At 68.7% G+C, this 54,646-nt stretch carries 63 protein-coding genes and 1 riboswitch (3 of these 64 cut by a window edge); of the genes, 34 read left to right on the top strand and 29 right to left on the bottom strand.

The features are described from left to right. A protein-coding gene (locus DFR72_RS28875) for a nitroreductase family protein (RefSeq protein ID WP_090068266.1) crosses the window boundary here: on the top strand, positions 1-3 show its 3' portion. The gene continues 588 nt to the left of window position 1, outside the view; the window shows 3 of its 591 coding nt (coding positions 589-591); its start codon lies beyond the left edge, outside the window; its stop codon occupies positions 1-3. Next, positions 1-2,909, top strand: the 3' portion of a protein-coding gene (locus DFR72_RS28870) for an AfsR/SARP family transcriptional regulator (RefSeq protein WP_170176433.1). It extends 7 nt beyond the left edge of the window; only the last 2,909 of its 2,916 coding nucleotides appear in the window; its start codon lies beyond the left edge, outside the window; it ends in the stop codon at positions 2,907-2,909. The genes DFR72_RS28875 and DFR72_RS28870 overlap by 10 nt, the downstream gene beginning before the upstream one ends. Here the strand turns inward: DFR72_RS28870 and DFR72_RS45750 are convergent. After that, positions 2,878-3,027 carry a hypothetical protein gene (locus tag DFR72_RS45750; RefSeq protein WP_170176432.1) on the bottom strand — a complete coding sequence of 50 codons (150 nt, stop codon included), beginning with the start codon at positions 3,025-3,027 and terminating at the stop codon, positions 2,878-2,880. The two genes, DFR72_RS28870 and DFR72_RS45750, sit on opposite strands and share 32 nt — an antisense overlap. Before the next feature lie 392 nt (positions 3,028-3,419). Here DFR72_RS45750 and DFR72_RS28865 point away from each other — a divergent pair, with 392 nt between their 5' ends. The 13 genes from DFR72_RS28865 to surE all read left to right on the top strand — a co-directional run bounded on the left by DFR72_RS28865 (position 3,420) and on the right by surE (position 17,134). Further along, the gene (locus DFR72_RS28865) at positions 3,420-3,968 is read left to right on the top strand and encodes a Uma2 family endonuclease (RefSeq protein ID WP_090068611.1); all 549 of its coding nucleotides are present in this window, start codon (positions 3,420-3,422) and stop codon (positions 3,966-3,968) included. 143 nt (positions 3,969-4,111) lie between these two features. After that, positions 4,112-6,256 carry a terpene synthase family protein gene (locus tag DFR72_RS28860; protein WP_090068270.1) on the top strand — a complete coding sequence of 715 codons (2,145 nt, stop codon included), beginning with the start codon at positions 4,112-4,114 and terminating at the stop codon, positions 6,254-6,256. 90 nt (positions 6,257-6,346) lie between these two features. Further along, positions 6,347-7,435 carry an FAD-dependent monooxygenase gene (locus DFR72_RS28855; RefSeq protein ID WP_090068273.1) on the top strand — a complete coding sequence of 363 codons (1,089 nt, stop codon included), beginning with the start codon at positions 6,347-6,349 and terminating at the stop codon, positions 7,433-7,435. 94 nt (positions 7,436-7,529) lie between these two features. Then, positions 7,530-7,601, top strand: a riboswitch (adenosylcobalamin-variant (AdoCbl-variant) riboswitch). Positions 7,602-7,635: 34 nt separating this feature from the next. After that, complete coding sequence (locus tag DFR72_RS28850) at positions 7,636-8,847, top strand: prenyltransferase/squalene oxidase repeat-containing protein (RefSeq protein ID WP_143086826.1); 1,212 nt, start codon at positions 7,636-7,638, stop codon at positions 8,845-8,847. Beyond that, positions 8,847-9,260 (top strand): hypothetical protein, encoded by a 414-nt coding sequence (locus tag DFR72_RS28845; RefSeq protein ID WP_090068277.1) that lies wholly within the window; start codon positions 8,847-8,849, stop codon positions 9,258-9,260. Before DFR72_RS28850 ends, DFR72_RS28845 begins: the two co-directional genes overlap by 1 nt. Further along, positions 9,257-10,027: a hypothetical protein gene (locus DFR72_RS46445; RefSeq protein WP_177224601.1), complete on the top strand. Its 771-nt coding sequence runs from the start codon at positions 9,257-9,259 to the stop codon at positions 10,025-10,027. Before DFR72_RS28845 ends, DFR72_RS46445 begins: the two co-directional genes overlap by 4 nt. Positions 10,028-10,037: 10 nt before the next feature. Further along, the gene (locus DFR72_RS28835) at positions 10,038-11,069 is read left to right on the top strand and encodes a CbiQ family ECF transporter T component (protein WP_090068281.1); all 1,032 of its coding nucleotides are present in this window, start codon (positions 10,038-10,040) and stop codon (positions 11,067-11,069) included. Beyond that, a complete protein-coding gene (locus DFR72_RS28830; protein WP_090068283.1) occupies positions 11,066-12,622 on the top strand; it encodes an ABC transporter ATP-binding protein in 1,557 nt (518 codons plus the stop codon). The genes DFR72_RS28835 and DFR72_RS28830 overlap by 4 nt, the downstream gene beginning before the upstream one ends. Next, positions 12,586-13,401: an ECF transporter S component gene (locus DFR72_RS28825; RefSeq protein ID WP_090068284.1), complete on the top strand. Its 816-nt coding sequence runs from the start codon at positions 12,586-12,588 to the stop codon at positions 13,399-13,401. Before DFR72_RS28830 ends, DFR72_RS28825 begins: the two co-directional genes overlap by 37 nt. 99 nt (positions 13,402-13,500) lie before the next feature. Then, on the top strand, positions 13,501-15,201 hold the full coding sequence (locus tag DFR72_RS28820; protein WP_425459920.1) for a family 20 glycosylhydrolase: 1,701 nt from the start codon (positions 13,501-13,503) through the stop codon (positions 15,199-15,201). A gap of 23 nt (positions 15,202-15,224) precedes the next feature. Next, positions 15,225-15,410 (top strand): hypothetical protein, encoded by a 186-nt coding sequence (locus DFR72_RS28815; RefSeq protein WP_114773781.1) that lies wholly within the window; start codon positions 15,225-15,227, stop codon positions 15,408-15,410. A 58-nt stretch (positions 15,411-15,468) separates the two neighbouring features. Then, positions 15,469-16,374, top strand: coding sequence for a 1-phosphofructokinase family hexose kinase (locus DFR72_RS28810; protein WP_090068288.1), 906 nt, complete (start codon positions 15,469-15,471; stop codon positions 16,372-16,374). A gap of 4 nt (positions 16,375-16,378) precedes the next feature. Further along, on the top strand, positions 16,379-17,134 hold the full coding sequence (gene surE / locus DFR72_RS28805) for a 5'/3'-nucleotidase SurE (RefSeq protein ID WP_090068290.1): 756 nt from the start codon (positions 16,379-16,381) through the stop codon (positions 17,132-17,134). On the opposite strand, the gene DFR72_RS28800 is transcribed toward surE, so the two are convergent. The 6 genes from DFR72_RS28800 to DFR72_RS28775 all read right to left on the bottom strand — a co-directional run bounded on the left by DFR72_RS28800 (position 17,097) and on the right by DFR72_RS28775 (position 21,083). Beyond that, positions 17,097-17,426 (bottom strand): hypothetical protein, encoded by a 330-nt coding sequence (locus tag DFR72_RS28800; protein ID WP_090068292.1) that lies wholly within the window; start codon positions 17,424-17,426, stop codon positions 17,097-17,099. The two genes, surE and DFR72_RS28800, sit on opposite strands and share 38 nt — an antisense overlap. 6 nt (positions 17,427-17,432) lie before the next feature. Further along, a complete protein-coding gene (locus DFR72_RS28795) occupies positions 17,433-17,828 on the bottom strand; it encodes a DUF5313 family protein (protein WP_090068294.1) in 396 nt (131 codons plus the stop codon). Next, positions 17,825-18,274 carry a MarR family winged helix-turn-helix transcriptional regulator gene (locus DFR72_RS28790; protein WP_177224602.1) on the bottom strand — a complete coding sequence of 150 codons (450 nt, stop codon included), beginning with the start codon at positions 18,272-18,274 and terminating at the stop codon, positions 17,825-17,827. The genes DFR72_RS28795 and DFR72_RS28790 overlap by 4 nt, the downstream gene beginning before the upstream one ends. Positions 18,275-18,351: 77 nt before the next feature. Then, the gene (locus DFR72_RS28785) at positions 18,352-19,176 is read right to left on the bottom strand and encodes an alpha/beta fold hydrolase (protein WP_090068296.1); all 825 of its coding nucleotides are present in this window, start codon (positions 19,174-19,176) and stop codon (positions 18,352-18,354) included. A gap of 9 nt (positions 19,177-19,185) precedes the next feature. After that, on the bottom strand, positions 19,186-20,508 hold the full coding sequence (locus DFR72_RS28780) for an FAD-binding oxidoreductase (protein WP_090068297.1): 1,323 nt from the start codon (positions 20,506-20,508) through the stop codon (positions 19,186-19,188). Further along, positions 20,505-21,083: a TetR/AcrR family transcriptional regulator gene (locus DFR72_RS28775; protein ID WP_090068299.1), complete on the bottom strand. Its 579-nt coding sequence runs from the start codon at positions 21,081-21,083 to the stop codon at positions 20,505-20,507. Before DFR72_RS28775 ends, DFR72_RS28780 begins: the two co-directional genes overlap by 4 nt. A gap of 93 nt (positions 21,084-21,176) precedes the next feature. On the opposite strand from DFR72_RS28775, the gene DFR72_RS28770 reads away from it, so the two are divergent. Further along, complete coding sequence (locus DFR72_RS28770; protein WP_090068301.1) at positions 21,177-22,001, top strand: glycosyltransferase family 2 protein; 825 nt, start codon at positions 21,177-21,179, stop codon at positions 21,999-22,001. Here DFR72_RS28770 and DFR72_RS28765 read toward each other — a convergent pair. The 3 genes from DFR72_RS28765 to DFR72_RS28755 all read right to left on the bottom strand — a co-directional run bounded on the left by DFR72_RS28765 (position 21,967) and on the right by DFR72_RS28755 (position 24,742). After that, positions 21,967-23,043 carry an aminotransferase-like domain-containing protein gene (locus DFR72_RS28765; RefSeq protein ID WP_211335562.1) on the bottom strand — a complete coding sequence of 359 codons (1,077 nt, stop codon included), beginning with the start codon at positions 23,041-23,043 and terminating at the stop codon, positions 21,967-21,969. The genes DFR72_RS28770 and DFR72_RS28765 overlap by 35 nt on opposite strands. A 30-nt stretch (positions 23,044-23,073) precedes the next feature. After that, positions 23,074-24,270 (bottom strand): PI-PLC domain-containing protein, encoded by a 1,197-nt coding sequence (locus tag DFR72_RS28760; RefSeq protein WP_211335561.1) that lies wholly within the window; start codon positions 24,268-24,270, stop codon positions 23,074-23,076. Positions 24,271-24,538: 268 nt separating this feature from the next. Continuing rightward, the gene (locus DFR72_RS28755) at positions 24,539-24,742 is read right to left on the bottom strand and encodes a cold-shock protein (protein ID WP_030479286.1); all 204 of its coding nucleotides are present in this window, start codon (positions 24,740-24,742) and stop codon (positions 24,539-24,541) included. Between the two features lie 140 nt (positions 24,743-24,882). Between DFR72_RS28755 and DFR72_RS28750 the strand changes: the two genes are divergently transcribed. The 6 genes from DFR72_RS28750 (at position 24,883) to DFR72_RS28725 (ending at position 29,579) form a co-directional block, all read left to right on the top strand. Continuing rightward, positions 24,883-25,983 (top strand): acyl-CoA dehydrogenase family protein, encoded by a 1,101-nt coding sequence (locus DFR72_RS28750; RefSeq protein ID WP_090068306.1) that lies wholly within the window; start codon positions 24,883-24,885, stop codon positions 25,981-25,983. Further along, entirely contained in the window at positions 25,983-26,984 is a 1,002-nt protein-coding gene (locus DFR72_RS28745; RefSeq protein ID WP_170176429.1) for a s-methyl-5-thioribose-1-phosphate isomerase, read from the top strand. The genes DFR72_RS28750 and DFR72_RS28745 overlap by 1 nt, the downstream gene beginning before the upstream one ends. Continuing rightward, positions 26,981-27,637, top strand: coding sequence for an acireductone synthase (mtnC, locus tag DFR72_RS28740; RefSeq protein WP_090068308.1), 657 nt, complete (start codon positions 26,981-26,983; stop codon positions 27,635-27,637). Before DFR72_RS28745 ends, mtnC begins: the two co-directional genes overlap by 4 nt. After that, positions 27,634-28,230, top strand: coding sequence for a methylthioribulose 1-phosphate dehydratase (gene mtnB, locus DFR72_RS28735; protein WP_256239447.1), 597 nt, complete (start codon positions 27,634-27,636; stop codon positions 28,228-28,230). Before mtnC ends, mtnB begins: the two co-directional genes overlap by 4 nt. Beyond that, positions 28,227-28,790 (top strand): 1,2-dihydroxy-3-keto-5-methylthiopentene dioxygenase, encoded by a 564-nt coding sequence (locus DFR72_RS28730; RefSeq protein WP_090068312.1) that lies wholly within the window; start codon positions 28,227-28,229, stop codon positions 28,788-28,790. The genes mtnB and DFR72_RS28730 overlap by 4 nt, the downstream gene beginning before the upstream one ends. Before the next feature lie 111 nt (positions 28,791-28,901). Then, complete coding sequence (locus DFR72_RS28725) at positions 28,902-29,579, top strand: polysaccharide lyase family 7 protein (RefSeq protein ID WP_143086827.1); 678 nt, start codon at positions 28,902-28,904, stop codon at positions 29,577-29,579. Here DFR72_RS28725 and DFR72_RS28720 read toward each other — a convergent pair. Beyond that, positions 29,564-30,046 (bottom strand): GNAT family N-acetyltransferase, encoded by a 483-nt coding sequence (locus tag DFR72_RS28720; RefSeq protein ID WP_090068316.1) that lies wholly within the window; start codon positions 30,044-30,046, stop codon positions 29,564-29,566. The two genes, DFR72_RS28725 and DFR72_RS28720, sit on opposite strands and share 16 nt — an antisense overlap. Positions 30,047-30,070: 24 nt before the next feature. Here DFR72_RS28720 and DFR72_RS28715 point away from each other — a divergent pair, with 24 nt between their 5' ends. Genes DFR72_RS28715 through DFR72_RS28705 form a run of 3 tightly spaced genes read left to right on the top strand, consistent with a single transcriptional unit; the run spans position 30,071 to position 32,061 of the window. Beyond that, positions 30,071-31,006 carry an asparaginase gene (locus DFR72_RS28715; RefSeq protein WP_090068318.1) on the top strand — a complete coding sequence of 312 codons (936 nt, stop codon included), beginning with the start codon at positions 30,071-30,073 and terminating at the stop codon, positions 31,004-31,006. 28 nt (positions 31,007-31,034) lie between these two features. Further along, complete coding sequence (locus DFR72_RS28710; protein WP_342768679.1) at positions 31,035-31,913, top strand: helix-turn-helix domain-containing protein; 879 nt, start codon at positions 31,035-31,037, stop codon at positions 31,911-31,913. Then, positions 31,888-32,061, top strand: coding sequence for a DUF397 domain-containing protein (locus DFR72_RS28705; RefSeq protein WP_090068322.1), 174 nt, complete (start codon positions 31,888-31,890; stop codon positions 32,059-32,061). The genes DFR72_RS28710 and DFR72_RS28705 overlap by 26 nt, the downstream gene beginning before the upstream one ends. Here DFR72_RS28705 and DFR72_RS28700 read toward each other — a convergent pair. The 9 genes from DFR72_RS28700 to DFR72_RS28660 form a co-directional block, all read right to left on the bottom strand. Then, complete coding sequence (locus DFR72_RS28700) at positions 32,048-32,593, bottom strand: radical SAM family protein (RefSeq protein WP_090068324.1); 546 nt, start codon at positions 32,591-32,593, stop codon at positions 32,048-32,050. The two genes, DFR72_RS28705 and DFR72_RS28700, sit on opposite strands and share 14 nt — an antisense overlap. A gap of 56 nt (positions 32,594-32,649) precedes the next feature. After that, a complete protein-coding gene (locus tag DFR72_RS28695) occupies positions 32,650-33,315 on the bottom strand; it encodes a response regulator transcription factor (RefSeq protein WP_090068326.1) in 666 nt (221 codons plus the stop codon). Then, positions 33,312-35,186 (bottom strand): sensor histidine kinase, encoded by a 1,875-nt coding sequence (locus DFR72_RS47160; RefSeq protein ID WP_090068328.1) that lies wholly within the window; start codon positions 35,184-35,186, stop codon positions 33,312-33,314. The genes DFR72_RS28695 and DFR72_RS47160 overlap by 4 nt, the downstream gene beginning before the upstream one ends. Then, a complete protein-coding gene (locus tag DFR72_RS28685) occupies positions 35,165-35,389 on the bottom strand; it encodes a hypothetical protein (RefSeq protein ID WP_090068330.1) in 225 nt (74 codons plus the stop codon). The genes DFR72_RS47160 and DFR72_RS28685 overlap by 22 nt, the downstream gene beginning before the upstream one ends. Before the next feature lie 119 nt (positions 35,390-35,508). Then, entirely contained in the window at positions 35,509-36,498 is a 990-nt protein-coding gene (locus DFR72_RS28680; RefSeq protein WP_090068332.1) for a zinc-dependent alcohol dehydrogenase family protein, read from the bottom strand. Further along, positions 36,495-37,295, bottom strand: a complete 801-nt coding sequence (locus tag DFR72_RS28675; protein WP_090068334.1) for a carbohydrate ABC transporter permease — start codon at positions 37,293-37,295, stop codon at positions 36,495-36,497. The genes DFR72_RS28680 and DFR72_RS28675 overlap by 4 nt, the downstream gene beginning before the upstream one ends. After that, on the bottom strand, positions 37,292-38,221 hold the full coding sequence (locus DFR72_RS28670) for a carbohydrate ABC transporter permease (protein ID WP_090068336.1): 930 nt from the start codon (positions 38,219-38,221) through the stop codon (positions 37,292-37,294). Before DFR72_RS28670 ends, DFR72_RS28675 begins: the two co-directional genes overlap by 4 nt. Before the next feature lies 1 nt (position 38,222). Then, a complete protein-coding gene (locus DFR72_RS28665; protein ID WP_090068338.1) occupies positions 38,223-39,557 on the bottom strand; it encodes an ABC transporter substrate-binding protein in 1,335 nt (444 codons plus the stop codon). 86 nt (positions 39,558-39,643) lie between these two features. Further along, entirely contained in the window at positions 39,644-40,405 is a 762-nt protein-coding gene (locus tag DFR72_RS28660; protein ID WP_090068339.1) for a DeoR/GlpR family DNA-binding transcription regulator, read from the bottom strand. A 276-nt stretch (positions 40,406-40,681) separates the two neighbouring features. Here DFR72_RS28660 and DFR72_RS28655 point away from each other — a divergent pair, with 276 nt between their 5' ends. The 4 genes from DFR72_RS28655 to DFR72_RS28640 are packed head-to-tail and all read left to right on the top strand — an operon-like array spanning position 40,682 to position 42,839. After that, positions 40,682-41,161, top strand: coding sequence for a DUF6346 domain-containing protein (locus tag DFR72_RS28655; RefSeq protein ID WP_090068341.1), 480 nt, complete (start codon positions 40,682-40,684; stop codon positions 41,159-41,161). Further along, entirely contained in the window at positions 41,162-41,623 is a 462-nt protein-coding gene (locus DFR72_RS28650; protein WP_090068343.1) for a YbaB/EbfC family nucleoid-associated protein, read from the top strand. A 5-nt stretch (positions 41,624-41,628) separates the two neighbouring features. Next, positions 41,629-41,967 (top strand): type VII secretion target, encoded by a 339-nt coding sequence (locus tag DFR72_RS28645; RefSeq protein ID WP_245983597.1) that lies wholly within the window; start codon positions 41,629-41,631, stop codon positions 41,965-41,967. Beyond that, positions 41,964-42,839 (top strand): WXG100 family type VII secretion target, encoded by an 876-nt coding sequence (locus tag DFR72_RS28640; protein WP_090068345.1) that lies wholly within the window; start codon positions 41,964-41,966, stop codon positions 42,837-42,839. The genes DFR72_RS28645 and DFR72_RS28640 overlap by 4 nt, the downstream gene beginning before the upstream one ends. Before the next feature lie 37 nt (positions 42,840-42,876). On the opposite strand, the gene DFR72_RS28635 is transcribed toward DFR72_RS28640, so the two are convergent. From DFR72_RS28635 to DFR72_RS28615, 5 genes are all read right to left on the bottom strand, one after another. Further along, on the bottom strand, positions 42,877-44,358 hold the full coding sequence (locus tag DFR72_RS28635; protein ID WP_090068347.1) for a glycoside hydrolase family 13 protein: 1,482 nt from the start codon (positions 44,356-44,358) through the stop codon (positions 42,877-42,879). Between the two features lie 11 nt (positions 44,359-44,369). Then, positions 44,370-45,203, bottom strand: a complete 834-nt coding sequence (locus DFR72_RS28630) for a carbohydrate ABC transporter permease (RefSeq protein WP_090068349.1) — start codon at positions 45,201-45,203, stop codon at positions 44,370-44,372. Then, a complete protein-coding gene (locus DFR72_RS28625) occupies positions 45,200-46,057 on the bottom strand; it encodes a carbohydrate ABC transporter permease (protein WP_114773780.1) in 858 nt (285 codons plus the stop codon). Before DFR72_RS28625 ends, DFR72_RS28630 begins: the two co-directional genes overlap by 4 nt. Beyond that, positions 46,058-47,395, bottom strand: coding sequence for an ABC transporter substrate-binding protein (locus tag DFR72_RS28620; protein ID WP_114773779.1), 1,338 nt, complete (start codon positions 47,393-47,395; stop codon positions 46,058-46,060). Between the two features lie 109 nt (positions 47,396-47,504). Next, entirely contained in the window at positions 47,505-48,488 is a 984-nt protein-coding gene (locus DFR72_RS28615; RefSeq protein ID WP_090068621.1) for a LacI family DNA-binding transcriptional regulator, read from the bottom strand. 194 nt (positions 48,489-48,682) lie between these two features. Between DFR72_RS28615 and DFR72_RS45735 the strand changes: the two genes are divergently transcribed. After that, on the top strand, positions 48,683-48,841 hold the full coding sequence (locus DFR72_RS45735; protein ID WP_170176428.1) for a hypothetical protein: 159 nt from the start codon (positions 48,683-48,685) through the stop codon (positions 48,839-48,841). Positions 48,842-48,845: 4 nt separating this feature from the next. Here DFR72_RS45735 and DFR72_RS28610 read toward each other — a convergent pair whose 3' ends face one another. Further along, the gene (locus tag DFR72_RS28610; RefSeq protein ID WP_245983596.1) at positions 48,846-49,991 is read right to left on the bottom strand and encodes a hypothetical protein; all 1,146 of its coding nucleotides are present in this window, start codon (positions 49,989-49,991) and stop codon (positions 48,846-48,848) included. A 90-nt stretch (positions 49,992-50,081) separates the two neighbouring features. Further along, on the bottom strand, positions 50,082-50,885 hold the full coding sequence (locus tag DFR72_RS28605) for a FadR/GntR family transcriptional regulator (RefSeq protein ID WP_090068352.1): 804 nt from the start codon (positions 50,883-50,885) through the stop codon (positions 50,082-50,084). Between the two features lie 158 nt (positions 50,886-51,043). Here DFR72_RS28605 and DFR72_RS45730 point away from each other — a divergent pair, with 158 nt between their 5' ends. From DFR72_RS45730 to DFR72_RS28595, 4 genes are all read left to right on the top strand, one after another. Continuing rightward, positions 51,044-51,196, top strand: coding sequence for a hypothetical protein (locus DFR72_RS45730; RefSeq protein ID WP_170176427.1), 153 nt, complete (start codon positions 51,044-51,046; stop codon positions 51,194-51,196). Between the two features lie 209 nt (positions 51,197-51,405). Beyond that, positions 51,406-52,695, top strand: coding sequence for an aKG-HExxH-type peptide beta-hydroxylase (locus tag DFR72_RS28600; protein ID WP_177224603.1), 1,290 nt, complete (start codon positions 51,406-51,408; stop codon positions 52,693-52,695). Further along, the gene (locus DFR72_RS45060) at positions 52,692-52,880 is read left to right on the top strand and encodes a hypothetical protein (RefSeq protein WP_090068356.1); all 189 of its coding nucleotides are present in this window, start codon (positions 52,692-52,694) and stop codon (positions 52,878-52,880) included. The genes DFR72_RS28600 and DFR72_RS45060 overlap by 4 nt, the downstream gene beginning before the upstream one ends. Before the next feature lie 187 nt (positions 52,881-53,067). Further along, positions 53,068-53,790 carry an LPXTG cell wall anchor domain-containing protein gene (locus DFR72_RS28595; RefSeq protein WP_143086829.1) on the top strand — a complete coding sequence of 241 codons (723 nt, stop codon included), beginning with the start codon at positions 53,068-53,070 and terminating at the stop codon, positions 53,788-53,790. Here DFR72_RS28595 and DFR72_RS28590 read toward each other — a convergent pair. Further along, entirely contained in the window at positions 53,787-54,566 is a 780-nt protein-coding gene (locus DFR72_RS28590; protein ID WP_090068360.1) for an aminoglycoside phosphotransferase family protein, read from the bottom strand. The genes DFR72_RS28595 and DFR72_RS28590 overlap by 4 nt on opposite strands. A 16-nt stretch (positions 54,567-54,582) precedes the next feature. Further along, positions 54,583-54,646, bottom strand: the end of a protein-coding gene (locus DFR72_RS28585) for a DUF305 domain-containing protein (protein ID WP_211335560.1). Its footprint extends 452 nt past the window's final position; the window shows 64 of its 516 coding nt (coding positions 453-516); the start codon falls outside the window, past its right edge; it ends in the stop codon at positions 54,583-54,585.

Here is a 54,646-nt window from a genome sequence, read left to right as displayed (position 1 = left end):
TGAGGTCGTTCGGCCTGCTCGGGCCGTTGGACGTGGTGCTCGACGGGCGCCACGTCTACATCCCGCCGGGGAAGCGGCGCGTGGTGCTGGCCGCCTTGCTGCTGCGTCCGGGGCAGGTGGTCGGTGTCGACGAGCTCGTCGAGCTGGCCGGCGGTTCGCGCAACGCTCTGCAGACCACGGTCGGCCGCCTCCGCGAGGCCCTGCCCGGCATCGTGCTGACCAGGCCCGGCGGTTACCTGCTGGACGTGCGGCCCGACGAGGTCGACGTCCACCGGTTCGGCCGGCTGGAACCGGCGGAGGCGCTGGCGCTCTGGCGCGGCCGCCCGTTCGCGGACATCGGCAGCGACGCGCTCGAACGCGACCACGCGCCCGCGTTGACCGAGCAGTACCTGACGACGCTGGAAGCCCGGATCGAGGCCGACCTGCGCGCGGGCGGGCACGAACGGCTGGTGCCCGAACTGCGTGCGCTCACCCGGCAGCACCCGGCCAGGGAACGGATGTGGGCACAGCTGATCGTGGCGCTGCACCGCTGCGACCGGCAGACCGAGGCGTTGCAGGCGTACGACGACATCCGCGGCAGACTGGCGGAGGAACTCGGCCTCGACCCCGGCAAGGACCTGCAGAAGGCGCACCAGCAGGTGCTCACGGCCGACAACCGGCCGCGCGTGCGCAACGACCTGCCCGGCGACATCGCCGACTTCGCAGGACGTGCCTCGGACCTGGACGAGATCCTCGCCGCCGTGCCGTCCGGGTGCGTCGCGATCACCGCCATCGACGGCATGGCGGGCATCGGCAAGACCACGATCGCGGTCCGCGCCGCCCACCGGCTCGCTTCCCGTTTCCCGGACGCACAACTGTTCGTGGACCTGCACTCCTACACCGCGGGCGTAGCACCGCGCACGCCGTCGGACGCGCTGCTGGAACTGCTGACGGCGCTCGGCGTGCCCGCGCAGGACATCCCGGACGGCCTGGACGCCCGCGCAGCCCGGTGGCGCGCGGAAATGGCGCACCGCAAGGCACTCGTGGTGCTCGACAACGCGGGCAGCACCGCCCAGGTCCGCCCGTTGCTGCCCGGCACGGGCCTGGTGCTGGTCACCAGCAGGCGCCGCCTCGTCGACCTGGACGCCGCCCGCACGATCTCGCTGGACGTGCTGTCCGAAGAGGACTCGCTGAACCTGCTGGCGAGCATCGCCGGCAGGAAGGACGAGGACTGCCGGGAGGTGGTGCGGCTGTGCGGATACCTCCCGCTGGCCGTGCGGATCGTCGGTGCCCGCTGGCGCACGCGCCCGGTGTGGTCCGCGCAGGACCTCGTCCGCCGCCTCACCGAGCAGCGGCTGACGGAACTGACCGCGGGCGAACGCAGCGTCGCGGGCGCGTTCGCGTTGTCCTACCAGCAACTCACGCCCGAGCAGCAGCGCCTGTTCCGGCGCCTGGGTATGCACACCGGAGAGGACTGGGACGCGCACCTCGCTGCCGCCGTCATCGGCACCACCCGTGCCGAGGCCGAACGGCTGCTCGACGAGCTCCTGGACGCGCACCTGGTGCAGCAGAAGGAGAACGGCCGCTACCGCTTCCACGACCTGCTGGCGGACCACGCCAAGGCGTCGGTCGACCCGGCGGAGCGGAAAGAGGCGATCGCGCGGATCCTCGACCACTACCTGCGTGGCGCGGAGGACTCCGCGCGGAGGATCGCCCCGGGCCGTCCGGAACTCGACTCGGCCGTCACCCACGAGCTGGTCGACCCGCCGCGGTTCCGCACCCCGTTCGAAGCTCTGGCGTGGCAGGAGGCCGAGCGGCTGAACCTCAGGGCCGCCGTCTACCTCGCGGCGTACGAAGGGTTCTTCCACCACGCGTGGCAGTTACCGCACCAGTTCGCCCACTACCTGCTGTTGCGCGGCTCCGGCAGGGAGCGGGTCGAGGTGCTGAACGTCGCCCTCGGCGCCGCACGTCACCTCGGTGACCTGAAGGCTCGCGCGGAAGCGTTGCGGGGCCTGGGTTCGGCGTACATGGAGGACGGCGACCCGAAGGCGGAGAAGGACCTGCGCGAGGCTCTCGCCCTCATGCGGCAGATCGGCGACCTGCGCGGTGAGGCGTCCGTGTTGGGCCTGCTCGGCATGATCGCGCGCGAACGGCACGACTACGAGGGGTCGCTGGACCACTTCGAACGCGGTGTCGTGCTGATGCGGCAGGCGGGTGCGCCGACGGGGATGGCGGCCGCGCTGCACAACATCGGCATCAACCACGCCCAGCAGGGCCGGACCGAGGAGGCCTTGGCGTACATGGGCGAGGCCGTCGCGTTGATGGAGGAACACGGTGATGTCCGGGCCGCCGCCCTGACGCTGCACAACATCGCTCATGTGCACTTCGACGCGTTCGCCGACGAGGAGTGCCTGGTCCACGCGGACCGGTCGCTGGTCGCCTACCGCGAGTCGGCCGACCGCCGCGGGGAAGCGCTCGCCCTGACCGACTACGCCTACTGGCGTTACGAAATGGGCCATCACGCCGTCGCACGCGAGCTGGCGCGTGAGGCGGCACGGCTGTGCCGGACGTACACGAACCTCCCCGACGACCACGCGGTGCTGGCGTCCATGGAGGACGTGCGAGACCACATCGGACAGGCCGCGTTGCTCGTCTCCCTGTCACTCGACGCCCAGCTGGGCGGAAGACCGGCCGAGGCGCTCGGCCACCTGCGCCGGTGCCTGGTGATCGTGCGGGAGCGCAGCTGGTGGAGCGTGGACCGCGTGCTCGGGCAGCTCTCCGCCGTGCACCTGGCGCTGGGTGACCGGGTCGCCGCCGTCCGGTGCGCGGAGGAGGCGGTGGCCGCGGCCAGGAGCACGCCCCAGCCGCGGGCCGCAGCCTTCGCGGAACAGACCCTCGCTAGAGCGAAAGCCCCAGCGCCACCAACGTGATCACGGCCGCCGCCAGCACGGCGAAGGCCACCCACTGCGCGATCCTGTCCGACGTCCTGCGCATTCCCCTGCTCCCCTCGGTGGTGTCGCCACCGAGGGTCGTGAAGTCCGTCCCCACGCCGTCCCCACCGCGATCACACCGATTCAGGGGAATGCGACCGGGGTATTGCTCCAACGGAGTGCTTGGCTCGCCCGTAAGATTCCGTTAGGGTCGCATTCGCGAGCAATTGGCAGGGTGGCGTGCGTTATCAAAAATCGCCCGAAAATTGATCAGAAATTAGCCACTTGTTCGATTGAAACCATCTCGCTGCTCCGTCCGGGTGGCGCCTTCCACGGCAGGACCAGCCGTTGCTCACCCTGCGGGACGGTGGTGACGGGGACGTGTGCGTGCAGTGGTGCGGGTCGGCCAAAAGGGGCTTGCGAGTCGTGAGAAACGGACCAGTCTTGTCTAATGGCATCGCCGGGATCCGTCCGGCGGACGGTGGTCACGACACGGGGGTGGAACGCACCATGGGTGGTGTCCCTACGTTTCCCCACGGCAGACCGCTGACGTGGGCGGACCTGGAGGCGATGCCTGATGACGGGCACCGTTTCGAACTCGTCGACGGGGTGCTCGTCATGAGCCCCTCACCCCGCCCCGTGCACCAGCGGGTCGTCGCCCGACTGCTGGTGGCGCTGACCGCTGTCTGCCCACCGGAGCTCGAGGTCCTCCCGGCTCCGGTCGACGTCGTGCTCGCCGACGACACGGTCTTCATCCCAGACCTGGTGGTGGGCCGGCGCGAGCAGTTCTCGAAACAGGCGCTCATCGGGCCGCCGGTGCTGGCGGTCGAGGTCCTGTCACCCCGCACGCGGCACGTGGACCTCGAACTCAAGCGGGCGAAGTTCCAGGAAGTCGGCTGCGAGAACTACTGGATGATCGACTACGACCGTCCGTGGCTGCGGTGCCTGCACCTCGAGAACGGCGTCTACGTCGAGCAGGCGCATTCCGAGGGCGAGGAGATCATCGAGCTGCAATTCCCGTTCTCGGTGAAACTCAGCGCCCAGTCCCTCGTGCGCTGAGTGTTCGCCGGGCGGACCGGGTTGGGCTGAACGGGCGACAGAGATCCACGCACGTGTGGATCACGGTTTCACCATCTGGCGCCCCCGTGCGCGGGGCTGGTTGCGTGCAGTGCGTCAGCCCAACGCGCGGAGGTCCAACGCACATGCAGCCGTTCCAGCTGCCGGAGTTCTACACGCCCTACCCGGCCCGGCTGAACCCGAACCTCGAACGCGCCCGCGTCCACACCCGTGCCTGGGCACGCGAGATGGACATGGTCGACGTGCCGCAGCACGGCACCGTCATCTGGACGGAAGAGGACCTGGAGTCGCACGACTACGCGTTGCTCTGCGCGTACACCCACCCAGACTGCGACGGTGAGGTGCTCGACCTCATCACCGACTGGTACGTGTGGGTCTTCTACTTCGACGACCACTTCGTCGAGCTCTACAAGCGCAACCCGGACATCGGGGGCGCGCAGGCCTACCTCGACCGGCTGCCGCTGTTCATGCCGGTCAACGGCGCCATCACGGCCACGCCGGAGAACCCGGTGGAGAAGGGCCTCGCCGACCTCTGGCGCCGCACGGTGCCCACCCACTCGCTCGACTGGCGCGAACGGTTCGCGGCCAACACCAAGCACCTGCTGGACGAGTCGATGTGGGAGCTGCACAACATCAGCGCCCGCAGGCTGTCCAACCCCATCGAGTACGTCGAGATGCGCCGCAAGGTCGGTGGCGCGCCGTGGTCCGCGAACCTCGTCGAGCACGCCGTCGGCCTCGAGGTGCCCGCACGGATCGCCCTGTCACGGCCCATCGGCGTCCTCAGGGACACGTTCAGCGACGCCGTGCACCTGCGCAACGACCTGTTCTCCTACGAACGCGAGGTGCTCGACGAGGGTGAGCTCTCCAACGGCGTGCTGGTGTTCGAGAAGTTCCTCGACCTGCCCACGCAGCAGGCCGCCGAGGCCGTCAACGACCTGCTGACCTCGCGGCTGCACCAGTTCGAGCACACGGCGCTCACCGAGGTGCCGATCCTGCTGGACGAGCACGCCATCGACCCCATCGGGCGCGCTGCCGTCCTGGGCTACGTGAAGGGCCTTCAGGACTGGCAGGCGGGCGGCCACGAGTGGCACCTGCGGTCGTCGCGGTACATGAACAAGGCCCCGAAGCCCCAGTTGGGGATCCTCGGCTCGTACGCCAAGACCATGCCGCAGCGGCTCCGGCAGTTCTCCAGCACGCCGAAGACCGTCGAGCCGTACACGCTGCCGGACTTCGACGTCCCGTTCACGCTGACCCTGTCGCCGCACCTCGACCAGGTGCGCGAGGAGATCGTCGTGTGGGGCCGGGAGATGGGCATCCACAGCGAGGGCATCTGGGACGAGGCCAAGCACCGCGGGTTCGACCTCGCGCTGTGCTCGTCGGGGCTCGACCCGGACGCGACCCCGGCCGAGCTGTTCCTCTCGGCGTGCTGGCTGACCTGGGGCACCTATGCCGACGACGTCTACCCGTGGGTCTTCGGGCGCCTGCGCGACCTGGCCGGCCTGAAGCTGCAGACCGCACGGCTCAAGCAGTGCATGCCGCTGGACATGGTGCCGACCCTGGTGCCGGTCAACGCGACGGAACGCAGCCTGGCCGACCTGTGGCAGAAGACCGCCGGCCCCATGTCTCCCGAGTTCCGCACGACGTTCCGGCAGACCGTGGACGACATGGTCGACGCGTGGGTGTGGGAAGTCGTCAACATCCAGCAGAACCGCATTCCCGACCCGATCGACTACCTGGAGATGAGGCGGTCGACGTTCGGTTCGGAACTGACGACCTCCCTGTCGCGTTTCTCGCATTCGACGACGGTGCCGCCGGAGATCTGGGGAACTCGCGTCATCCAGACCATGGAACGGTCGGCCATGGATTACGCCTGTCTGATGAACGACGTCTTCTCGTACCTGAAGGAGATCCAGTACGAGGGCGAAGTGCACAACATGGTGAGGGTGATCGAGAACTTCCTCGGTGTCTCCCAGTCCCGCGCGTTCGAGGTGACCTACGCGTTGATGGACGCCCGCCTCGGGCAGTTCATCGCCTCGGTCGAGACGCACCTGCCGCAGATGTTCGAGGACTTCTCGCTGGACTCGGCCACACGTGCGTCGCTGACCCGCTACGCCGACGAGCTGAAGGACTGGATCGTCGCGATCCTCAACTGGCACGAGGAGACCAGTCGCTACGGCGAGGACGAGATCCGGACCCCGGTGAGCGTGGGAGCGTTCCACCAGGGGCCGTCGGGCATCGGCACGTCGGCCGCGAAGCTCTTCTCCCGGTAGTCGCGGTCAGGCGCTGACCGCCGACGGTCAGCGGACGGTCAGCGCCTGGCGGCACCTTGTGGGCAACACCGGCTCACAGGGGGCAGCACCATGAAGAACGTCCTGATCTCCGGCGCCGGCATCGGCGGGCCCGCGCTCGCGTACTGGTTGCGCCACCACGGTTTCAGCGTCACCGTCGTGGAACGGGCCCGCGGTCTGCGGCCCGGCGGCCAGGCCATCGACGTGCGCGGCCCGGCGCTGGAGGTCGTCGAGCGCATGGGCCTCGGGGAGAGGCTGCGGTCGTTGAGCACCGGCATGCGCGGCATGAACGTGGTCGACGCCGACGGCAACGAGCTGTTCCGCTCCACCACGCACACCTTGAGCGGCGGCGACCTGGCGAGCGCCGACGTCGAACTGCTGCGCGACGACCTCGCCCAGATGCTGTTCGACGCGGCGGACGGCGTCGAGTACCTTTTCGACGACACCATCACCTCGATCGACGGCACCCGCGTCACGTTCGAGAAGGCCGCCCCGCGCGACTTCGACGTCGTCGTCGGGGCGGACGGCCTGCACTCCCACGTCCGCAAGCTCGTGTTCGGGCCTGAGTCGCGGTTCATCAGCCACCTCGGCATGAACCTCGCCGTCTTCACCGCGCCGAACTTCCTCGGTCTCGACCACTGGCAGACGTTCCAGCAGGGCGGGGTCGTCGGCGGCGGGATCATGAGCGCCCGGTTGAACGCGGAATGCCGTGTGTACATGGGTTTCCACGGCGAGGTGTCGTTCGACCACCGCGACGTCGACGCCCAGCGCCGGCTGCTCGCCGAGAAGTTCGACGGCGCGGGCTGGGTGTGGCCGACCGCCCTGAAGCACATGTGGGAGGCGCCGGACTTCCACTTCGACTCGATGAGCCAGATCCGGATGGACTCGTGGTCGCGCGGCACCGTCGTGCTGCTCGGCGACGCCGGGTACTGCGGGTCGCCGATGTCCGGGCAGGGCACCAGCATGGCGCTGGTCGGCGCGTACGTGCTGGCCGGTGAGCTCGCGAAGGACCCGTCGGCCGCCTTCCAGCGCTACGAGGAGCTCCTGCGGCCGTACGTGACCGCGAACCAGGACATGGCGCTGCGGAACGTGGAGACCGGCGGGGCGCCGGGTGACGACTTCGCCGAGATCGTGAACAGCCTCAGCCTCCCCGGCTACTGACCGGCCGGCGGAGGTGATGATCAATGGCTCAGCTCACAGCCATTTGACTCGAATTGATCCCTCCCGCACGATCCATGGTTGACAACAGCATCCGCACGCCGCGGGGGAAGCCGGTGGAACTCCGGCACTGACCCGCAACGGTGATAGTCCGACTGCCCGTGGCGTGCGGTAGCTCCACCGACCCGTCGAGGACAGCGGGCATGGGAGGCGCAGTGATCAGGAGATCCGCGTTGGTCGCCTTGGTGGCGACCGCGCTGGTGGCGACACCCCAGGCACAGGCGGCGGAACCTTCGCCGGGAACGTGGCTGGTCAGCCAGTTCAGCGAGGGCGATCGGCTGCTCCGCTTCCCCGCAGACCCCAGCTCCGGTGATCCCGGGCTGACGGCGGACGGCGTCTACGCGCTGGCCGCGGCCGGTGTGGGCAGGTCGACCGCGGTGAAGGCCTCCGCGTGGCTGGCCGAGCCGGCGCAGCTGCAGACGTTCGCCGGGGACGGCGAGGCCGAGTCGTACGTCGGCGGCCTCACGAAGCTCGCGCTGGTCGCGCAGGCGCTGGGGCAGGATCCCACGGCCTACGGCGGTGCCGACCTGCTCGGACGGCTCGTGGCGTTGCAGGACGACACCGGCCGGTACCGCGACAGGACGGATCCGGCGTACGAGCAGACCAACGCCTTCACCCAGGCGCTCGCGATCATCGTGCTGCACCGGGCGGGCAAAGACGTGTCCGCCGCGGTGGAGTTCCAGGCGTCCACGGCCTGTCCCGACGGCGGGTTCCCGATCGCGTTCGGCCTGCCGGCGTGCAAGTCCGATGTGGACGGAACCGCGATGGTGCTGCAGGCACTGCTCGCGGCCGGCGAGAAGGACAAGTCCGCCGCGGCCGTCGAGTGGCTGGTGAAGCAGCAGCAGGCGGACGGCGGGTTCCAGGCCATGGAGCCGCCGACGAACGCCAACACCACCGGCCTCGCGGTCGGCGCACTGCTCGCCGGTGGCCGCAAGGCCGCCGCGGACAAGGCCGTGGCATACCTGAAGACGTTGCAGATCGGCTGCACCGGACCTGCCGACCAGCGCGGCGCGATCGCTTTCGACAGCACGGGTTTTGACGCTGGAACGGTCGTGCGCGCGACCACGCAGGGCATGCTCGGGCTCGCCCGCGTGAGCCTCGCCGAGGTGTCCGCGTCGTCTGCGACCCCCGGTGTGCCGCCGATCGACTGCACCACGACCACCACAACACCACCTCCGGCCACCACCACGCCGGTGGCACCCGCTCCCGGCGGTCCCGCCGAAGCACCGGCCGATCCGCCGCTCGCCGTCACCGGACCCGACCAGGCCGTGCCGCTGACCCTGTTCGGTTCTTTCGCGGTGCTGGCCGGCGCCGTCCTCCTGCTCGTCTCCCGTCGTCGGAAGGGTGGTGCGTGATGCGCCGCATGCTCGCCGTTCTCGCGCTGGTCGCGAGTTCGTTCGTGGTCACGTCTGCCGCCTCCGCCGCGTCCTGCGCCAACGTCAAGGTCGTGGTGGACTTCACCTCGTTCGGCGGCGGCGTCCAGACGGCCTGCACCACGGTCGACCCGAGTTCGGGCATCGTGGCTTTGCAGAACGTGAAGTTCGTGGTCGGGTACGTGCCTCGCCAGCCCGGTTTCGTGTGCACGATCAACGCGCTGCCGAACCCGTGCAACGGCGCCCCGACCACCGCGTACTGGTCGTACTGGCACGGCACGCCCGGCGGCACCTGGACCTACAGCAGCTCGGGCGCCGGCAGCTACAACCCGGCTCCCGGCACCGTCGAGGGCTGGTCCTTCGGCGCGGGCACCGCACCGAGCACCACCCCGTGAAGAGGCTCTTCCTCGCGCTGGCACTGGTAGCCGCGTTCGTACCGGTGCCGGCGTTCGCGGCCGGTTGTGACGGCGTGACCGTCGTCGTGGACTACCGCGGCCTCGGCGGCGGCGTGCAGCAGGGCTGCGCGCCGGGCACCCCGGCCTCCGGTGTCGCGGCACTGACCGCGGCCGGTTTCGGCTACACCTACGCGTCGCGGCAGGCCGGTTTCGTCTGCCGCATCGGCGGAAGGCCGGGCACGGACGCCGACAAGTGCGTCAACGCCTCGCCCGCCACCGCGTACTGGTCGTACTGGCACGCACCGGCGGGTGGCTCCTGGTCGTACAGCAACCAGGGCGCCGCGACCTACGTGCCGGCCCGTGGAACCGTGGAGGGGTGGGCGTTCGGCGCCGGTGAGCAGCCCGGCATCGCACCGCCCGCCGCCCCGGCCCCGCCCGCACCGCGGCAACCGGCACCTCCGCAGCCACCGGCCGGGCAACCTCCTGCGCAGCGACCGCCGGCCGTGACCACGACGGCGACGACCACCGCGCCGCCGGCCTCTTCTTCCGCTGCCACACCGTCTTCCCCGGAGTCGGCACCACCGTCGTCGACGACGGCGTCATCGGTGGAGACTTCGGTTCCCGCGGTGGCGGAGAAGGCGCAGCAGGTGGAGGAGAAGTCCGGCCCGAGCTGGTTGTGGACCCTGCTGGGAGTGCTGGTGATCGCGGCACTCGTGGTGGCGGGGTTGCTCGTCGCACGGCGTCGCCGCGCCGCGGAAGACGCGTAGGGCCGGTGGGGTGAAGCTGCACTCCGGTGCGTGGTGGCTGTGGGCCCTCGGGCTCGCCACCGCGGCCAGCCGCACGACCAACCCGTTGCTGCTGGGCCTGGTCCTGGCCGTGGCGGGCGTGGTCGTCGTGACCTGCCGTGCGAACACGCCGTGGGCCGGCACCTACGGCGTGTTCCTCAAGTTCGGTCTGCTGATCATCGGCCTGCGCGTCCTTCTGCACGCGTTCCTGGGCGGCGTCACCGGTCCGACCGTGCTGTTCACGCTGCCGCAGGTCCCGCTGCCGGACTGGGCCCAGGGCATCCGCGTCGGCGGCCCGGTCAGCGCGGAGGGCCTGGTTTTCGCGCTGTACCAGGGATTGCTCCTCGCGACGATCCTCAGCTGCGTCGGCGCCGCCAACGCCCTCGCGAACCCCAGGAGGTTGCTGCGGTCGTTGCCGGCCGCGTTGTACGAGGTGAGCGTCGCCGTCGTGGTGGCGCTGACCGTGGCGCCGCAGCTGGTCGCGTCCGCACGGTCGGTGCGCAGGGCGCGGCAGCTCAGGGGTGACACGGCCAGGGGAGCGCGGGCGATCCGCACGATGCTGGTGCCGGTGCTGGAGGACGCGCTCGACCGGTCGCTGGTGCTGGCCGCCTCTATGGACTCGCGCGGCTACGGGCGCACGGCCGGTATCTCGCGCAAGGACCGGGTGCTCACCGGGACGTTGGTGCTGGCAGGGCTGTTCGGGCTCTGCATCGGCACGTACGGGTTGCTGGCGGGTGCCTGCACGGGCTGGCCGTTGCTCGCACTAGGTGGCGTGCTGGCGATCGCGGGCCTGCGGGTCGGCGCGCGCCGGGTGCCGCGCACGCGGTACCGGCCGGACCGGTGGTCGCCCACCGCGATCGGGGTGGCGGCGAGCGGGATGGCGGGGGCGGTCGTGCTGGTGTTCTCGGCCGATCCGGCGCTGTCACCGTCGACGGTTCCCCTGCAGGTGCCGGAACTGCCGCTGGTTCCCGCGCTGGGAGTGCTCCTGGCGCTGGCGCCCGTGGTGATCGCGAGGGAGACATGATCAGGTTCGAGGACGTCACGATCACCTACACCGGGCAGCCGGTGCTCGCGGACATCTGCGTGGAGATCCCCGAAGGCGAGCTGTGCCTCGTCGTCGGCCGCACCGGTTCCGGCAAGTCGACCTTTCTGCGCGCGATCAACGGCCTCGTCCCGCACTTCAGCGGCGGCACGCTCGCCGGACGCGTCCTGGTCGACGGCCGCGACACCGCCACGCACCCGCCGCGCGAACTGGCGGACGTGGTCGGGTTCGTCGGCCAGGACCCGGTGGCGGGCTTCGTCGCGGACAACGTCGAGGACGAGCTCGCCTATTCGATGGAGTCACTGGGTCTCACGAACGACGTCATGCGCAAGCGCGTCGAGGAGACCCTCGACCTGCTGGGCCTCGCCGCCCTCCGCGACCGTCCACTCGCGACACTGAGCGGCGGTCAGCAGCAACGGGTCGCGATCGGCGCCGCGCTCACCGCGCACCCGCGGGTCCTCGTCCTCGACGAACCCACCTCGGCGCTCGACCCCGGCGCCGCCGAGGACGTTCTCGCTGCCGTGCAAAGACTTGTGCACGACCTCGGCATGACCGTCGTGATCGCCGAACACCGCCTCGAACGCGTGGCGCAGTACGCGGACCGCGCGCTCCTGCTGCCGCAGGGCAAGATCGGGGACGTCGGCGAGATCCTCGCGGCGGCTCCGGTCGCGCCACCGGTCGTCCGGCTCGCACAGTTCGCCGGCTGGGAGCCGGTGCCGGTCTCGGTCCGCGACGCGCGCCGCCGTGCCGCACCCCTGCGCGCCCGGCTCCCCGAGCCCGAGGTCGAAACCGTGGCGAAGACCAGCCCGGTCCTCGAAGCACGCGAAGTCGTTGTCCGGTACGGAGATGTCCAGGCCGTGCGCGGCGTGACGCTCGACGTCGGCAAGGGTGAACGCGTCGCGCTCATGGGGCGCAACGGTTCCGGCAAGTCGTCGCTGCTCTGGGCGGTGCAGGGCAGCGGCAAACGCACGTCCGGCACCGTGGCCGTCGCGGGCGCCGACCCGAAAACGCTGAAGCCCGCCGAACGACGGCAGGCCGTGGCGCTGGTGCCGCAGCAGCCGTCCGACCTGCTCTACCTCGAAACGGTCGCGCAGGAGTGCGCCCAGGCCGACTCCGAGACCGGGCAACCCGCCGGAACGTGCCGGGAACTGCTGCAGGGCCTGGCCTCCGTGCCGCCGGACGCCCACCCGCGCGACCTGTCCGAAGGCCAGCGGCTCGCGCTGGTGCTCGCGGTGGTGCTGACCGGAGCCCCGGACGTCCTGCTGCTCGACGAACCGACGCGCGGCCTCGACTACCCGGCCAAGGAGGCGCTCGCCCAGGTCCTCAAGAACCTGCCGGGCACCACCGTCCTGGCCACGCACGACGTCGAGTTCGTCGCCGAGTACGCCACCCGCGTGGTCGTGATGGCCGAGGGCGAGGTCGTCGCGGACGGCCCGGCGCGCGAGGTCGTGACGTCGTCGCCGATCTTCGCCCCGCAGGTCAGCAAGGTCCTCGGGCCGTGGCTGACGGTCGCGGACGTCGAGGCCGCCCTGTGATCGCGATCGGCAGGCGCTCGGTGGTCGCACTGGCGGTGTCCGGGGTGATCGGGCTGGCCGCGTTCACCTGGCCGCTCGTCGTGGCGCCGGCCAGCGACATCGCGCACGGCGGTGACGCGCCCTGGACGTTCGCGCTGCTGCTGCCGCTGGTGCTCGCGGTCGTGCTCGCCGAACTGAGCGACAAGGGCATGGACTCCAAGGCGATCGCGATGCTGGGCGTGCTGTCCGCGCTCGGCGCCGCGATCCGGCCGCTCGGACCGGGCACCGCCGGCATCGAGACGGTCTTCTTCCTGATGGTGCTCGGCGGCCGGGTGTTCGGGCCGGGGTTCGGGTTCGTGCTGGGCAACACCACGCTGTTCGCGTCGGCCCTGCTGACCGGCGGCGTCGGGCCGTGGCTGCCGTACCAGATGCTCGGCGCGGCCTGGGTCGCCCTGGGCGCCGGACTGCTCCCGCGGTGGCGCGGCAAGGCCGAGATCGCGCTGCTGGCGGCGTACGGCGTGATGAGCTCGCTCGTCTACGGCTTCCTGCTCAACCTGTCGTTCTGGCCGTTCGCGGTCGGCGAGGGCACGTCGGTGAGCTTCGACCCGGACTCCTCGCCCGGCACGAACCTGGTGCGGCTCGCGGCGTTCACGCTCGCCACGTCGCTCGGCTGGGACCTCATGCGGGCCGTCACCACCGCCGTTCTGGTCGCGGTGACGGGCCCCGTACTGCTCCGGACGCTGCGCAGAGCCGCGCGCAAGGCCGCTTTCGAGCCGGTCTCGAACAAAGAATTGGCCTAGACCATTGACGTCATAGGGATGGTTGAGCACGCTGGAGGCAGGGTCGCCGCCCCCGACTCGTGAGGAGGAGTCGTGAGAACTCGCGTTCTCGCCGCGGTCATCGCTGTCACCGCAGCGCTGTCCGTGAGCGCGCAGTCGCAAGCCGCGGAACCACTGCAGAGCCTCGTGCCGGTCCCTGTCTCGGTGCAGGCCAGAAGCGGTGTCACGCACGCGCTGACGGCAGCCACGAAGATCTACACCGCCCCTGCCGCGCGTGACGTCGGCGAGTTCCTCGCCGGAGTCCTGCGGCCCTCGACCGGCTACGCCTTCCCGGTGTCCGACACGACCGGAACCCCGTCCGACGGCATCTCGTTGCTGCTCACGGGCGCACCGGGCACGGTCGGCCAGCAGGGTTACCAGCTCGACGTCGCGGCGAACTCCATCGTCCTGCGCGCCAACACGGCAGAAGGCCTGTTCACCGGCGTGCAGACGCTGCGGCAGCTGCTGCCGGCCAAGGTGGAGAGCACGACCGCGCAGGCCGGTCCGTGGACCGTGCCGGGCACGCTGATCGTCGACTACCCGCGGTTCTCCTACCGCGGCGCGATGCTCGACGTGGCCCGCCACTTCCACCCGGTCTCCACGGTCAAGCGCTACATCGACCAGCTCGCGCTGTACAAGATCAACTACTTCCACCTGCACCTGACCGACGACCAGGGCTGGCGGATCGTCGTCGACAGCTGGCCGCGCCTCGCCACGTACGGCGGCAGCACGCAGGTCGGCGGCGGCCCCGGCGGTTACTACACCAAGGCGCAGTACAGCGAGATCGTGCAGTACGCGGCCTCGCGCAAGATCACGGTGATCCCGGAGATCGACATGCCGGGCCACACCAACGCCGCGCAGGCCTCGTACGCGGAGCTCAACTGCAACGGCCAGGCCCCGCCGCTGCGCACGGACATCGAGGTCGGCTACTCCTCGCTGTGCGTGAACAAGGACATCACCTACCAGTTCGTCGACGACGTGGTGCGCGAGATCGCGGCGCTCACGCCCGGCCCGTACTTCCACATCGGCGGTGACGAGGCGCACGCGACCTCCGACGCCGACTACCAGGCGTTCATGGACCGGGCCCTGCCGATCGTGAAGAAGTACGGCAAGACCGTGCTCGGCTGGCACGAGTTCGTGAAGACCACGACCGACACCACCGCGATGCCGCAGTACTGGGGCACCTCGGCGTCCAACGCCACGGTGCAGGCAGCGGCGGCACGGGGCCAGAAGGTCATCATGTCGCCCGCGAACAAGGCGTACCTGGACATGAAGTACAACTCCAGCACGCCCCTGGGCCTGTCGTGGGCCGGTCTGATCGAGGTCCAGACCGCCTACGAGTGGAACCCCGGCACGCACCTGAGCGGTGTCCCGGAGTCCGCGGTCCACGGCGTCGAGGCTCCACTGTGGAGCGAGACGCTGGTGACCGGCCGCGACATCGAGTTCATGGCGTTCCCGAGGCTCGGCGCGATCGCCGAGCTGGCCTGGTCGCCGTGGTCGACGCACAACTGGGACCAGTTCAAGGTGCGCCTGGGCAACCAGGGCCCGCGCTGGACGACCATGGGCATCAACTTCTACAAGTCCACCCAGGTGCCGTGGGACACCGGCGGTCCGGGGCCGGGCCCGTGCACGCAGCCGGCGTGGGAGCGCGACAAGGTCTACAACGGCGGCAACGTGGTTTCGCACAACGGCCGCAAGTGGACCGCGCAGTGGTGGACGCGGGGCGAGGAGCCCGGCACCACCGGCCAGTGGGGCGTCTGGCGTGACGGAGGCGTTTGCTGACTCCTCCTGGGTACTCGTCGGCCATGACTGATCCGGAAGTGGCTGAAGAGTTCGCCGAAGAGGCCGGTGTCGACCCGACACCGCAGGAGGTCGACGAGTACCGCGACATGACGCAACCGGGTGAGTGGCGCGCCGACGAGAAGATGGGATCGGGCGGCGCGTCCGCACCGCAGGACGGGGAGGATCCGACCGGCGGTTCCGGGGCGTGATGTCTGATTCATCCGGTGCGGGCGCTTATCGAGTGCCCGCACCGGGTAACAGAACGTCGTGGATGCCCGAGTTGCCGTATTTGCCCCGTCCCCTCAACTGACCATCACCGTCGAGGACCTCGACGGTGAGCCGGACGTGCACCTGCACGCCGGCGGCCAGGGTTTCTGGCAGTCCAGGATGATCGCCGCTTTAGGCGTCGAAGCCGTTGTGTGCGCGACGTTCGGCGGTGAGACCGGTCGTGTGCTGCGCACGTTGCTGGAAGGTGAGCACGTCGACCTGAAGGCGCGCGAGGTCGCCGCCCGCAACGGCGCCTACGTGCACGACCGCCGCGACGGCAGCCGGGACGAGATGGTCGAGATGATCCCCGACGCGCTGTCCCGCCACGAGCTCGACGACGTCTACGAGTCGGCACTGGTGGAGGGCATCCGCGCGGGCACGGCCGTGCTGAGCGGGCCGTCCGACGACCGCGTGCTGCCCCACGACACGTACTTCCGCCTCACCTCGGACCTGACCGGCAACGGTTGCCGCGTGATCGTCGACCTGGCGGGTGACCGGCTCGCCGAGGCCGTGCGCGGCGGCCCGCACGTCGTCAAGGTCTCGCACGAGGAACTGGGCGAGGAAGACCTGTCCAAGCTCATCCAGAAGGCCAAGGAGATCGCTGCTTCGTGCGTGCACGGCGTGGTGGTGTCCCGTGCCGACGAACCGGCGCTGGCGCTGCTGGAAGACCAGCTCTACCTCGTGAAGATGCCGCAGCTGGAGCCGGTCGACACGCGTGGTGCGGGTGACTCCATGACCGCGGGGATTTCAGCGGGCCTCGCGCTGGGTATGTCGTTGACGGACGCGGTGAAGCTCGGTGCGGCCGCGGGAGCGGTCAACGTGACCCGGCACGGCCTCGGCAGTGGCGGGGGAGAGGCCGTGCGCGAGCTGAGCAAACGCGTGGAACTGGAGCCGATCGAGGAATGAGCGGATGCGCGCGCTGATCACGAACGACGACGGAATCGACTCTCCCGGCCTATGGACCCTGGCGTCGGCCGCCGCCGACTGCGGCCTCGAAGTGGTGGTGGCGGCGCCGTCCACGCAGGCCAGCGGTACCAGCGCGTCGGTCGCGGCGGCGGGCGAGAACGGCAGGGTGGCGAGCGAACGCCGCACCCTGCCGGGCCTCGACGTCGAGGCCTACGCGGTCGCGGCGCATCCGGGCCTGATCTCGCTGATCGCGTGCCGGGGCGGCTTCGGCGGCAAGCCCGACGTGGTCCTGTCCGGCGTGAACCTGGGTGCGAACGTCGGCCGCGCGATCCTGCACTCCGGCACCGTCGGCGCGGCGCTGACCGCGCACCTCAACGACGTCACGGCGCTGGCGGCGTCGCTCGACGTGGGACTGGACGGGCCTGAACCGTTGTGGGACAAGGCAGGTGAGGTCGTACGCCTCGTGCTGCCGGTGCTGCTGGAGATGCCCGCGGCCACGGTGCTGTCGCTGAACGTGCCGAACGTCGCCGACGTGCGAGGACTTCGCTGGGCGGAGCTGGCGCGGTTCGGCACGGTGCAGAGCCGGGTGGACGACGTGGGCGACGACGAGGTCGAGCTCGTGCACGTCTACAACGAGGAGTCGCTCGTGCCGGGCACGGACACGGCGTTGCTGGCGGACGGTTTCGCGACCGTGACGGCGCTGCACTCGGTGGGCCGCGACGTCAGCTCGGAGCCCGCTTTGCCGGCCTGGCCAGCGTGATCACGAGCCCGATCAGGGCCGTCCGCACCCCGAGGAAGCCCTCGGTCGTGACGTCGTCGAGCGAGAACGCCAGCATCCCGAACCCCAGCAGCAGGATGAGTCCGTACATCCGCGCGAGGCCGAGCCGCCACGCCATCACGATGCCCATCACCCCGACGCCGAGCTGGACGACCCGGTAGTTGGGGTCAAGACCGAACAGGTCCAGCCATCCGAAGGCGAGCTGCAACACGCCCGCCGTGAGTGTGAGCGCCTGCGGCCTTGTGAACTGGAACTGATCGCTCGACAAGGCCATAGGTCTTCACCCCTCGGATCGCCGCCAGACAGCGTCGTACTTCGCCTGTCGTTCGCTGTCCTGCAAGGCGTTTCGCTCCCGGCGCCCCTGTGTCGCCGACCCTCTCGGGTACCCGTACTTCGTGAGCCGGTAGTCCACACTTTCAGGTGCATACGACAACGCGAAGTACAGTCCTACAACGAAACCGAGCCCACCGCACGCAATTGCGAGCGGCCACGGCGAACCGAGTCCGAAGACCAGTGCCAGTGTGATGGCCGTCGTCAGCGGCGTGACCTGCACGAGACTGCGCACGGTGAAGCGCAGCAGCCACTTCGGGCCGGTCACGTCGTCGTGGACGAACTCCCGGTACTTCTGCGGCACGCGCCCACCGGCGTAGTACCAGGCCTTCAGCGCGGGGTTCACCGCGTCGCCTTGGCGATCACCTTGTGCAGCACCTGGTTCAGCTGCGCGAGCTCTTCGAACGTCATGTCGAGCTGCTCCACGACCTTGAAGGGGATCTTGAGCGCTTCCTCGCGCAACTCGGTGCCCTTCTCGGTGAGGGTCAGCGCGAGCGCGCGTTCGTCGGCCTTGTCCCGCTGCCGCTCGACGTACCCGACCGCCTCCAGCCGCTTGAGCAGCGGGCTGAGGGTGCCGGGGTCGAGCTGCAGGACGTTGCTCAGGTCCTTGACGGTGCGCGGCGACCGCTCCCAGAGCGCCAGCATCACCAGGTACTGGGGATGCGTGAGGTTCAGCGGCTCCAGGATCGGGCGGTAGACCGCGATCACCGTCCGGCTGGCCACGGCCAGCGCGAAGCAGACCTGCCGCTCCAGTTCGAGCGGGTTCTCCGGGATGCTTGGTGTACTAATCATTGGTGTACACACTAACTGGCGGACGCGCTCGGATCCAAGTGGTGTGGCGCAGTGCTCACATCACCCCGGGCTTCAGATCACTTGAGTGCCTCCGCGAGCACTTCCGCGGTGACAACGGCACCCGCGCGGGTCATCACGGTGCCGCCGTGGTCGACCTCGTTGATCAGCACGGGTTCGCGCAGGACGGGCAGTTCGGCGCGGAAGGCCTGGGCCTGGTCGGCGGTGTAGGCGGGCGGGGAGTCCGGGCCGGTGCTCCACTCGGCGTGGATGAACCACGTCGGCATGGTGAGCTCGCGCCAGCGCGAGGTGCCGAAGATGACGTCGGTGGCGTCGGCGACCAGGGTGTCGGCCGGCAGCCTCAGGTGGCCGTCCGGGGTCAGGTCGTGGGCGAAGTAGTCGCGGACCAACGGGTCGGCCGGGTCGATCACCGGGTTCACCATGGCCTGGACGGCCACGTACTCGTCGACGGTCCAGGTGCGCTCGCGGGCGGCCACCTGCGGGGCGAAGGCCGCTGACAGCACCTCCTCGGTCATCTGGGCGTGGGCCGGCATGGGGAAGCCGCCGTCCACGAGCACGAGCGCCCGCACCCGGTCCGGGTGGCGCACGGCCAGGTCGACGGCCGCGTAGGCGCCCATGGACATGCCGCACACCGTCACGGACTGGAGGTCCAGGGCGTCCAGCACGCGGACCATGTCGTCGGCGTGCTGCCTGATGGACGAGCCGGGCACCTCGTGGCTGTCCCCGCGGCCGCGCAGGTCCGGGGCGATGAGCGAGAAGTGGTGCGCTGCCAGCCAGTTCCACAGCTTGCGGCTGCCGCTGACGCCGTGGATCGCGAGCACGGGCGGGGTGTCGCCGTCGTGGATCTCGACGGCCAGGTCGCCGCCGTCTACCGGAACGCGCATGCGGACTCCTCAGGCCTTGCCGGGGTTGAACAGGTTCAGGGGATCGAGCGTGTGTTTGACCGCCCGGTGGACCGACCACGCGTCCGGGCCGAGTTCGCGGATCATGCCGTCGCGCTTGAGCAGGCCCACGCCGTGCTCACCGGTGACGGTGCCGCCCAGTCGCAGCGCCTGGTCGATGATGTCCTCGAACGCCGCCTGCGCGGCGATCCTCGCGTTGTCGTCACCGGGCGGGGTGATCAGCAACGGGTGCAGGTTGCCGTCGCCGGCGTGCGCGATGGTCGCGATCCGGACCTGGTGGCGCGCACCGATCTCCTCGATGTGCGCGAGCATCGCGGGTACCGCGGACCGGGGCACGCACACGTCCTCGGTCAGCAGCGGGCCCAGTCGTTCCAGCGCCGGGTAGGTGAGGCGCCGGGCGGCGAAGAGCGCCTCGGCCTCGGTCGAGTCGGTGGAACGCTCCGTCCAGACGGCACCCGCGTCGGTGAAGGCCGCGACGAGGCCGTCCGCGTCGTCCGGTGTCTCGGCGCGGGCCAGCAGCATGGCCTCGGTGTCCGGCTCGATGCCCAGGTGCTTCCAGTCCTCGACGGCCTGCAGGCAGGCGCGGTCGATCAGCTCCAGCGCGGCGGGCTGCAAGCCTCGGCCGGTGCTCAGCGCGACGGCCTGACCTGCCGCGACGAGGCTGGAGAACGCGCCGACGACGGTGCCGGACGGACGCGGGGCGGGGCGCAGCCGGACGGTGACCTCGGTGACGACGCCGAGCGTGCCCTCGGAGCCGACCAGCAGGCTCGTCAGGTCGTAACCGGCGACGCCCTTGGTGGTGCGCCGGCCGAGCCGCACCGCGGTCCCGTACGCGACGGGGCCGCCCATCACGGCTTCGAGGCCGAGCACGTAGTCGCGCGTCACGCCGTACTTGAGGCAGCACAGGCCGCCCGCGTTCGTGGCGACGTTGCCGCCGATCGTCGACCACGGCGAGCTGGCCGGGTCCGGCGGGTACCAGAGTCCTTGCTCGGCAACGGCTTTCTTCAGGTCGTCGTTCACGACACCCGGCTGCACGACGGCGAGCAGGTTGTCCCGGTCGATCTCCAGGACCCCGTCCATGCGGCTGAGGTCGAGGACCAGGCAGCCGTCGACCGCGTTGGCGCCGCCGGACAGACCCGTGCCCGCACCTCGCGGCACGATCGGGATGTCGTTCGCCGCGCAGTGCCTGACGGCTTCTTGAACGTCCTCCGTGGACTGCGGGCGGAAGGCGGCGTACGGCGTGCCCGCCGGCGCCCACTCGGCCTCGTCGTGGCTGAGACCGGCCAGTGTGTCCGGGTTCGTGATGAGCTTCATGACCGCTCCAACGCGCCGTGCGCGGCTTTGTGCACAACCCGTTCCAGTTCCGCGCCCCACGCTGCCGGTGTCGTGTCCGCGTGGATCGGGACCGCCCCCATGCCCGCCACCGCGAACCGCGCGAAAAGCACCAGGTCGAAGGCCTGTGCGGGGGAGGCGAGCGGCGGGGTCAGGATCGTGGCGATCTGTGCGGCACCGGTGTTGAGCTCCTGCGTGCCGGTCGCGATCAGGTCGGGTTCGCGGACGATCACCGAACGGCGGCCGAGTTCCAGCGCCCACTGTGCGGACGTGATCGTGTCGACGGCCGTGCGCACCGCCTTCGTCAGCGCCGCAACGGGATCAGGGGCCGCGACGAGCGCGCGGACGACGCGGCTGAGGAACGCGTCGTACCAGAAGATCGCGGCTTTGGTGCCGAACGTGCGGAACAGCGTGCGTTCGGAGACGCCCGCGCGATCGGCGATGGCCTTGGTCGACGTGGCGGCGAAGCCCTGGTCGAGGCACAGTGCGATGGCCGCCTCCTGGATGGCGAGGCGGGTGCGCAGGTCCTTCGCGGCGCGGGCGGTGAGCGTCTCCACGCCGTCAACCTAGCCCATAATGTCAGTATCTGCCAGATTTGGTGTCAGTTGATGTCAACGTGTCGACTGCGGCCGACGGGGTAGACGACTGGCATGGCCCGGACCACCGTCGTCATCGCCTCGCGGAACCGCGCGGACAGCCTGCTGCGCACGCTGGCATTCCTGAGCGAGCTCGCGGTGCCGGTGATCCTGGTCGACAACGCGTCCGAAGACGACACGGTCTCCCGTGTGCGCAACGACTTCCCGAGGGTCTTGCTGCTGGAGTCGGCGGTGAACCGCGGCGCGGTGGCGCGCAACCTCGGCGTGCAGGCGGCGCGGACGCCGTTCGTCGCCTTCGCCGACGACGACTCGTGGTGGGCGCCCGACGCGATCGAGCGAGCCCAGCCGATCTTCGACGACCACCCGGACCTGGCGGTGATCGTCGCGCGCACGCTGGTGGGGCCGGAGGAGAGGCTCGACCCGATCACGCCGCTGCTGCGCGACAGCCCGTTGGGCGAGGGGGTCGCGGGACCCGCGGTGCTCGGGTTCCTGGCCTGCTCGGCCATCGTGCGGCGGCAGGCGTTCCTGGACGTGGGCGGCTTCAGCCCGGTGCTGTTCTTCCGCGGCGAGGAGACGTTGCTGTCGTGGGACCTCGCGGCGGCGGGGTGGGCGCTCTGCTACGTTGACGACGTGGTGGCGCACCACCACCCGGCGGCGGGCCGGGCGCAGGGGGAGGACGTCGTCGAGCGGCGCAACGTGCTGCTGGCCGCGTGGATGCGACGGCCGCTGACCAGTGCGTTAGCGGCGTCGTTGAAGGACCCGGAGGCGTTCCGGGCGGCCCTGCCCCGGCTGCGTCAGGCGCTCCGGCAGCGACGTGCGCTGCCGGACCACCTGGAAGCGCAGATCAGAGCGATCGGACGGCCGCGCCGAGACGCGTGATGCCCTCGTCGATCTGCTCCGGCGTGACGCCCGAGAACGCGAGGCGCAGAGCGTTGTCGCCGCCCTCCAGCAGGAAGTCGGAGCCCTTCACGAACTCGACGCCGTGCTCCTTCGCGACCGGCACCAGCTTGTCGATCGACACGCCCGGCAGCTCGACCCACATGAAGTAGCCGCCCTGCGGCGCGGTGAAGACGGCCTCCGGCAGCTCGCGCTGCAGCGCGGCGACCAGGGCGTCCTTGCGGGCGCGCAACGCGGTGCGGACGTTCGCGACCGACTCCTCGAGACGGCCGGAGCGGCAGTACGAGTTCACGATCGACTGCGCCACCATGTTCGGCGAGATGTACGTGGTGGTGGCGATGTCCTGAATGGACTTGATGACGGCCTTCGGGCCCACCAGGTAACCGCAGCGGATGCCGGGCGCCATGGTCTTCGAGAACGACGACGCGTAGACGACCTTCTCGTTCTCGTCCTGCGACAGCATCGTCGGCAGCGGCTCGCCCTCGAACCGGACCTTGACGTACGGGTCGTCCTCGAACAGCACGAAGTCGTACTTGGCCGCGAGGTCCAGCAGACGCGTGCGCTTCGCCTCGGACAGCGTGTAGCCGGCCGGGTTGTGGAAGTTCGGGATGATGTGCGCGAGCTTCGGGCGCACACCGCTCTCCAGCAGCGCTTCGAGCGCGTCGACGTTGATGCCGTCGGTCTCCAGCTCGATCGCGTGGATCTTGGCGCCGCGCTGGCGCAGGTTCAGCAGCGTGCGGTCGTAGGTCGGCGCCTCGACGACCACGTCGTCGCCCTGCTGCACGAGCAGTTCGAACAGGAACGCGTCGGCCTGCATCGAGCCGTTGGTGACGAGCACCTGCTCCGGCGCGACGCCGTGCTGCTCCGCGAGCCAGGTGCGCAGCGGGACGTAGCCGACGCTCGTGCCGTACGCGAAGGTGCCGCCGGGGTCGTCCGTGAAGGCTTTCTGCGCCGCTTCGCGCAGGCCTTCCTGGTCGATGATGTCGAGAGAGGGCGCTCCGCGCGTGAACAGGATCGAGGCCATGCGCGGAGCGTACAACTCCCAGCATTTGGGCTACGGCCCATATACGTATGAGTTCAGCTGGCTGACCGCCGCCTGCGCGTTCCCGAGGTGGTAGAGATCGACCGCGAGGAAGTTCGGCTTCTTCCTGGCCGCCGGCTGGCAGAACTGCTGCGCCCGGTTCGCGAGCTTGCCGTTGTCCGTCGTGGCCGTGCTCGTGAACGGAACGTCGCGGAAGTGGTTCATGACGAACAAGGGCTGGAAGGCGCCGGTCGCGGTGAGCGGTTTTTCATCCCATCGGCTGTAACAGGACCAGTCGGAACTGCCGAGCCCCGAACCCATCGACCAGTAGTTCTCGACGGTCCAGTCCTTCTGGTAGAGCACGCCGGAGTCCTCGCGCCCGTCCTTGCCGTGGTCGGTGAAGATGAGCAGCCGCTTGCCGCTGCTCTGCATCTGGCCGCGCGTGGGCCAGCCGTTCTGCTGCACGCCCTCGGCCCGGTACAGCACGTCGTTCAGCCCCTGCACCTTGCGCAGTTCGGCGCGCAGCGTGTTCGCGTCGACGTAGTCCTCCAGGAAGATCGTGACGATCTCGCTGCGGTTGGCGCGCAGGAAGTCCACGATCCGCTGGACGTCGACGTTGAGCGCCACCGGCTTGCTGACGAGGGTGCAGCTGTTGTGGCACAGGATCGCGCCGTCCGGTGTCTGGTGGATGTCCAGCTGGAACCCGCGGACGCCGTCGTTCAGCTGCTGCACGATCCCGCGCGTCTGGTTCTTGGCGAGGTTGACGAACGGCGGCGCGAACCCGCCGTCCACCCCGTTCGCATAGGCGTTGTGGGCGGTCAGGAACGTCATCTGGTCGAGCCGCGGATCCGCCGGCATCGGGCTGGTCCGGGCGGTGACCGGCGTCAGGTACCAGCGCGACTCACCGCCGAGGGCGAAGAACTCCCATTGATCACCGAACTGGCGGGGCTCGTGAACCGTATCCCCTTGTGAGCACGAACCCATGGTGAGCTGGCGGGTGATGCACTGGCCCGGCGAGTCGGTGTTCTCGAACCTCCCGTCGCTCAGCCGCCACTGCTGGCGGTCCTCGTTGCCCTTGGGGCGGTGCAGTGCCAGTCCACTGCCGCTCTGGGCGACGTTGAGGCCGGTCCGGACACTGGTGACGTAGAACGTGCCCGCGGGAGCCGCTTCAGCGGTGGCGGGTACCAGGGGAAGCAGGAGCAGGGCCGCGATGGCAGGGAGGTATCGCACGGTGACCAGAGTCACCTACCGGCGTTAAACATGAAACGGTTTCAAGCGTGTGGACGTTTAACACTGTGGGTATCCCACATGCCGTAGCGCCCTCTTAGGGGGCAGAACAACTCAAGGCAGCCGTCGCCCGACCGAAGGGTTTGGGCCGGTACTCGGGCGCCGCCTTCACAAGCCGCGCAGGGTTCGACTCCCTCGGTTGCCGCCAATTCCGTCTGGGCACAAAAGAAGCCCGCCCGGCGCGAGGCCGAGCGGGCTTCGAAGAGCTCAATCAGATGGCGCGGACGTCCTGCGCCTGCGGCCCCTTCTGACCCTGGCCGATCTCGAACTCCACGCGCTGCTGCTCTTCAAGCGACTTGAAGCCCGAACCGGAAATCTGCGAGTAGTGGACGAACACGTCCGGACCGCCGCCGTCCTGCGCGATGAATCCGAAGCCCTTCTCGCCGTTGAACCACTTCACGGTGCCCTGCGCCATACGAATTGCTCCCTAGATGTTGGACCCCCGCCAGAGCGAGGTTCGCGCGCAGTCTGCCAGGCCACGGTCTCTCTCACATCGTGGTTAGCCCGGTGGTGTGAAGAAGTAAGTTGAACCGGGTACCACCGAGAGGAGCAGGGATGTCGAACTGGCTGGACGTCGCGCACGAGGTTGCGGCGACGCTCAGGTCCGACGCGGCGGACAGGGACCGGGCCGGCCAGCCGCCCGCCAAAGAGGTCGAACTGCTCCGGCAGAGCGGTCTGCTCAACGTCCGGGACTGGACGCAGCAGCAGCGGGTCGGCCGGATCATCGGTGCCGCCGACGCCAACGCCGGTCACCTCCTCGGGTACCACTACCTGCAGATCTGGCGCAGCGGGCTGTTCGACGCGCAGTTCGGCGTCCAGCCCGACCAGTTCTGGGCCGGCGTCAGCAACCCGCTCGACGCGGCGCTCGAACTGACGCCCGCCGAAGGTGGTTTCGTCCTGAACGGTCGCAAGACCTTCGCCACCGGAGCCGCTGTCGCCGATCGCCTCGTGGTCAGCGCGACGCGCACGGACAACGGCGAGAAACTCACGTTCCTGCTCGACGGGAAAGCGACCGGAATCACCTACTTGGACGATTGGGACAACATCGGTCAGCGCCTCACGGCGTCCGGCGGGGTGACCTTCGAGAACGTCCGGGTGACGGAGGTTCTCGGCGTCCAGCCGGCCAATGAGGACCCGCGCGTCAGCCTCGCCGCGCTCGGCTTCCAGCTCGTGCTCGCCCAGCTCTACGTGGCCATCGCGGAGGGCGCGCTCGCGGAGGCCGCCGACTACACCCGCACCAAGACCCGCCCGTGGTTCGTCAGCGGCGTCGAGTCCGCCACCGAGGACCCGTACATCGTCGCGGCCTACGGCGAGATGGTGTCCCAGACCAGGGCCGCCGGGCTGCTCGCGGACGAAGCCGCCCGTCAGCTGTGGGAGGCCTCCGAATTCGGCCGCAACCTGACGGCCGCCAAGCGCGGCGAGGTCGCGGTGACGATCTCCGAGGCGAAGGTCGTCAGCACCAAGCTCGTCAACGAGGTCACCAGCCGGATCTTCGAGCAGATCGGCGCGCGCGGCACCGCGGCCAAGTACGGCGTGGACCGCTTCTGGCGCAACGCCCGCACGCTCACGCTGCACGACCCGGTCGTCTACAAGGCCCGCGAGGTCGGCGAGCACTTCCTGACCGGCGCGCGCCCCGCCCACACCGGGTACAGCTGATGCAGCCGGTGCTCGCCGACTCGGTGCGGCTCACCGGCGACGGCGTGCTGATCCTCGACCGGCGGCAGTTCCCGTTCGAACGGAACTGGGTGCTGTGCCGCACGGCCGAGGACGTCGCGAAGGCCATCGAGGACATGGTCACCCAGTCCTCCGGACCGTACTTCGCGGTGCTGTTCGCCATGGTGCTGAAGGCACGCACCCTGGAGGCGCTGCCGTTCGAACAGGCCCGCGCGCAGCTGGCGGAGACCGCGCGGGTGCTCGAGAACACCAGGCGCACCAACAACGCCCTGCGCAAGGCCACCAAGGTCGTCCTCGACCACGTGGACGCCGCGCGGAACGTCACGCACGCACTCGCGGGCGCCGAGGAAGGCGACCGCAGGTACCGGGCCAAGAGCCAGGCTCTGGGCGAGCACACGGCGAACCTGTTGCCCGACAACGCCACCGTCATGACGCACTGCTGGGCCGACCTGTACCTGACGGAGACGGTCAGAGCCGCCCAGAACCAGCAGAAGACGCTGCGCTTCTTCTGCACCGAGACCAGGCCCTACCTGCAGGGAGCCAGGCTCACCGCGGAGACGTTGATCGAGATGGGCGTCGACACCACGCTCATCACGGACGGCATGGGCGCCGCGGTGCTGCAGAGCGGCGAGGTCGACGCGTTGGTGACGGCGGCCGACCGGGTCACCATGGACGGGCACGTCGTGAACAAGGTCGGCACACTGGGTCTGGCCGTGGCCGCGCACGCGTTCGGAGTACCGTTCCACGCCCAAGTGCAGGCACCCGATCTGCTGGCTCCCACGACGGACCACGTGGAGATCGAGTACCGCGACGGTGCCGAAGTGCTGCAGGTGCTGGGCAGGCCGAGTGCCACGCCGAGGGTCAAGGGGCACTACCCGGCGTTCGACGTGACGCCGCCGCGCTTCGTCACGACGGTGGTGACCGACCGGGGCGTCTACAGCGCCGGGGAGCTCGACAAGTACTACGAGGGAGAACAGCGGTGAGCAAGTGGGTCGTGCTCGACATCGAGGGCACGCTGAGCGCGACGGACCAGGTGCTGGTCGTCCTCTACGACTACGCCCGCCCCAGGCTCGGTCCGTGGATCGAGCAGCACGGTGACGACCCGGTGGTCGCCGACGCCGTGCGGCAGATCAAGGAGCTCAGCGGGCACGACGACGTCGTCAAGGCGCTGCACGACTGGATGGACGCCGACCAGAAGGTCACGCCCCTCAAGACGTTGCAGGGCCTCATCTGGCAGCAGGGCTACGCGCAGGGCGACCTGGTCGCGGAGTTCTTCCCGGACGTGGTCCCCGCGATCCGCAAGTGGCACGGCGACGGCGTGAAGCTCGCGATCTTCAGCTCCGGCTCGGTCGCGGGCCAGGTCGCGTTCTTCCAGCACACCACCGACGGCGACCTGACCCCGTTGCTGGAGCACCACTTCGACACGGTCAACGCCGGCCCGAAGCGCGAGGCCGCGTCGTACCACAAGATCGCCTCGGTGCTGAAGAGCGACGACATCACCTTCTACAGCGACGTTCCGGCCGAGCTGCACGCCGCGCAGGAGGCGGGCTGGAAGACGGTCGGCGTCGCGCGCGCCGGTGAGCCGTACGGCAACGCCGACTTCTCGCCCCACCCGACGGTCTGGGAGCTCTCGTGACCGCCGAGCTGGCCCGCGAGTGCGTCCGCTTCGCGCAGATGGGCTGGATGCGCGGCACGAGCGGCAACCTCTCCGTTGTCCTGCAACGCGATCCGCTCCGGCTCGCGGTCACGGTCAGCGGCGTGGACAAGGGTGAGATCACCGCGCAGGACAGCGTCGTCATCGACGCCGACGGCAACGCGGTCGACTCGCCGAAGGTGCCGTCCGCCGAAGCGGGCCTGCACGCCAGGATCGCTCGCGTAGCAGGCGCGGGCGCCGTCGTGCACGTCCACGCGCTCGCCACCGTCGTCGCGGCGGAGCACTGGCCCGGCGGCGTGGTGCTGAAGGACCTGGAGATGCTCAAGGGTTTCGGCCGGTACGCCCACGAAGAGGTCGTGATCCCGGTCGTCCGCAACTCGCAGGACATGCTCGAACTGGGCGATGCCTTCGAGAAGGGCTTCGACCCGAAGGTGCCGGCACTGCTCGTCGCACGGCACGGCGTGTACGTGTGGGGCGACGACCTGGTGCAGGCCCGGCACCGCCTGGAATGCCTGGAGTGGTTGCTGCGCTTCAAGGTGGAGACGCGAGACATCTTTACGGGGAGGCACTCATGACGCTGTTGACCGTGTGGCCGGAAACCGGCCCCGAGGAGACCGTCCTGCGCACCACCGACGCCGAGGAGATCACCACCGCGCTCAAGGAGCACGGCGTGCGCTTCAGCCGCTGGTCCGTTGTGGACGGTGTGACCGCCGAGAACGCCTTGGAGATCTACAAGGACGAGGTCGCCCGCGTCAGCGAGACGGAGAGCTACGGCTACGTCGACGCGATGGAGATGACCCCGGCCGACACGGACGAGTACCGCGCGAAGGCCGTCGAGTTCCGCAACAAGTTCCTCGCCGAGCACACGCACGACGACGACGAGGACCGCTATTTCGCCCGTGGCGCAGGCGTTTTCTACCTGCACATCGGCGACAAGGTCTACGCGGTGTTCTGCATGGCGGGCGACCTGCTGAGCGTCCCGGCGAACACGACGCACTGGTTCGACATGGGCACGACGCCCGACTACGTGTCGATCCGGTTCTTCCACGACGACGACGGCTGGATCGGGAACTTCACCGGAAGCGACATCGCGACGAGGTTCCCGACCTTCGACGAAATCCGTTCAGGGATGTGAAAAGTTCGCCCATCTGAACGTTGTTCCGGAATTTGAACGAAGTATTGATTCCCTCCGCCCTCTGACCTCACAGTGGTACAGACCACTTATCGAAGGTCGGAGGGATTCAACGTGGAAACCCCTGCACTCCACACACGACGATCCGTGCTCGCCCTCGCGTTGACGGCACCCCTGCTCGTGGCCCCGGCGGCTCAGGCCCTCGCTCAGCCGCCGTCTGCGCAGTGGGTCTCGGCGCCGTACACCTACACCGTCCAGAAGCCGTACAACCTCGCGACCAGCGCGCGGTACAAGTTCGAAGGCGGCGTCCACACGACGTGGGTGTACGACTACGACCAGCCGCACACCCAAGGCAGCCCGACGGACCCGCGCACCGAACTGCGGTTCAACCAGGAGTACTCCAGCGGTTCGCGCGCCTGGGAAGGCGAGATCTACATCCCGGCCGGCGTCAGCGGCCCGACCGTCGTGCAGATCCTGCGCGGCAGCCGCCCCGACGGCACCCGAGCCACCGACGTGATGCTCAACGTCACGAACGCCAGCGGTGGCACCCTGCGCAAGGACAGCAACCAGGTCGTCGCCACCGGCATCTACAACAAGTGGTTCAAGATCCGCGTCGAACACACCGCGGTATCAGGCGGCCGCGGCACCGTGAAGACGTACTACAACGGCGCCCTCAAGCTCACGCACCAGGACGAGGGCCCGGCGACGCGCTATTTCAAGAACGGCGTCTACCACCACGGCAGCGGCCGGGCGGAGGCCCGTTTCCGCAACATCACCTACTGGCGCCAGTGACACTGCTCGGCACCGTAAGCCTCATAGCGCTCTTCTTCCGTGAAGCCCAGCTTCGCCAGTAGGCGCATCGAGGCCTCGTTGGCGACCTGGCAGTCGCTCACGACCTGCTCACCGGGAAGCGCGGCGGCGAACCACGCCAGCGCCGCCGCGCACGCCTCGAACGCGTAGCCCTTGCCCCATGCCTCCGGCAGGAACATGTAGCCCAACTGCGCGTCGTCGAACGTGATCATGCCGATCATCGCGCCGTCGAGTGCGACCACGAAGAAACCCGTGCGCCTGCCCGGAACCTCGGGCATCGTGCGCTCGACCTCGTCTCGCGGCTCGGCTCCACCGACGTAGGTGCCCACCTCGGGCGACGAGAACAACTCGACGAACGCCTCGCGATCGCCCGCCTCGGACTCGCGCAGCACGAGCCGCTCGGTCGTGATCGGGGCAGGCGGCCAGGCGACGAGTCCGAGTCCGGTCATGCGATCCACCCTAGAGTGAGGTGCATGGACTCACGGGTGGCGGTGGCATCGCTCGGCGGCACGATCACGATGACCGGTTCCGGCGCGGTGACACCGACACTCGGCGCTGATGACCTGGTCCGAGGTCTGGAAGTCGGCGAGATCGCGACCCTGGCGACGATCCCCGGCGCCTCGCTCACCTCCGCGACCCTGCTGGAAGCCTTCGACTGGGCCGACAAGCAGGTGTCCGAGGGCGCGCGGGGCGTCGTCGTCATCCAGGGCACCGACACGCTAGAAGAGACCGCGTACTTCTTCGACTGCCTCTGGCCGCACGACGAACCGATCGTCGTCACCGGCGCGATGCGGCACCCAGGACTCCCCGGCGCCGACGGCCCCGCCAACCTCGCCGCAGCCGTGTCCGTTGCCGCAGCACAGAATTCCCGCGGTCGCGGCGCACTGCTCGTGCTGAACGACGAGATCCACGCCGCCCGCTGGGTGCGCAAGGCGCACAGCAGCCTGATGAACGCCTTCCAGTCGTTCCCCGGCCCACTGGGACTGGTCGTCGAGGGTGCGGCGCAGTACTTCCACCCCGCACACCGCTTGCCCGCGCTGCCACGACCCCTGGACGTGCCGGCGGTTCCCCTCATCGAGGCCACTGTGGACGATGACGGCGCCATCCTCGACTGGCTCGACGTCAAGGGAACCGTCGTCGCGGCCACCGGCGCCGGACACGTGTCGGCCGGCATGGCGGAGGCGATCTCGCGGGCCCGGTTCCCGGTGGTGGTCGCGACGCGGACGGGTGCGGGCACGACGTTCCGCAACACCTACGGGTTCGTCGGGTCGGAGTCGGACCTGATCGAACGCGGCGTGGTGATGGCCGGGTGGCTATGTCCCCGCAAGGCGCGCGTGCTGCTGCGTCTCGCTCTCGGCGCTATGCAACCTATCGGGGACGTTTTCGCAGCTCGCGGGGCTATTTTCTAGCTCATTTTCACCCGAATGAGTCAGTGGCATGGATCAAATCCAAGCCATACCGTCATTGGGCATGACTGCGATCATTTCCACTCCGTACAGCCGGGAGCTCGGCGACGAGCTGCGCCGCCTGCGGGAGACGTGCACCCAGTTCCACGGCCGCGCGATGGCCATCAGTCTGGGCTGGGATCCGAGCAAGGTGTCCGACATCGAACTCGGCAAGGTGCGAGCGAGCGACGTCGATCTCGTGCAGTACATGGCCACGTGCGGCAAGAACATCGACTTCATCGACGCGTTTCGCAGTCGCTACTACAACGCCTTCGACCTGTACCTCGCTCAGGTGCCGGACAAGCTGCGCACACTCGCGCTGACCGAGGCGATGGCCACGAAGATCATTTCCTACGACATCATGACCGTGCACGGTTTGTTGCAGACGGACGACTACGCGCGCGAGCTGTTCGTCGACTCTCACATCGAGGCGCCCGACGACATCGAGAGGTTCGTCCAAGCGCGCATGGACCGGCAAACGATCATGAGACGGCCGAACCGCCCGGAGTGCATGTTCTACCTGCACGAACTGGCGCTGCGGATGCGGCTCGGCAGCCCGTCAGTTCGCGAGGACCAGTACCTGCGCCTTCTTTTCAACACCCACATGCTCCGGATCGTGCCTGCTCACGTCAGCACTCTCCGCTCGGCCTGCACGCTGTACGAGTTCGGCAAGGCCGCGCCGGTCGTGTACAGCGAGACCGACACGGCGAACGTGTATGCGCAGGACAGCGCTGCAGTGGCACGGACCAGGAGGCTCTTTCAGCGGCTGGATGCGGTGGCTCTGGATGCGGAACAATCGAAGCGCAAGCTGGCGGAGTACGTCAGCGCACTTCGAGAGGATTCCCATGACGGCGGAGCGGACCTGGCGTAAGAGCACCTACAGCAACGGTGACGGCGGCGGCAGCTGCGTCGAGGTGTCGCTGGCCCAGGACGCCCTCGTGCGGGACACGAAGAACGCGAGCGGTGACGTACTCGCGTTCTCCACCCCTGCCTGGCGCGCCCTGATCAACTCGCTCTGACCACCGAGGTGTTCGCGGTCTCGACCGTCACCCGCACGGTCTGAGGGGCGAGCGACTGCAGGTACTGCGCGTGGTCCGAGCCGAGCGTGTCGCTGAACGCGATGAACCCCAGCCGGGTCAGTTCGAACGCGGTGGTCGCGCAGAACTCCTCCAGGCGGTCGAAGCCGCGGCGGATGCCGGTGGCGTCGAGGCCGAACACGGCGTGCCGGTCGAGCTTGGCGGCGCCGATGTCGAGCAGGTGCAGCGCGTGCATGGCGTGCGTGAACGCCATCGCGCACACCTCGATGCGTGAGCACGACAGCAGGAGCGTCCGCACCATCGACGGGTGCAGCGACTTGCCGGACGTGCGCAGGACCACGTCGATGCCGGCGGCGCGGAACAGTTCGACGATCTCGAACAGGCCGGGTACGCCCAGCGGCTCGCCGCCGCCCAGCGTGACGGTCTCGGGGCGCATCGAGATGAGCGCCTGTGCGATGTGCAGCATTCGGTCGTGGCTGAGCCGCGCGTGTGCGACGTCCCAGGTGATGTCCATGCGATCGGGCCCCCTTCGGCGGATACGCCGATCCAATCCAGGGACCTGTCCCGTCGTCAGGTGACCTGTGTCCCCATCTGGGAGGGACTTCCCAGCCCGGCCTCACGGGCCCGCACGATGGCCTGTGCGCGGTCGGCCACCTGCAGCTTGGTGAAGATCGCGGAGACCCGGTTGCGGACGGTCTTGCCCGACAGCGTCAGCCGGTGCGCGATCGACGGGTTGTCCAGGCCTGACGCCATCAGCTCCAGCACGTCCCGTTCACGGTCCGTGAGCTGTGGGAACAGCACTGCCTTGGACGACGAGATCGCGGTGAAGTAACCCATCATCCGCTGGGCGATGGTGGCGCTGAAGATCGCCTCGCCGGCTCCTATCGCCTGCACCGCGCGCACGATCTCGTCGTCGTCCGTCGTCTTGACCAGGTAGCCGCGCGCGCCGGCCTTCATCGCCGCGAACACCAGTTCGTCGTCCTCGTGCATCGTCAGCACGAGGACACCGACGTGCGGCAGGGCCTCCTGGATCTGCTTCGCGGCCTCGACACCGCCCATGACGGGCATGTGCAGGTCCATCACGACGACGTCCGGCGCGAGGTCGAGGACGACCTGCACGGCCTCCTGCCCGTCGGCGGCGTCACCGACGACCTCGAGACCGTCCTCGCCGTCCAGCAACGCCTTCAGGCCGCGCCGGAACACCGGGTGGTCGTCTGCGATCACAACCCGCGTCACTGGGCCTCCAACGGGATCCGCGCCACCACCCGAGTCCCGTGTGGTTCCGCGGGTCCCACTGTGCACGATCCACCCAGCTCCGCGCAGCGTTCCCGCATCGAATCGAGCCCCACACCCGGTTTGGCACCGGCCGCGACGCCGCGGCCGTCGTCGACGATCTCCACGACCAGGTCGCCGTCGGCCCGCACGGTGATCACGCAGGTCGACGCTCCGGAGTGGCGCGAGGTGTTGGTCAAAGCCTCCGCGACGATCCGGTAGGCCGCGACCTCGACCGCGGCGGACAGCCCGTCGATCTGCTCGGCTCGCACCTCGACGCGCAGGTCACCGCCGAAGCGGGCGGCCTCGTCGCGCACGGCCAGCGCCAGGCCCTGGTCGAGGATCGGCGGCCGCAGCCCGTCCACGAGGCTGCGCACCTCGACGGCGGTCGTGTCGACGTCGGCCAGCACCGGGTCCAGCACGTCGCCCAGCGAGCGGCGCAACGCCTTGAGCTGCAACCGGATCCCGACCAGCGCCGGTCCCACGCCGTCGTGCAGGTCGCGCCGCAGCCGCAGCCGTTCCTCCTCGCGGGCGCGCACCAGCCGTTCACGGGCGAGCTGCAGATCGGCGGTCAGCTTGATCGACTGCGCGGCCGGGGCGGTGGACCGGGCGAGGTCGACGAGCAGGCTCAGTTCGCGATCGCTCAGCCGCTCGTCCGGTGCACGCGGCTCGACCACGAGATCGCCGACCGAGGAACCCCGGTACGTCATGGGGAAGCGCAGCTGCGGCCACCCGCGGCTGCGCCCGTGCTCGGCCAGCACCGACCCGCCGCGAATCGCCACGTACGGCAGCTTCAACGACTCGGCGACCGTCTGCGCCACCGTCGCAAGCACGTCCTGCGACTGTTCGAGCTTCTCGCTCAACGTGGACAACGTCGCATAAGGATCGGAGCGCTCGCCGTAGAGCCAGCGGTCGAGCTTGCGCTGCACCCAGCTGCGGATCGGCGCGAACACCAGCCCCGCGGCCACGACGCCGATCACCTCGGCGTCCTTCGCGAACAGCTGACCCGCCCCGACCATCACGCCGAGGTAGACCAGCAGCAGCACCACGGTCAGCGAGCCGTAGAGCAACGACCGGTGGATCAGCAGGCTGATGTCGTACAGGCCGTACCGCAGGATCGCGATGACCGCGGCGGCCGGGAACGCCAGCACACCGACGATCCACGCGATGTGCCCGTCCGTCGTCTCCACCACGGTCGCCACGCCGGCCAGCGTCAGCAGCGCGAACGCCCACACGAGCAGGCGGCGTTCGTCCCCTTCGGCCCTCCGCCACCGCAGGGCCAGCGACACCACGGCCGCGAGCACGGAGACCCCGGCGGCGAGCACGGCGATCAGCGTGATCGTCTTCGCGACCCCGTCACCACCGCTCTGCCAGTACGAGGCGGGATCGCCCCACGACGCCCAGGCGATCCCGATGGTGCCGGCCACGGCACTGAACAGCGACGCGCCGATGGCGATCCACCAGCGGTTGCTCAGCGGCCTGCCGTTGGGGAAGACCAGTGCCACAGCGGGCAACAGCGCGTACGTGGGCCACCAGACCCACGCCTCGACCCATCGGGCGGGGTGGTCGGCGGACTGACCCGCGACCGCGATGGCGACGGCGCCGAACACGCCCATCACCAGCAGCAACCACCCGACGGACGACCTGCGGACGTGGCCGATCACCCGCACCCCGAGCAGGGTGCAGGCGAACGCGACCAGCCAGTTCCGCGGATGCGAGACGGCGCCGGTGACCGCTGTGTGCACGACGGCGAAGAGCACACAGGCGGCCACCAACGCGCCGATGACACGGGCGAGGGTGACCTCGCGCCGCGTCAGTCGCTGAGCCAGTGCCACAGGTTGTGGAACGGTGAACCGGAGTCCATCGTGGAGAGACCTCCGGGCCAGCCCTGGAAGGTCATGATCCGGTGGCGCAGCTCTTCCACGGTCCTGGGCTGGGCGGCCTTGTGGGTGTGATCGAAATCGACGTCCTCAGGTGGCGCGTTCATCGCGCGCACCTGGAGCTCCGCGTACCAGGCGAGGAGCTCTTCGTCGGACATGTGCGAAAAGTACGGCGGCGTTACTTTCTGCCCGGACTTCGACATGCCTGGAAGGAGTCGTGGGCACCCGTCTGGATACACGAGTGCCCACGAACTTCCCCGAACTTTTTCCGGCTAGATCACGGAAGAACCTGGATCTTGCGGCCGACACCGGCCTTGAACTGGTCCAACGCCCCGGCGTAACCGTCCAGCGGCACCCTGTCACTGATGAAGACCTCGGGGTCCAGCACCCCGGTCGCGAACAGGTCCGCCGCCCGTTCGAACGAGTGCAGCACCGCCATCGAGCCGGTGATGGTGATCTCCTGGTTGTAGATCTTGTACGGCTCGATGGTCACGCGGGCCGAGTAGTCCGAGACTCCGAACTGGAGGAACGTGCCTCCCTTCGCGACCCGGCCCAGACCGTCCTGGATGGCCTTCTCGTTGCCGGTGGCGTCGATGACGACGTCCCAGCCCTGCGGCCGGTCCAGTTCGTCCGCGGAGGACGCCACGCCCGTGACGCCGAGCTGGACCGCGGTCTTCAGGCGTTCCTCGTTGAGGTCCACGACCTCGATCGACGACGCGCCGGTCAGCTTGCCGAGCTGCAGCATCATCAGGCCCATCGTGCCCGAGCCGTAGATCAGCACCCGGGACGCCATCTGCGACCGCAGCACGTCGTAGCCGCGCACCGCGCACGACAACGGCTCGATCAGCGCCGCGTCCTCGGTCCGCACGTGGTCCGGCAGCTTCACGCAGTTCGCCACGGGGGCCACCGCGAACTCCGCCGCACCACCGGCCGTCGTGACGCCGATGGCCGCCCAGCGCTCGCAGAGGTTGTTCTTGCCCGAGCGGCACATGCGGCACTCGTGGCAGTAGAGCGACGGGTCGACAGCGACCCGGTCACCCACGGAGAGCTCGTTGACCTGCGACCCGATCTCGACGATGGTGCCCGCGAACTCGTGGCCCGGCACGACCGGCAGGGTGGGCGCGAACTCGCCCTGCAGGATGTGCAGGTCCGTACCGCAAAGGCCACAGGCGGCCACGTCGACGACCACTTCGCGGGGACCGCACTTCGGATCGTCCACAGTGGTCACTTCGACGGATCCGACGCCGGTGATCACTGCTGCTTTCACTTGACTGCTCCCAACGAAAGGCCCTGGACGAGCTTGTCCTGAGCGGCGAACCCGGCGATGAGCACCGGCAGAGAGACCACGACCGCCGCGGCGCAGACCTTGGCCAGGAAGAGGCCCTGCGACGTGACGAACCCGGTCAGGTACACGGGCGCGGTACCGGCGACGACACCGGTCAGCACCCGTGCGAAGAGCAGCTCGTTCCAGCTGAAGATGAAGCAGATCAACGCCGTCGCCGCGATGCCCGGCATCGCGATCGGCGCCACCACCCGGCGCAGGGTCGTGACCAGCCCGGCGCCGTCGATCGAGGCCGCCTCGAGGATCTCCTTGGGGACCTCGGCCAGGAACGAGCGCATGAGCCACACCGCGATCGGCAGGTTCATCGAGCAGTACAGCAGCGTGAGGAACGAGATGTTGTCGAGCATCCCGGAGAACTGCGCGATCAGGTAGATCGGCAGCAGCGCCGCGACGACCGGCATCATCTTGGTGGAGAGGAAGAAGAACAGGACGTCCGTCCACTTCTCCACCGGCTTGATCGACAACGCGTACGCGGCCGGGATCGCCAGCAGCAGCACGATGATCGTCGATCCGATCGAGGCGCTGAACGAGTTGATCAGCGGCGGCCACGCGCCGGCGTCGAAGAACTCGGCGTAGCCGTCCAGCGTCAGCGGTGCCGCGATGGACGGCGGGTTCGTGGCAGCGTCCGATTCGCTGTGCAGCGAGGTCAGGAACATCCAGGCCACCGGCGCGAAGAACACGATTCCGGCGAACCAGGCGAGCACGCCCCAAATGCGGTTCATCGCTTCTCCTCCTTGAACAGCGAGGACACCGTGCGCAGCGCGAACGTCGCGATGATGATCGACCCCGCCACCACGATCACGCCGGCCGCGGAGGCCTCGCCGTACTCGTGGGCCTGGTAGAAGGTCTGGTAGATCATGTACGGCAGGTTCGCCGTGCCCAGACCACCGGACGTGATCGTGAAGACCGCGTCGAAGTTCTGCACGATGTAGATCGACCCGAGCAGCCCGCCGAGCTCCAGGTACTGGCGCAGGTGCGGGAACGTCAGGTAGCGGAAGACCTGGAACGACGACGCGCCGTCGATCGTGGCCGCCTCGACGGGTTCGATGGGCTTGGACTGCAGGCCCGCCAGCAGGATCAGCATCATGAACGGCGTCCACTGCCACACCAGCGACAGCACGACGGCGCTCATCGGCATGGTGGAGATCCAGTCCGGCTGGGCGTCGAAGCCCAGCCAGTTGAGGATTCCGTTGAACAGGCCGTACTCCGGGTTGTAGAGCACGTGCTTCCAGATCAGCGCCGCCGCCACCGGGACCACGAGGAACGGCGCGATGAGCATGGTGCGCACGAACCCGCGGCCGGCGAACTTCTTGTCCAGCAGCAGCGCCAGGCCCAGCCCGAGGACCAGGCTGATCAGCACCACCGACGCCGTGAGCACGATCGTGTTGACGACCGACGAACGCAGGTCGGGGTCGGTGAAGACGTTGACGTAGTTGTCGAACCCGGCGAACCCGCGGTTGGCAGGGTCGAGCGAGTTCCACTTCATGAACGAGATGACCAGCGTCGCCACGAACGGCAGCTGCGTCACGATGATCAGGAAGATGAGCGCGGGCAGCAGAGGAGCCCGCCGCGCCCACTTCGGGTAGTTCCTGCGGGGGGCAGGGGGCGGCCGGTCCACGACCGGCCGCTCCCGCTCTAGGACAGCCATGTCACTGCCCCTTGTACTTCGCGGCGACCTTCTCGGCGAGTCCCTGACCGTTGTTCAGCGCGTCGTCCACCGTGACCGCGCCCGCGATCGCCGAGCTGATCTGCTGCGACACCTGGGTGCCGAGGTCGGTGAACTCGGGGATGCCGACGAACTGGATGCCGGGAGCCGGGCGCTCCTGCACACCGGGGTTGAGCGGCTTCGCACCCTTGATCGCGGCCTCGGCCATCGCGGAGAAGCTGCCGGAGGACTGCTTGTACTCGGGACGCTGGTAGGTCGACGAGCGCTTGCCGTCGGGGAGCTTCGACCAGCCGAGGTTCTTGCCGACGAGCTCCTCGTAGCCCTTGCCGGACGCCCACGAGATGAACTTCCAGGCGTTGTCCTGCTTCTTCGACGCCTTCTGGATGCCGAACGCCCACGTGTAGAGCCAGCCGGAGCTGTCGGTCTTCACGACCGGCGCCTGGGTGAAGCCGAGCTTGCCCTTGATGGGGGAGTCGGCGGCCTCGAGCAGGCCGGCGGCGACCGTGGCGTCGTACCACATCGCGACCTTGCCCTGCGTCATGTTGTTGAGGCACTCGGCGAACCCGGCCTGCGGAGCGCCCGCCTCACCGTGGTTGCGCACCAGGTCCACGTAGAACTTGGTGGCCTCCTTGAACTCCGGCGCGTTGACCTGCGCCTGCCAGTCCTTGGTGAACCACGTGCCGCCGAAGGTGTTCACGACCGTCGTGAGCGGCGCCATGACCTGGCCCCAGCCCGGCTGGCCGCGCAGGCAGATGCCGCGCACCTCGGGGGTCGCGACCTTCGCCGCAGCGTCCGCGACCTGCTGCCAGGTCGGCTTCTCGGGCAGCGTGACGCCCTTGGCCTCGAAGATGTCCTTGCGGTACATGAGGAACGACGACTCGCCGTAGAACGGCTGCGCGTAGACCTTGCCGTCCGCCGCGGTCAGCGACTGCCTGATCGGCTCCAGGATGTCGGCCTGGTCGAAGCCGCTGTCCTTGGACACGAAGTCGTCCATCGGCGCGAGCCAGCCGTTCTTGGCGAACATCGGTGTCTCGTAGTTGGAGATCGTCGCGACGTCGTACTGCCCGGCCTGGCTGGAGAAGTCCTGGCTGATCTTGTCGCGGACGTCGTTCTCGGGCAGCACGGTGAAGTTCACCTTGATGCCGGTGTCCTTGGTGAAGTTGTCCGCGGTGAGCTTCTGCAGGTCCTGCATCTGCGGGTTGTTCACCATCAGGACGTTCACCGAGTTCTCACCGCCGCCCCCGCCGCCGGCTCCCGAGCAGGCGGACGCGAGCAGCAACACTGCGGTAGCGGCTCCGAGTGTGCGAATCGACGACATCGTCGGTTCCTTTCAAGGGTTTTTGGGCGCGCTGAAGAAGGGGGATGTCGCACCCGGATCGTGAGGGCGGTCAGTGCCCAAGATGATCAAGCACGGATGACCTTGGGGCCTAGGAGGGTGTAGCGGTGGGCCTCGTGCGCGGTGAGGCCGCTGTCGGTGACGACCGCCTCCAGATCGGAGACCTCGGCGAACCGGTGGAAGCTGGAGACGCCGAACTTCGTGTGCGTCCCGACGAAGATCTTCCGCCGGGAAGCGCTGAGCGCCTTGGCCTTCACCGCGCCGACCGCCGGGTCGGGCGTGGTCAGGCCGTGCTCGCGGGAGATGCCGTTCGCACCGATGTAGGCGAGGTCGATGACCATCTCGCCGAGCATCCGGGTGGTCCAGTGGTCCACAGTGGCCAGTGTGTGGCCCCTGACGCGGCCGCCCAGCAGCAGGACGGTGCACGACGGGTGCTCGGACATCGCCGCCGCGGTCGGCAGCGACGCGGTGATGATCGTGAGCGGGTTGGTGGTGGGCAACGCCTCCGCGACGAGTTGCGGCGTGTAACCCTCGTCGATGAACACGGTCTCGGCGTCGTCGAGGCGTTCGGCGGCCGCCTTCGCGATGCGCCGCTTCTCCGGGACGTGCGACCCGGCGCGGAACCGGAGCCCCGTCTCGAAGCCGGCGCTCTCGACCGGCACACCGCCACCGTGCGTGCGTCGCACCAGGCCGTGCTCGTCGAGCACGCGGAGGTCGCGCCTGACCGTCTCGGGCGCGACGCGCAGTTCCTGCGCCATCTCCACCACGTCGACGCGGCCGTCGGCGCGGGCCCTGGCCAGGATGCGCCGCTTGCGTTCCTCGGCTCGCATGTCACCTGCCCACTCGGCTACTGGGTTGCCCGTTCGGGCCGTGCATAGATGAAACACCCTCGAAACATTGTGGTGGGTGCCACAACTGGGTGAGATCCTGCCCGATTTTCGCCCGGTTCGCCGTGTGTGACAGCTCGTTCACGCAGGTCGACCAGAATGGGCACGCCCGAACTGCCGCTACCGCGTGCCCGGATGGCCTCCAAGTCGTTGGTGAATTCGGTGGAACCGGGCGGAACGGAACGAAGTCGAACAGGGGCCTACGAGGGGACGAGACGCATGAAGTGGGTCGCTGGACTGTTCGCCCTGGTGATCTTGGGTGCCGGTGTCCTGCTGGGACTGACGGGCTTCACGAAGTTCGCGCCCGCCGCGGGTACCACGGCCGTTGCGGACCGGGGTGTCGCACGCGTGTCCGACTGCACGAGCCAGGGGCCGGTCAGCATTCGCGGCTACGGCACCTGGTGGACCTGCCAGGCCGACGTCGTGTGGGAGAGCGGCAGGCAGGCGCGGGTGACGGCCGAACCGGGCCAGCTCACCCCGTCCGACAAGGGCGCCGAGGTGCCCGTGGTGCAGCGGGGTGAGGGAGAGGTCCGCAACGGACCAGACAACCCGCCGGTGTACCGCGCTGATTTCGAGCCGAGCGTGGTGCTGGGCATCGGTGCGGTGCTCGGAGGGCTGGGGATCGGTGGAATCGGGGCGCTGGCCGTTCTGGGCACGGCGGCATCCCGTCGCAAGAAGGCACAGGAGAGGGACTACTAGATGAATCCGGCAGCAGCTGATCCCGACGTGATGATGCGTCAGTGGAACGAGCAGATCCAGACGAAGCTTCGGCAAGCCGATGAGATGAAGCAGGTCGCGAACGCGGTCAAGGTGACCCAGCGTTCCTCTGACGGGTCGGTGTCCGTCACGGTCGACCAGAACGGAGTCGTCTCGGCGCTGGACCTGACCGACGCGGCGTTGCGCAAGCAGCCCGCGCAGCTGTCGGCCGAAATCCTCGGTGCGATGCGGACCGCTCAGGCGCAGATCGCGTCCCGGATGCAGGAGGTCATGGCGCCGATCATCGGCGACGACTCCGCGACCATGGACGCGCTGATGGGCGGCTACCACGAGCGCTTCCCGGAACCCCCGCCCGAGAACCCCACGCCTCCGCGTCCCACGGGCCCTTCTGACGACGACGACTTCGGCGGGCACAACTTCGCCCGCGACGACAAGGGTTGGTGATCACCGTGACCGCTGGTGGGTTCAACGTCCAGACGCAGGCGATGCGGGAGCACGCCAAACGGCTCGACGGCATCGTGAGGCAGATCGCGATGGCGCAGCAGGCCATCGGGCAAGCGCAGATCAACGGAGCCAACGCGTACGGCATCCTCTGCAGCCCCTTGCTGGAGCCGATCATGGGCACCATCGAGGCCGCCGGCACCGGCGCCGTGAACACCGCGCACGGCGTCGTCGACGCCACAGTGGACGGTGTCAACGGGATGGCTGACGTGTACGACGACGTCGACCAGAAGCTCGGCGGCAACTTCAGGAAGATCGTCGAGAAGCTCGGGGAGCTGACGTCATGACCGCACCGAACCCGTTGGTGGCCAAGGCGCCTGACGCTCCGGGCGCACTCGCCGGTCTCAACCTGGTCGAGCCGGCGGCGGACGCGGTCTCCGCTGTCCAGCGCGGCGACTGGGCCGAGGCGGGCATCAACGTCCTGGGCGCGGGCATCGACGCTCTGGGTTTCCTCGCCGACCCGTTCGGCACGCTGCTGTCGTCGGCGTTCGCGTGGTTCATCGAGCACGTCGAGCCGTTGAAGTCGATGCTGGACTCGCTCGCCGGTAACCCCGGTGTGATCAACCAGAACGCCGCCACCTGGGGCAACGTCGGTGATCACCTCAAGAAGGCCGGCGAGGACATGGCTCGCATGGTCGAGGCGGACACCAGCGCGTGGCGGGGTGCCGCGATCGACGCCTACACCGCGGTGGCGAAGGCCGAGGCGACCGGTGTGAAGGCCGCGGGCCTTGCCGCTGAAGGCGTAGGTGCCGCGCTGACCGGCGCGGGCGTGGCCGTTGCCACCGTGCGCACGATCGTCCGTGACCTGATCTCGATGGCGATGAGCGAGCTCGTGCAGGCGCTGATCCGCTGGGCGGCGGCCGCGTTGCTCACGGTCGGGCTCGCGACTCCGGGCATCATCGCGGACGGCATCCGACTGATCATGAAGTGGGCCGACAAGGTCTCCAAGTGGCTCAACAACGTCATCACGACGATCCGGAACCTGTCGAAGGTCGTCAACAAGATCTTCGAGATCCTGGAGAAGTGCAAGACGGGGCTGCAGGCCATCATGCCGAAGGCTGCGGCCGACGCCATCGTGGACACCACCGCGATCGGCATCGCGAAGAACCTGCCGACCGAGGCCGCGAAGGCCGACGACTCGCCGTACGCGACGAGGTGAAGCCCGGGGGTGGCTCGTGGCCACCCCCGGCCCCCGTCTACTTCAGCCAGGCCGCGGCGTCCGGCGGCAGCTGGCCGTGGGTGAGCGGAATGCTTGACAACGTTGGCACGCCCGGCAGATCGACCGCCCGGTCCGACAGGTTGACGACGCAGGTGTGGTCGCCGCGCTGGAACGCCAGCACGTCCTCGCCCAGGTCGAGCCACTGCAGGTCGCCGTCGATGCCGCGGCGTTGCGCGAACACCTGGCGGTACAGGGCGAGCATCGACTCGGGGTCGTCCGACTGGACCGCGACCGAGAACTTCTGCCAGCTCTCGGGCTGCGGCAACCAGCTCGGGCCGTCGTCCGCGGACCAGGGCAGTGGCACGCGGCAGCCGTCGCGGCCCCGGTCGGTGAAGCCGGAGCGGTGCCACACCGGGTCCTCGCGCAGCTCGTCCGGCAGGTCCTCGACCTCCCAGAGGCCCAGTTCCTCGCCCTGGTAGACGTAGACACCGCCGGGCAGTGCCGCGGTGAGCATGATCGCCGCACGGGCGCGGCGGGTGCCCAGCTCGAAGTCGGTCGGGGCGCCGTGCTGCCTGTCCGCGAAGGAGAACCCCGTCTTCTCGCGGCCGTAGCGGGTCACGTGCCTGGTGACGTCGTGGTTGGAGAGCACCCAGGTCGGTGGCGCGCCAACGGGTTCGTGCGCGGCCAGCGTGCTGTCGACGACCTTGCGCAGCTCGCCGGCGTTCCACGGGCAGCACAGGAAGTCGAAGTTGAACGCGCTGTGCATCTCGTCCCGGCGGAGGTACCGGGCGAACCTGACCGGGTCGGGCAGCCACATCTCGCCGACGAGGATGCGGTCGCCGTCGTACTCGTCCACGATCTGCCGCCACCGGCGGTAGATCTCGTGCACGCCGTCCTGGTCGGAGTAGGGGAGGTCCGCGTCGGGCTTGCTGAAGTCCTTGACCAGGCCGTCGGCCACGTCGATGCGGAAGCCGTCGACGCCGCGGTCGAGCCAGAACCGGAGGATGTCCTCGAACTCGTCGTGGACGACCGGGTTCTCCCAGTTGAAGTCCGGCTGCTCGGCGGCGTAGAGGTGCAGGTACCAGCGTCCGTCGTCGAGCTTGCTCCACGCCGGGCCGCCGAAGCGCGACTGCCAGTCGTTCGGGATCTCCTCGCCGTCGCGGACGTGGAAGCGGTCCCACAGGCCGTCCTTGAACCACGGGTGCTGGTCGCTGCTGTGGTTCGGGACGAGGTCGATGATGATCCGGATGCCCAGGCCGTGCGCGTCCGCGATGAGCTTCTCGGCGTCGGCGAGCGATCCGAAGACCGGCTCGATGTCGCGGTAGTCCGCCACGTCGTAGCCGCCGTCCGCGAGCGGGCTCGGGTACCACGGGTTGAGCCAGATCGCGTCGAAGCCGAGGCTCGCGATGTGCTGGAGCTTGGCGCGGAGGCCGGCCAGGTCGCCGATGCCGTCACCGTTGCCGTCCGCGAAGCTGCGCAGGTAGACCTGGTAGATGGAAGCGTTGCGCCACCAACTCATCTGGTGTCCTTTCAGCCTTTTACGCCGCCCGCGGTGAGCCCCGCGAGGATGTGCCGCTGGAACGCCAGGAACAGCGCCACCATCGGCAGGCTCGCCAGCACGAGGCCCGCGAGCAGGAGGTTGATCGGGGTGTCCGGAGCGAAGCGCTGAAGCGCGACGCTGAGCGTCTGCTTCGCCGGATCGGGGAACACGAGCAGCGGCCAGATGAAGTCCTTCCACGCCGCCACGACCGCGAAGATCGAGACGACGGCGAGGATGGGGCGTGAGATCGGCAGCACGATGCGGACGAGGGTCGTCCACGTGCCCGCGCCGTCGATCCTGGCCGCTTCGAGGAGCTCTTCCGGGATCTGGTCGAAGAACCGCTTGAGCAGGTACACGTTCAGCGCGTTCGCCGCGGCCGGCAACCAGATGCCCGCCGGGTTGTTGAGCAGGCCGAGGTCGGTGAGCGTGAGGTAGACCGGGACCAGCACGGCCGTCGAGGGCAACATCAGCGTCGCCAGCATCAGGCCCATGACCACGTTGCCGAAGATCGGTCGGAGCTTGGACAGCGCGTAGGCCGCGGGGACGATCACGGCCATCTGCACCGCCCACGCGCCGATCGCGACGATGAGCGTGTTGACGAAGAACTTGCCGAGCTCCATGTAGTTCCAGGCGTCGACGTACGCACCCGGTTCCCACGTCTGCGGCAGGATCGTCGGCGGTTGCTGGGCCAGTTCCGCCGGCGGTTTGAACGCGCCGAGCAGCACCCAGACCAGCGGGAGCAGGAACGCCGCCGTGAACAGCACCAGCGTGCCCGCCAGGACGATCCAGTACGCCGGGCCCGTTCCCCTGGTGAGAGTCCTCATGCGTCGGCCTTCTTGGTGATCTTGAGGTAGAGGAAGGAGAAGACGCCCAGCACCGCGAAGAGGATCAGGCTCAGCGCGCTCGCGGTGCCGAAGTCGTTGTAGTAGAAGGCGTACCGGTACAGCAGGAGCAGCACGGTGACCGTGGACTCCTCCGGGCCGCCGCCGGTCATGATGAACGGCTCGGTGAAGATCTGCATCGTCGCGACGACCTGCAGCAGCAACAGCATCAGGATCACGAACTTGGTCTGCGGGATCGTGATGTGCCAGACCTTCTTGACGATCCCCGCGCCGTCCAGGTCGGCGGCCTCGTACAGCTCACCGGGGATGGTCTGCAGCGCGGCCAGGTAGATCAGCGTCGCCGAGCCCATGTTCGCCCAGGTGATCACCAGGACGAGGCTGATCATGCTCGTGTCCGCGGAGTCGAGCCACTGCGACGTCGGCAGCCCGAGTCCTCTGAGGACGGAGTTGAACAGCCCCGGTCCCGGGTCGTAGAACCACTTCCACAGCAGGGCCGTCACCACCGGAGGCAACATCACCGGCAGGTAGACCAGCAGGCGGAAGTAGCCCTTGGCGTGCCGCAGCTCGTTGAGCACCACGGCGGTCAGGAACGGGACGCCGAAACCGAGGACCAGTGCCAGCAGCGTGAAGTACAAGGTGTTGCGCCACGCCACCCCGAACAGCGGGTCCGCGAAGAGTCGCTCGAAGTTCTCCCAGCCCACCCAGTCGGGACTCGTGACGAAGTTGACCTGCTGGAAGCTCAGGACCACCCCGCGCACGATGGGGTACCAGGAGAACACCGCGAAGACGACCAGCGCGGCACTCAGGAAGCCGTACGCGGTGACGTGGCGCCGCACTCACTTCACCTGCGCCAGAACGGCGTTGACCTTGGTCTCCGCGTCCTTCAGCAGTGCCGAGTGGTCGGCGTCGGAGTTCGTCAGGGTCGCCTGCACCACGCTGTCGAGGATGGCGTAGACCTGCTGCGCCTGAGGCGGTTCGAGCGAGCCCTTGGTCTTCTCGGAACCGTCCACATAGGCCTGGAAGTTCTTCACCGGCATGGTGGCGTACTTGGCCTTCAGCTCTTCCTGCTTCTTGCGCGGCTCACCGGTCCAGATGTCGGCGATCGGCGGGATCGGCAGGCCGACGGGCTGACCGCGGTCCTTGTACTTCTGCAGGTTGCCTTCGAGCCGGTCCGGGTTCAGGTACTTCCACTGGATCCACTTCAGGCCCGCCTTGATCTTCTCCGGCGTCGCCTTCGGGTTGATCATGTAACCCTCGCCGCCGAGCAGGGTGCCCTTCTGCTCCGGGATCGCGGCCAGGCCGTAGTCGTCGTACTTGCCCTTGAACTGGTTGACGATCGCGGCGACGTTGTCCGGCGCGGCCAGGTACATGCCGAGCTGCCCGGCGCCCATCATGTTCTGCACGTCGCCGATCTCCAGGAGCTGCTTCTCGCCCATGGAGTTGTCGTCCCAGCGCATCTCCTTGAGCCTGCGCAGGACTTCCTTGCCCTTGTCGTTGTTGAAGTCGGCCTTGTAGGTGTCGCCGTCCTTGCGGGCGACGTCACCGCCGACGGACTTCATCCACGTGGTGAAGTGCCAGCCGCCCTGGTTGCTCTTGCTGTACTCGGCGAACCCGGTGACGCCGGCGTCCTTGAGCTTCTTGGCCGCGGAGCGCACCTCGTCCCACGTCTTCGGTGGTGAGTCGGGGTCCAGTCCGGCCTTGGTGAAGTTGGCGCGGCTGTAGAGCAGGCCCATCGTGTAGTTGGCGGTGGGCAGGCCGTAGACCTTGCCGCCGACCGTGAAGACGTCCTTGAGCTCCTGCTTCAGGTCGCCGTAGTGCGGCACGTCCTTGACGTAGTCCGTCAGGTCGGCGGCCTGCTTGCGGGCGATGAGCGCCGCGGGGTCGGTGAAGTAGACGTAGAAGACGTCCTCAAGCTGGCCACCGGCGAGCTTGGCGCTGAACGTCTTCGGGTCCATGAACCCCTCGTGCGGCACGAGGTCGATGTCGGGGTTCGCTGTCTCGAACTCCGCGACGTCCTCGTCGAAGACCTTGCGGTCGAACGCCTGGGTCTGAGGCGGCTGACCGTTGATGTTGATCTGCACCTTGCCGCCGGGCTCAGTCGTGGAACCGCTCCCACAGCCGACTGAGCTTAGGGCCAGGACACCGCCAATCAGCACGGCAGCGGACTTCTTCATGGTGGGGCCGCCCTTCTCGCGAGCGCGTCGATGTGACGGCGACCATAAGGTGCCGTTACATCTGAACGCAATATCCAGACGAAAACTCGCAAGAAGACGACTGCGCCCGTCACCTCACCGGCGCACTGGAAGCCCGCACCACCAACTCGGGCTCGAACAGCAACTCGTCCGGCGCCACCGCGTTGCCGGAGATCTGGTTGGCCAGCAGCTCGACAGCAGCCCGCCCCATCGCCTCGATGGGCTGCCGAACAGTGGTCAGCGGCGGATCAGTGCAGGTCATGAAGGCGGAATCGTCGTACCCGATGATCGACACGTCCTTGGGCACGTCCAGCCCAGCACGCCGCACAGCCCTGATCGCACCGAGCGCCAGGGGGTCGCTGGCGCAGATGATCGCCGTAACCCCACGCTGCACGAGCTTGGTCGCAGCGGCCTGCCCGCCCTCCAGGCTGAACATCGCGTGCTCGACATCAGCCCCACCGCACTTGTCGATCGCCTGCTGCTTGCGCAGGCTCGGCACGTGGTCCGGCGGCCCGAGCACGGCCCCGATCCGCCGGTGCCCCAGCGACGTCAGATGCCCGTACGCCTGCTCGATCGCCACCGCGTCATCACACGACACCCGAGGAAACGCAAGATCGTCTATAGCGGCGTTGACCAGCACCGTAGGCAACTTGCGAGACATCATCTGCTGGTAATGACCGTGACTGGCATCCTTCTGCGCGTACAGCCCGCCAGCGAACACAATGCCGCTGACATGCTGCTCCAGCAGCAGCTCCAAGTACTCCGCCTCAGTCACCCCGCCGGCCGTCCTCGTGCAGAGAACAGGCGTGAAGCCCCTTTGCGCGAGCGCGTTGCCGACCACGTCCGCGAACGCAGGGAAGATCGGGTTCTGCAACTCGGGCAACACCAGCCCGACCAGCCGGGCCCGTTCCCCCCGCAGCTGCGTCGGCCTTTCGTAACCCAGCACGTCAAGCGCGGTGAGAACAGCACTCCGCGTGGCGTCGGAGACGCCCGGCTTGCCGTTCAGCACCCGGCTGACGGTGGCCTCGCTGACCCCGACCTTGGCCGCGACCTCGGCCAGCCTCCGTTGCGTCATGTCGCAAGTGTACGCAATTTCTTGCGTCCGTTTGCAAGGCATGCTCACCCGCTCGGCAGGCGCTCGCCGAACCACGGCTTCACGCGTCCCGTGCGCCGCTCCAGGGCCTTTCGCCCTCACCCGCCCGGTCGAAGCTTTGAAGGCATGCGCGGACTTACCCTCGAACTGCCGCCTCGACCACGGAGGAGACCTCGATGACCCCTGAGCACAGCCCGGTCGTGCCGGCGCCCGCAGTTCCTCCGCTGCCTCCGCTGCCCGAGCAGCGCCGTCCGGACAGTCAGCCGGTCAGCCAGGTCGACTGGTTCCGCAGCGCTCCGAACGGAGGCACGGTCTTCGTGTCGCCGGAGGACTGACGGCTCAGTCGCGCGCCTCGCGCCAGAGCAGCGCTATGCCGTGGCCGGGCAGCACCCACGAACGAACCGGGAGGTCGCTCAGGTCCTCCGCGCTCAGCCACTGCGCCGGCAGCGTGTTCGAGCGGAACGTGAACGGCATGACGCTGAACTCCTGCTCGGGTGCGTGGTCCACGGCCAACCGGCGTACGTCGAACGTGATCCGTTCCACGTAGGACGGGTAGGGCGACTGCCAGTAGCAGAAGCCGTCGGCGGTGCTCTGGACCGTGCGCGAGTTGATCGTCAGCCCGCAGATCGCCCGCACCACGTGGTCGTCCGCGATGTCGCTCAGGTCGCACTCGAAGATGCGGAGGTCGCCCGCGTGGGCGTGCGGGCTCAGCTTCGGCAGCGCGCCCATCGCCTCGCGGAAGAACGTGAGGTAGTTGACCCACTCGCCGAACCGCACCTCCACCGGAGGGATCTGGCTCGGCTCGGCTGACCGCCGGTTGTTGTCGTGGTCGATGTAGTCGATCGCGATCTGGGTCGAGTGCAGCATGTCGTCGACCGAGTCGAGGAACTGCGACTGGTCGGGCACGAAGTAGAGCTCGAACAACGGGTACCGGCAGGCCGCGCTGATCGTGTCGCGGAGGAGGACGCTGCTGGTCACGAAGAGCACGAAGCGGTCGACCGGGACGTTGTGGCGGAACTGGTAGCTCTGTGTGGTGATCAGGTGGTAGGCCCTGGTGTCGATGCCCTCCAGCTCCAGTTTCACCGTCGTGTTCGTGCTGATCGTGAGATCACCACCGCGCGGGTTCACCCCCTCGCCGCCCAGAAGGCCGGACACGACGTCCTGGTTCGCCTCGTTGGCGCCGTAGACCGACGACAGGAACGTTCTCAGCACCTCGCTCGGCAACAGGTGCGCGAGGATGCTCGGCCCGGAGATCACGCCGAGCTCCGTGACCAGGCGGCGGTGCAGGAAGAGTTCGTAGCCGCCGAGCACCAGAGCGATGAGCAGGGGCAACGGCCACGCCACGAACAGCACCTGGTGCAGCAGTGCGCCCACGGGGGAGGACGGGTGCCACAGCAGCACAGCGGCCAGATCAGCTGTGGCGACGACCAGGAAGCCGGCGGCGATGGCGACGGCCCGCCAGCGCCTGCGGGGTTGTGCCGTCACCACTCGTCGCCCGCCCCCTCGCTCCACCGACTGTCATACATGGTGGGAGTGATGCGGGACCAGCGCCAGGGCCTTTCGGCGGACGCCGTATCAGCGGCGTCGCTCGGTCTGCTGCCACATGGGCTCGTCGTGGCCCACGAACGTGTTCAGCGTCGCCCGATCGTGGGACACGTCGGTCGCGAGGTCGTTGTACAGCCCGAGCAGATGCGTGGCCAGCGTGCTCTTGACGCCGTCCGGGTCGCGCCTGCGCAGGAACCAGACGACCTGCTCGTGGTCGTTCGCCGACCTGTTGTGCACCTCGCGTGACGGCTGCGCGTGCCGTTTGCAGTCCCGCAGACCCGGAACGAGTGCCTGGTACATCTGCACCAGCAGTTCGTTGTGCGACGCGCGGACCAGTGCCAGGTGGAACTCCTCGTCCGAGTCCAGCACCTCCTGGGTGTCCTCGACGGTCGCGCGCTGGTAGCGGCGGCTCAGCTTCGCCAGCTCGTCCAGCTCGCCGTCGCCCGCGCGGATGGCGGCGAGAGCTGCGGCCGTGGTCTCCAGGGAGATCCGCGTTTCCAGCAGATCGGTCGGGGAGAACTGCCTGGCGGCGAGCTTTCCCTCGAGGTGCTCGTCGACCGCCGCGAGATCGCTGCGGCGCACGTACCAGCCCAGCCCGCGGCGGACCTCCACGATGCCCTGCAGCTGCAGGCGCTGCAACGCCGTGCGCAGCGACGACCGCGCGACGTCCAGCTTGTCGGCGAGCACGGGCTCGGTGGGGAGGCGATCGCCCTCCTTGAACGTCTTGCCGATGATCAACTCCCGGAGCTTCTGCTCGATGAGTTCCGGGAGGGGCCGTCGCGAATCGGGCGAGAGCGACCAGCTCTCGCCGAGATGGACGTCGTCGGCGGGCATTGATCCAGCTTAGGCCTCTGGCGGTCTGGTTGCAACTTGTCTGTCAACCCGTCGACCGTTGACAGACAACCTACAACCCGGCAGACTTTTGGCATGGCGATACGCCTGGGGTCGCCCACACCCGGGAGCACGTACTCGCCTAGTCGGGAGGAAGACCAATGTCTGCAGGGAGTGCATTAGGAATCGCTGCCGCCGTCGCCGTCGCCGTCACCGCGATCGGGTGGCGCACCGTGCTCACGATGATCGCCGTTTCGATCTTCACGCTCGCCGTTGTCGGATTCGTGAACGTCACCAGCATCATGTTCGGCTGATGCCGGGGGAGGGGGACAGACGCCCGTGCTGCCTGGTACGCCCAGGTGGCACGGGCATCTGCCTTTTTTCCGGGTGTCGGCTATCACAGACACGCTCCGTGCCGCTACGCTCACGCGCTTGTGGGGCGGCACCGTTCGCGCGGTGGTGCCCCGATCTCATTGGGCGTCCGTGGCGCGTTTCTAGGGTTGTGTTGGTGATTGGTTCGGCCGTGCCGACTGTCGCGAGCACGCATGCGATGCATGCGGCCATCGCGCCCGCTGGTGTGCTGGTGGACGAGCGGCGCGCGCTCTACCGGCTCGCCGGCGAGATTTTCACGCCGGACGCGCGGTTGTCCGACAAGCTGCTGGACCATCCCGTGGTCCGCTACGAGCTGGGACGCGCCCTCGCGGGACACGACGACGACCTGACGACGGACACGCTGCTCGACGCGGCCCGGCTCGACGTGCGTGACGCCGCCGGCGTCGCGGTCGTGTCCGACCCCGCGGCCAGCGACAAGCTCGCCACCGCACTGCGGATCATCGCGCCGGCCGGCTCCCGTCCCCAGGTGCTGACCGAAGCCGACGGGGACCGCTTCGCCGCGGCTCTCGCGCTCGTGGCCGAAGCCGTGCGGCTGTTCCGCCGGTTGGCGCCGGAGATGTCTGACGACCTCCTCGCGCACCTGACGCTCTTCGCGGTGCTGAAGGCGGAGACCTCAGGGGGTGTCGTGTCCGCGTCGACGCGCTACCTGCCCGGTCTCGTCCTCATCGACGAACCCGCCTCGGCGATCGAGATCGCCGAGGCGCTGGTGCACGAGTGCTCCCACCTCAAGTTCTTCGACTTCGCCGTGACCCGCGAGTTCCTCGACGGCGAACGGGCGGAGCGAGCGGAGCATTTCGTCAATTCCTGGTCGAAGGTAATGTGGCCGCTGGAGCAGACGTTCGCGGCGTGGCATGCCTACACGGCACTCGCCCAGTTCTACCGCGCGTGCGGAACCCAGGAGCTCGGCCCGGTCTCGTTGCTGCCCAAGGCACACGACAGGGCGGCTGAGATCGGCCGCTGGCTCCTCGACCACGAGAGCGATCTGCACACTGACGCACGATGGCTGTTGCGCGCCCTGCTCGGCGTTCCGGCGGATCATGACGAGACGCGGGCCGAGAGCGGTGGCGCGGCAGCGCACGACGGAGCGGAACCGCCACGTCACCTGGCGCTCGTACCCGGGGTGAGGTACGCCCGTGCGGCGTCGGGACGAGTGGTCGTGACCAAGGCAACCCGTCCACTTGACATCTTTTGGCTCGATGCGGACTCGAGCTGGGTCATGTCCCAGCTTCGAGTGGAAGGCGCGACGATCGACTGCGCCTCCCTGCTGGCCGCGGCTACCGAGGACTGGCGCGTGACCGAAGGCGTCGCGATCCGGCGTCTCTCCGCCGTGCTGGAGTCCTTGCGGCAATCATTTTTGATCGAGCTGATCGATGACCTGTCCCATTGCGAGCAAGAGCAAGAGCAAGGATCGATTACGTGACCCCGAACCAGCCAGTCCGCCTCCCCGTGACGCCGCCGATGCAGGGCGCGCGCACCCCGAACCTCCCCCAGGGCGCGGGACCAGTGGTTGGCCAGCCCGTGAGCCAGGTCGACTTCTTCCGGCACATGCCCAACGGCGGTGCCACCGTCTACCTGCGCCCGTCCGAGGTCGCGCAGAACGACTGACGCCTGCGGAACGAACGCCGAAGGGGGCCGGTATTCCGGCCCCTTCGGCGTTTGGTCGTTTGGGGATGCCACTTCACGGACGGGTAACGAATCGGCCACAAGGACGAAGTTGATCGTCATCTAGGCCGTTCGGGGGACGTCGATCGTCTTAGATCGCCGCATCCGCCAACCCCCACGGAGTAACCCGATGCGTCTGACGCCTCTGAGAAGATCCGGCCTGCTCGCCTCGGCCGCCATGGCCGCTGTGGCCACGCTCGCCCTGGCGACCACGTCGCTGGCTCAGCCGGACGCGCCGGTCACCGACGACCCGCGTGCTACGGCGTACCTCAAGAACGTCGACATCAACCACCCCGAGGCCTGCACCGTCGGTGGGCTGACCGGGGTCACGATCCACCCGAACCTGTTCGAGTACACGGGTGGCGACAACCAGTTGCGCCTGAACATCACCGGGGTGAAAACGGACCTCAAGGTCACGGGCATCGTCGTCAAGGGTGGCCCCGTGTTCAACGTGTACCTCGCCGACAAGCTGGGCCCGCTGCCGTGGACGGAGCTGCGCGCGCCGCTCAAGGACAACGGGAACGGCTCGGACATCAGCCACTGGTACGGCTGTGGCGTCGAGGACACGACGACCACCACCACGACCACGACGACGACCACCACCACGACGACTTCGACGGTCACCCACTCGTCGACGCCGAGCTCGACTTCCAGCACCACCACGACGACCACCGGGGCGTCGTCCTCCGAGGTCGCGCCCACCACGACCACCACGCCCGCGTTCGTGCCGGTCGCGAACGAGGACGACCTCGCCGCCACCGGGTTCGGGTCCGCCTGGATGCTCGGCCTTGGTGCCGCGCTCGTGGCCGCTGGTGCCGCGCTGGTGCTCGTGATGCGCAGGCGTCGCGTCTAAGACCACTGCATGAGCACGCCCCAGAGCGTGCCGAACATGCGTCGTGTCTCCGCGTGGAACTCCACGTCTGAAGGAGCCGCCCCGCCGCCGTAGATGTCTACGGTGCGTTGGGCGGCTTCTTCTTTGTCCGCGGAGCAGGCCAGGTCCCAGGCGCGCGGGCCGCGCCAGGTGTCCTCGAAGTCGTTCCAGACCGGGCCTGACGGCGTCACCAGCACGTTGCCGGGGTGTGGGTCGCCGTGCAGCGGCTGGACGTCGTTGTCGTGTGCGGGCCAGCCGGCCAGCAGGTCGTCGCGCCACTGCCGGAACCTGGCCAGGTCGGGCACGCCCAGGCCGTCCAGGTACGTCAGGACGTTGTCCACGTCGTCCAGCGGGCCGCGTGTGGGCAGACGGCCCTCGTAGAGCCTCAGTTCGGCGTGCAGGTCCGGCAGGAGCTTGAGGACGTCCTGCCTGGACAGTCGCGCCGTGGGGTCGTGCGGGACGTACGTGCTGAACGAGAGCACGAAGCCGTCGCACACATGAGGCCCGGCGGGAAGCTCCGCAGAGGGCGTCACGACGGGCACGCCGCGTGAGGCCAGGAACGACGACACCGACAGGTCGCGGGCGAAGTGGTCCGAGACGGAAGGCCGCACCAGGGCCGTGCGTGCGGCGATTCGGGCTACGACCGGGGCTGGGCGCAGGTGCACGAGGACGTTGCTGCCGTGTTTGAGCACGACAGGGTCGGAACAGGCCACGCCGTGCGAGGCCGCGAGAGACACGGCGGCTGCTAGAGCGCTCACGGCACGAAGGCTGGCATCAGCCCTGGGGGAGGAGCGACTCCATTTCCGCGATCTCCTTCTCCTGGTGGCTGACGACGTCC

This window comes from Lentzea flaviverrucosa (assembly GCF_003350445.1).
In the GTDB taxonomy this organism is placed as follows: Bacteria; Actinomycetota; Actinomycetes; order Mycobacteriales; family Pseudonocardiaceae; genus Lentzea; species Lentzea californiensis.
This window is presented reverse-complemented; position numbering and strand designations above follow the sequence as displayed.

What these genes read in the sequence shown, in the direction of transcription:
- DFR72_RS28685 (WP_090068330.1), bottom strand. Translation starts at nt 35,389, where the DNA reads ATGTCCGACGAAGAGCTCCTCGCCTGGTACGCGGAGCTCCAGGTGCGC.
- DFR72_RS28845 (WP_090068277.1), top strand. Translation starts at nt 8,847, where the DNA reads ATGCGCCGCATGCTCGCCGTTCTCGCGCTGGTCGCGAGTTCGTTCGTG.
- DFR72_RS28830 (WP_090068283.1), top strand. Translation starts at nt 11,066, where the DNA reads ATGATCAGGTTCGAGGACGTCACGATCACCTACACCGGGCAGCCGGTG.
- DFR72_RS28635 (WP_090068347.1), bottom strand. Translation starts at nt 44,358, where the DNA reads ATGAGTTGGTGGCGCAACGCTTCCATCTACCAGGTCTACCTGCGCAGC.
- DFR72_RS28850 (WP_143086826.1), top strand. Translation starts at nt 7,636, where the DNA reads ATGGGAGGCGCAGTGATCAGGAGATCCGCGTTGGTCGCCTTGGTGGCG.
- DFR72_RS28800 (WP_090068292.1), bottom strand. Translation starts at nt 17,426, where the DNA reads ATGGCCTTGTCGAGCGATCAGTTCCAGTTCACAAGGCCGCAGGCGCTC.
- DFR72_RS28630 (WP_090068349.1), bottom strand. Translation starts at nt 45,203, where the DNA reads ATGAGGACTCTCACCAGGGGAACGGGCCCGGCGTACTGGATCGTCCTG.
- DFR72_RS28790 (WP_177224602.1), bottom strand. Translation starts at nt 18,274, where the DNA reads ATGATTAGTACACCAAGCATCCCGGAGAACCCGCTCGAACTGGAGCGG.
- DFR72_RS28650 (WP_090068343.1), top strand. Translation starts at nt 41,162, where the DNA reads ATGAATCCGGCAGCAGCTGATCCCGACGTGATGATGCGTCAGTGGAAC.
- DFR72_RS28605 (WP_090068352.1), bottom strand. Translation starts at nt 50,885, where the DNA reads ATGCCCGCCGACGACGTCCATCTCGGCGAGAGCTGGTCGCTCTCGCCC.
- DFR72_RS28620 (WP_114773779.1), bottom strand. Translation starts at nt 47,395, where the DNA reads ATGAAGAAGTCCGCTGCCGTGCTGATTGGCGGTGTCCTGGCCCTAAGC.
- DFR72_RS28660 (WP_090068339.1), bottom strand. Translation starts at nt 40,405, where the DNA reads ATGCGAGCCGAGGAACGCAAGCGGCGCATCCTGGCCAGGGCCCGCGCC.
- DFR72_RS28655 (WP_090068341.1), top strand. Translation starts at nt 40,682, where the DNA reads ATGAAGTGGGTCGCTGGACTGTTCGCCCTGGTGATCTTGGGTGCCGGT.
- DFR72_RS28675 (WP_090068334.1), bottom strand. Translation starts at nt 37,295, where the DNA reads ATGAACCGCATTTGGGGCGTGCTCGCCTGGTTCGCCGGAATCGTGTTC.
- DFR72_RS28770 (WP_090068301.1), top strand. Translation starts at nt 21,177, where the DNA reads ATGGCCCGGACCACCGTCGTCATCGCCTCGCGGAACCGCGCGGACAGC.
- DFR72_RS28785 (WP_090068296.1), bottom strand. Translation starts at nt 19,176, where the DNA reads ATGCGCGTTCCGGTAGACGGCGGCGACCTGGCCGTCGAGATCCACGAC.
- DFR72_RS28730 (WP_090068312.1), top strand. Translation starts at nt 28,227, where the DNA reads ATGACGCTGTTGACCGTGTGGCCGGAAACCGGCCCCGAGGAGACCGTC.
- DFR72_RS45730 (WP_170176427.1), top strand. Translation starts at nt 51,044, where the DNA reads ATGTCTGCAGGGAGTGCATTAGGAATCGCTGCCGCCGTCGCCGTCGCC.
- DFR72_RS28700 (WP_090068324.1), bottom strand. Translation starts at nt 32,593, where the DNA reads ATGGACATCACCTGGGACGTCGCACACGCGCGGCTCAGCCACGACCGA.
- DFR72_RS28745 (WP_170176429.1), top strand. Translation starts at nt 25,983, where the DNA reads ATGCAGCCGGTGCTCGCCGACTCGGTGCGGCTCACCGGCGACGGCGTG.
- DFR72_RS28765 (WP_211335562.1), bottom strand. Translation starts at nt 23,043, where the DNA reads ATGGCCTCGATCCTGTTCACGCGCGGAGCGCCCTCTCTCGACATCATC.
- DFR72_RS28705 (WP_090068322.1), top strand. Translation starts at nt 31,888, where the DNA reads ATGACGGCGGAGCGGACCTGGCGTAAGAGCACCTACAGCAACGGTGAC.
- DFR72_RS45735 (WP_170176428.1), top strand. Translation starts at nt 48,683, where the DNA reads ATGACCCCTGAGCACAGCCCGGTCGTGCCGGCGCCCGCAGTTCCTCCG.
- DFR72_RS28750 (WP_090068306.1), top strand. Translation starts at nt 24,883, where the DNA reads ATGTCGAACTGGCTGGACGTCGCGCACGAGGTTGCGGCGACGCTCAGG.
- DFR72_RS28615 (WP_090068621.1), bottom strand. Translation starts at nt 48,488, where the DNA reads ATGACGCAACGGAGGCTGGCCGAGGTCGCGGCCAAGGTCGGGGTCAGC.
- DFR72_RS28665 (WP_090068338.1), bottom strand. Translation starts at nt 39,557, where the DNA reads ATGTCGTCGATTCGCACACTCGGAGCCGCTACCGCAGTGTTGCTGCTC.
- DFR72_RS28595 (WP_143086829.1), top strand. Translation starts at nt 53,068, where the DNA reads ATGCGTCTGACGCCTCTGAGAAGATCCGGCCTGCTCGCCTCGGCCGCC.
- DFR72_RS28780 (WP_090068297.1), bottom strand. Translation starts at nt 20,508, where the DNA reads ATGAAGCTCATCACGAACCCGGACACACTGGCCGGTCTCAGCCACGAC.
- DFR72_RS28855 (WP_090068273.1), top strand. Translation starts at nt 6,347, where the DNA reads ATGAAGAACGTCCTGATCTCCGGCGCCGGCATCGGCGGGCCCGCGCTC.
- DFR72_RS28860 (WP_090068270.1), top strand. Translation starts at nt 4,112, where the DNA reads ATGCAGCCGTTCCAGCTGCCGGAGTTCTACACGCCCTACCCGGCCCGG.
- DFR72_RS28715 (WP_090068318.1), top strand. Translation starts at nt 30,071, where the DNA reads ATGGACTCACGGGTGGCGGTGGCATCGCTCGGCGGCACGATCACGATG.
- DFR72_RS28865 (WP_090068611.1), top strand. Translation starts at nt 3,420, where the DNA reads ATGGGTGGTGTCCCTACGTTTCCCCACGGCAGACCGCTGACGTGGGCG.
- surE (WP_090068290.1), top strand. Translation starts at nt 16,379, where the DNA reads ATGCGCGCGCTGATCACGAACGACGACGGAATCGACTCTCCCGGCCTA.
- DFR72_RS28670 (WP_090068336.1), bottom strand. Translation starts at nt 38,221, where the DNA reads ATGGCTGTCCTAGAGCGGGAGCGGCCGGTCGTGGACCGGCCGCCCCCT.
- DFR72_RS28720 (WP_090068316.1), bottom strand. Translation starts at nt 30,046, where the DNA reads ATGACCGGACTCGGACTCGTCGCCTGGCCGCCTGCCCCGATCACGACC.
- DFR72_RS28710 (WP_342768679.1), top strand. Translation starts at nt 31,035, where the DNA reads ATGGATCAAATCCAAGCCATACCGTCATTGGGCATGACTGCGATCATT.
- DFR72_RS28815 (WP_114773781.1), top strand. Translation starts at nt 15,225, where the DNA reads ATGACTGATCCGGAAGTGGCTGAAGAGTTCGCCGAAGAGGCCGGTGTC.
- DFR72_RS28640 (WP_090068345.1), top strand. Translation starts at nt 41,964, where the DNA reads ATGACCGCACCGAACCCGTTGGTGGCCAAGGCGCCTGACGCTCCGGGC.
- DFR72_RS28755 (WP_030479286.1), bottom strand. Translation starts at nt 24,742, where the DNA reads ATGGCGCAGGGCACCGTGAAGTGGTTCAACGGCGAGAAGGGCTTCGGA.